Here is a 54,922-nt window from a genome sequence, read left to right as displayed (position 1 = left end):
GTCGAGCGTTTTGGTCTGGATTGCGGCGGTGCTGATCTTTCCGAGTGGGACCGCGTGGTTGATGCCAAGCTCAACCCGGAAAAAGAAGTCAATATTGCCATGGTCGGTAAGTACATGGAGCTGCTGGATGCCTATAAGTCGCTGATCGAAGCGATGAGCCATGCCGGTATCCAGAACCGTACCAAAGTTAACCTGCGTTATATCGACTCTGAAGAGATTGAAACCAAAGGCACCTCGGTGCTCGAAGGCGTTGACGCTATTTTGGTGCCGGGCGGCTTTGGTCTGCGCGGCGTTGAAGGCAAGATCGAAGCGGTGCGTTATGCCCGTGAGAACAAAATTCCTTATCTGGGTATTTGCCTGGGCATGCAGGTGGCGGTTATCGAGTTCGCACGTAATGTGCTGGGCTGGAAAGACGCTAACTCCACCGAGTTTGACTCTGCAAGCACCCACCCGGTGGTTGGTTTGATCACGGAATGGCAAGACGCTACCGGTGCAACCGAGCAGCGCACCGAAACTTCTGATCTGGGCGGCACCATGCGTCTTGGCGCTCAGGACTGCCAGCTGTTAAGCGGTTCTGGCGTATATGACTGCTACGGCAAGGACGTGATTGTTGAACGTCACCGTCACCGTTATGAAGTCAACAACAACCTGTTGCCACAGTTGACGGACGCTGGCTTGAAAGTCACCGGTCGCTCCGGCGATGGCGCCTTGGTTGAAGTGGTTGAAGCGCCTGATCACCCGTGGTTTGTGGCTTGCCAGTTCCACCCTGAATTTACTTCGACCCCGCGCGATGGCCACCCATTGTTCAGTGGCTTTGTTAATGCTGCGCTGGCTCAGAAAAGCAAAAAGGCTTAATGCATGACGCAGAAAATTGTTCACGTAGGCAATATCGAAGTCGCTAACGACAAGCCGTTTGTACTGTTCGGCGGGATCAATGTCATTGAGTCACGCGATCTGGCGATGAAGGCGTGTGAGGAGTATGTGCGGGTTACCGAAAAACTCGGTATTCCTTACGTGTTCAAGGCCAGTTTCGATAAGGCCAACCGTTCTTCTGTGACCTCTTTCCGTGGCCCTGGCCTGGAAGAGGGCATGAAGGTTTTTGAGGAAATCAAAAAAACCTTCGGCGTACCAGTTATTACGGACGTGCACGAGCCGCATCAGGCGCAGCCTGTTGCGGATGTCTGCGACATCATTCAACTGCCTGCATTTTTGTCACGCCAGACAGATCTGGTTGTGGCCATGGCCAAGACCGGCGCAATCATCAATATCAAAAAGGCTCAATTTCTTGCCCCGCAAGAGATGCAGCATATTCTGGCCAAGTGTGTTGAAGCTGGTAATGACAAACTGATCCTGTGCGAGCGTGGTTCTTCCTTCGGTTACAACAACCTGGTGGTAGACATGCTCGGCTTCGGCATCATGAAGCAGTTTGAATACCCGGTATTCTTCGACGTGACCCACGCCTTGCAAATGCCGGGCGGTCGTGCCGATTCAGCCGGTGGTCGTCGTGCGCAAGTGACGGACCTCGCTAAGGCAGGCATGAGCCAAGGTCTGGCCGGGCTGTTCCTTGAGGCGCATCCCGATCCAGATAATGCCAAATGCGATGGCCCTTGTGCCTTGCGTCTGGACAAGTTGGAGCCGTTCCTGACTCAGCTCAAGCAACTTGATGATTTAGTAAAAAGTTTTCCGCCGATTGAGACTGCCTAAAAAGGCGCTTATCCGGTAAAGTGCAATTCGGGCATAAGCTGACCGATCGGTCAGCTAAATTGCATCAGCTTAATTTGTGTCGATTTGCTGAGCAAACCCAAACCCGCTGTGCTTTCTAGAGAGTTTCTAACTGCGTTGTTACCTGCATAGCGGTTACGCAATAGTTTTTAGAGATTCACGTTAGTTAATTTTTGGAGTGCTTAACGCAATGGCAAAGATTGTCGACATCAAAGGCCGTGAGGTTCTGGATTCACGTGGTAACCCCACTGTAGAGGCCGATGTGATCCTTGAAGGCGGTATCGTCGGTAGCGCTTGTGCGCCATCGGGTGCTTCAACCGGTTCTCGCGAAGCGCTGGAACTGCGTGATGGCGACAAGAGCCGTTACTTGGGCAAGGGCGTATTGAAGGCAGTTGCCAATATCAACGGCCCGATCCGTGATCTGCTGCTGGGTAAGGATGCTGTCGATCAGCAAGCCCTTGACCGCGCGATGATTGACTTGGATGCAACCGAGAACAAAGCCTCGCTGGGCGCCAATGCTATTTTGGCCGTATCGCTGGCTGCCGCTAAAGCCGCTGCTCAGGCTAAAGGTGTTCCACTTTACGCGCACATTGCCGATCTCAACGGTACGCCTGGTGTGTACTCGATGCCGGTGCCGATGATGAACATCATCAACGGTGGTGAGCACGCTGACAACAACGTTGATATCCAGGAATTTATGGTTCAGCCAGTGGGCGCGAAAAACTTCGCCGAAGCACTGCGCATGGGCGCTGAAATCTTCCATCACCTCAAAGCAGTTCTCAAGGCGCGTGGCCTGAGCACTTCGGTGGGTGATGAAGGTGGTTTTGCCCCTAACCTGGCCTCCAACGAAGACGCGCTGTCAGCGATCGCTGAAGCCGTCGCCAATGCTGGCTACACCTTGGGTGATGATGTCACCCTGGCGTTGGACTGCGCATCGAGTGAGTTCTACAAAGATGGCAAATATGACCTGGCTGGCGAAGGCAAGGTATTCGACGCCGAAGGTTTTGCTGGTTACCTTGCAGGCTTGTCCGAGCGTTATCCGATCATCTCCATCGAAGACGGTATGGATGAGTCCGACTGGGCTGGCTGGAAAGTCCTGACCGACAAGATCGGCAGCAAGGTTCAGTTGGTGGGTGACGATCTGTTTGTAACCAACACCAAGATCCTCAAAGAAGGCATCGACAAAGGCATCGGTAACTCGATTCTGATCAAGTTCAACCAGATCGGTTCGCTGACTGAAACCCTCGAAGCCATCCAGATGGCTAAAGCTGCTGGCTACACTGCAGTCATTTCGCACCGCAGCGGCGAAACCGAAGATTCAACCATCGCCGATTTGGCTGTAGGTACTTCGGCTGGCCAGATCAAGACCGGCTCTCTGTGCCGTTCGGACCGGGTGTCCAAATACAACCAATTGCTGCGTATTGAAGAGCAGTTGGGCGGGAAAGCTGCTTATCTTGGCATCGCGGAGTTCCGCGGCTAAGTCTAAGCATGTTAAAAGAGGGCGGCGTAAGTCGCCCTTTTTTTCGGACGGATTCTCTGGTTTTTATGCGTAGTCCTTATTGGCTGTTCCCTATTCTGATTTTATTGCTGGCTGGCCTGCAGTATCGCCTGTGGGTGGGCGATGGAAGTTTGGCGCAGGTGGCTGATTTGAAGCATCAGATCGCCAATCAGCAGGGCGAAAATGAACGTCTCAATGAGCGCAATCGCGTGCTCGAGGCAGAAGTGCGCGAACTGAAAAAAGGCATGGAAACTGTCGAGGAGCGGGCACGTCATGAGTTGGGCATGGTCAAAGACGGCGAGACGCTTTATCAGTTGGCTGAATAACTCTGTGAAGACCCTGTCATGACTCTGCCAAAACTCCCTGCCTTTTGGGCCGTCATTCCAGCTGCCGGTATTGGCAGTCGCATGCGTGCCGACCGGCCCAAACAATATTTGCCGCTGGCCGGTAAAACCATTCTTGAGCACAGCCTTGGGTGTTTCCTTGATCATCCGCGGCTTAAAGGCTTGGTCATAAGCCTTGCCGAAGATGACCCGTTTTGGCCGCAATTGCCTTGCGCCAGTGATCAACGTATCGAAGTGGCTGCGGGTGGTGATGAGCGTGCCGAGTCGGTGCTCAATGCCTTGTTGCGCTTGGTGGAGCTAGGCGCGGACGAGCATGACTGGGTGTTGGTGCATGATGCCGCACGGCCAAATCTGGCTCGCGAAGACCTCGATCTGTTGCTGGCAGAGCTTGCTCATGATGCTGTGGGCGGTCTGCTTGCCGTGCCTGCGCGAGACACCTTGAAGCGCGCCAGTGCTGACGGGCGAGTCAAGGAGACTGTTGATCGTTCGGTGATTTGGCAGGCCTATACCCCGCAAATGTTTCGCTTAGGATTTTTGCACCGGGCGATGGCTGAAGCGTTGGTGTCGGAAGTGCTGATTACCGATGAGGCTTCGGCCATTGAATGGGCCGGGCAGTCGCCGCGGCTGATCGAGGGGCGAGCTGACAACATCAAAGTCACCCGCCAGGAAGACCTGAATAATCTCGCCCGCCTATGGCGTGATCGTCAGTAAGGCGGTCAATCCGAAGCTTGTCCGTCAATGTCGAGGCATGTGTTACGAGCTGAAAGGGTGGACGCAAAAATGGCGTCCACCTTTTTGTGCGGTTAGGCGACGCGAGTTTTACGCACGTTGCGGTCAAGAACTGTACTGAGTTTATCGATAGCCCCATCTATCGCCTGATGCAGCGATTCGGCGTTATGCGTGACCGAAATGGGGTCGCGGCCTTTCATCCTTGCCTCTATCTGGCAGCGCTTATCCTGGGTGCCGCTCTTATGCGCATTCTCATCGCTGAGATGCGCTTCGATGCGAGTCAGATGCTCCTCAAACCGTTTGATCTTGTGTTCGACGCGGCTGCGCACGTTGGTAACTAAGTCGAGTGAGGCTTCAATATGTTTGTCACTGTTGACCAGAACTTGCATGACCGTTTCCTCTCGTTGTTCAAGGCTAGGATAAGTGCCTTAAAGATACGACGATGCGGGACTTAAAGCGGTTCCCAGCCAATCTGTGACATTCTGTCACTGCGAATATTCGTGGCGTTTGGCCAGCCCGGCTTTGAGGAAATCGACTAATTGCCGAACCTTGGGCGAAAGGTGCCGTTGCTGCGGATAGAGCGCCCAAACAGCAGTGTTTGGTGGCTGATGATTGTCGAGCAAGGAGATCAGTGCGCCGCTGCGTAAGTGTGCCAGCACGTAGTAATCCGGCAGTTGGCACAGGCCCAAACCGCGTAGCGCTGCATCGAGAACGGCTTGGCCGCTGTTGCAGCGCCAATTGCCCTGCACCCGTTGTGACGTTTCTTGTTGGTTGATTTTGAAGCTCCAGGTATCGGAACTGCCAATCAGGCAATTATGTCGTTCAAGCTCCGAAAGGCTGTGCGGGCGACCGTAATGTTTTAGGTAGTCCGGTGCAGCGCACAGGTACATTTTGCGCGGCGCCAGTTTGGCGGCAACCAAACTTGAATCTTGCAAGCTGCCCAAGCGGATAGCCATGTCCAGGCCTTCATTGACCAGATCCAGTGTTCGATTGCTTAGCTCAATATCAACCCGCAGTTGCGGGTGACGAACCATGAACTCAGTTACCAGCGGCACAATAAAGCGTTCGCCATAAGCCACTGCGCAGGTCATGCGCAGCAAGCCTTTTGGCTCGCTATTAAGGTCGCCAACCACGCGCAGTGCTTCTTCTCGCGCATCTTGCAGACGCTGGCAGTGTTGCAGAAAGGTTTGCCCAGCTTCGGTCAGTGCCACTTTGCGCGTGCTGCGATAGAACAACCGGGTTTGCAGGCGCTCCTCCAACCGCGCAACTTGACGGCTGATTTGCGAGGATGAGAGGCCGAGACGGTTGGCTGCTGCAGTAAATTGTCCGCATTCGGCAACTGCGACAAATTCATCGATGCCTTCCCAGCTGTTCATGGCTGTGCTCAGTCTTTGGTGGGGATTGGGGGGATTCTAGCGAAAAAGCGATTATCCCTATATAGCAATAATGTTTTTACAAGAGACAGATTATTCCCGGGTAAGCATTGATCTACACTGCATGCACTGAATTTTTCTACATCAATCTGCTGGAGAGCCTTCCATGATCAAGTCTCGTGCCGCCGTTGCTTTTGCGCCCAACCAACCTCTGCAAATTGTTGAGGTTGATGTTGCACCGCCAAAGGCCGGTGAAGTGTTGGTGCGCATTGTCGCCTCTGGCGTTTGTCACACCGATGCTTACACTCTTTCTGGCGAAGACTCGGAAGGTGTGTTTCCGTGCATTCTGGGTCATGAAGGTGGCGGTGTGGTTGAGGCGGTTGGCGAGGGCGTAACCTCGCTGGAAGTTGGCGATCACGTCATCCCGCTGTACACCGCCGAGTGCCGCGTGTGTAAGTTCTGCACCTCGGGCAAGACCAACCTCTGCAGCTCGGTACGCGCCACCCAAGGCAAGGGTTTGATGCCAGATGGCACCTCGCGCTTCTCTTACAACGGCGAACCGGTTTATCACTATATGGGCTGCTCGACTTTCTCTGAGTACACCGTATTGCCTGAAGTTTCGCTGGCCAAAATCCCTAAAGAAGCACCGCTGGAAAAGGTTTGCCTGCTCGGTTGCGGGGTTACCACCGGCATTGGCGCCGTGCTTAACACCGCTAAAGTTGAGGAGGGCGCAACGGTCGCCATCTTCGGCCTTGGTGGTATTGGCTTGGCCGCGATTATTGGCGCGAAGATGGCTAAGGCCTCGCGCATCATTGCCATCGACATCAACCCAAGCAAATTCGATATCGCCAGCGAATTGGGCGCTACCGACTTCGTTAACCCGAAAGACTTTGCCAAGCCAATTCAGGAAGTCATCGTCGAAATGACTGATGGCGGCGTGGACTACTCGTTTGAGTGCGTGGGCAATGTCCAGCTTATGCGTGCCGCGCTTGAGTGCGCGCATAAAGGCTGGGGTGAGTCGGTGATCATCGGGGTGGCAGGTGCCGGTCAGGAAATATCCACGCGTCCATTCCAACTGGTCACCGGACGGGTCTGGCGTGGTTCGGCATTCGGCGGGGTTAAAGGCCGTACCGAGTTGCCGGGCTACGTTGAAAAGGCGCAGAAAGGCGAAATCCCACTGGATACCTTCATCACGCACAACATGCCGCTTGAAGAGATCAATGAAGCTTTCAAACTGATGCACGAAGGCAAGAGCATCCGTACCGTCATTAATTTCTGAGCAACTGCCGAGCCGCGCATACCATCAATAAGAAGGTCTGCGCGGTCTGCTGTTTAGTCGATTGTTTAGGAGTGGATTGATGAGTCTTGAAAACATTTCCTGCCAAAAGAGTAGCGGCGGTTGGCATAAGCGCTACAGTCACCGTTCGAGTACGCTCAATTGCGATATGACCTTTGCTGTTTACTTGCCGCCACAGGCTGAGCAGGGGGCAAAACTGCCGGTGTTGTATTGGTTGTCCGGGCTGACCTGTACTGATGAAAATTTCATGCAGAAGGCGGGGGCGCACAAGCTGGCTGCTGAATTGGGCTTGATCATCGTTGCCCCGGATACCAGCCCGCGTGGTGACGGTGTGCCGGATGATCAGGATGGAGCCTGGGATTTTGGTCTGGGGGCCGGCTTTTACCTGAATGCAACGCAGGAGCCTTGGGCGCGTCACTACCGCATGCATGATTATGTGGTGCAAGAACTGCCCGATTTGATTGAAGCCAATTTCCCGGTTACCGATAAGCGCGGTATCAGTGGTCACTCCATGGGCGGTCATGGCGCATTGGTCTGTGCGCTGCGTAACCCCGGGCGATATCAGTCGTTGTCGGCATTCGCACCGATCAGCAATCCAATGAATTCCCCCTGGGGCGAAAAGGCTTTCAGTCGTTATCTGGGGGAAGACCGCTCGCGCTGGCGTGAGTGGGATGCTTGTGCGCTGTTGGCTGAGGCTACGCAGCGGTTGCCGATGCTGATCGACCAGGGCGATCGCGATGACTTCTTGCAGACTCAGTTAAAGCCGCAAGCATTGCAGGCCGCGGCGCAAGCGGCTGGACATCCGCTGACTTTGCGTCTGCAGCCGGGCTATGACCACAGCTATTACTTCATCGCCAGTTTCATTGATGACCATCTGCGTCATCACGCGGCGGCGTTGTCCGAGTCGGTCTGAGCAGATATTTGTATGGTTTTCACCGTTCTGCAAAGCACAACGATGCCCAGCTTGAACGCATAGCGTTGTAGAATCAGGCCCTGATATTTACTGGGCCTGATTTTTTATATGAGTAGCACCATGCGTATTGGCCACGGCTACGATGTGCACCGCTTTGGCGAGGGCGACTTTATTACCCTCGGCGGTATTCAAATTCCTCACCATCACGGGCTCGTTGCCCATTCTGATGGTGATGTACTGTTGCATGCCTTGGCTGATGCGTTGCTCGGCGCCTTGGCGTTAGGTGATATTGGCAAGCATTTCCCGGACACTGACCCGAAGTTCAAAGGTGCCGACAGCCGGGTTTTGTTACGGCATGTGTACGATTTGATCGCCGCAAAAGGTTGGTTGGTTGGCAATGTCGATACCACTATTGTCGCCCAGGCGCCGAAGATGGCGCCGCATATCGAAGCGATGCGTACGCTGATTGCTGCGGATTTGCAGCTCGAGCTTGATCAGGTCAATGTTAAAGCCACGACGACCGAGAGGCTTGGCTTCACGGGTCGAGAAGAAGGCATTGCCGTACATGCTGTGGCCCTGCTGGTTCGCCCATGAATGAGTTCGAACTATTAGGCCCCAAGGCCTATGGCGATGCGTGCGGCACTGCGCTGCTCAAAGCCAGCGCTGAAGATTTTCAGGTTGATGAAGTGCTCGATATTCCCTTAGCTGGAGATGGCGAGCATTTATGGTTGTGGGTGGAAAAACGAGGCTTAAATACCGAAGAAGCCGCAAGACGCATTGCTAAGGCCGCCGGTGTGCAGCTCAAGTTGATCAGTTACGCCGGGCTTAAAGATCGTCAGGCTTTGACGCGTCAATGGTTCAGTCTTCATCTGCCCGGCAAGGCCAACCCAGACCTGAGTGCCGCAGAAGGCACCGATCTGAGCATCCTCAAACAAGTGCGTCACCAGCGTAAATTGCAACGCGGCGCCCATGCCGCGAATGGTTTCACCTTGCGTCTCACCCAATTGAGCGCTGACCGGAGCGCACTTGCCGCGCGACTGCAGGTTATTCGCGAGCAGGGCATCCCCAACTACTTTGGCTTGCAGCGCTTTGGCTTTGAGGGCGGTAATGTATTTGACGCACGCCAGTTTGCCGAGCGTAAAGATCGTCCAGTGCAGCGTAATCTTCGTTCACGGTTGCTTTCTGCGGCCCGTAGTTACCTGTTTAATCAAGCTCTAGCTGCGCGCGTGGCCGATGGCACTTGGAATAAAGCCCTAGTTGGCGATTTGTTAGCGTTTACCGATAGCCGCAGTTTTTTCATGGCAGGTGAAGCTGAATGCTCCGATCCGCGACTGGCGATTCTTGATGTGCATCCAACGGGCCCGCTTTGGGGGTTGGGTGAGCCACCAAGTTCAGGCGCGGTGCAGACACTCGAACAGCGCGTTGGTGAAACCGAGAAATATTTGGCCGAGTGGCTGGCAGAAGCGGACATGGCGCACGAACGTCGTATTCTACGCCTCCCCATTGCGGGCCTTACGTGGCATTATCCCGAGCCTGACATTCTGCAACTGGAATTCGTCCTGCCGGCTGGATGCTTCGCTACCGTATTGGTTCGCGAGCTTGTCGATCTGTTGCCGACAGGGCATACGGACAACCCATGCGTATTCTAATTTCAAACGATGACGGAGTGATGGCGCCGGGCATTGCCGCGCTACACGCTGCGTTAGCTGATTATGCCGACTGCACGGTGATTGCACCGGATCAGGACAAAAGCGGCGCCAGCAGTTCGCTGACGCTCGACCGTCCGTTGCATCCGTGCACGCTGGACAACGGTTATATCAGCGTTAATGGCACGCCGACTGATTGCGTGCACTTGGGCCTTAATGGGCTGCTTCCCGAGGTGGCTGACTTGGTCGTTTCCGGGATTAATCTGGGCGCTAACCTGGGTGATGATGTGCTGTATTCCGGTACTGTCGCCGCAGCGCTTGAAGGTCGTTTTTTATCGCGTCCGGCGTTTGCTTTCTCTTTGTTGTCACGCCAGACCGATAATCTACCGACGGCTGCCTACTTTGCCCGCAAGCTGGTCGAGGCGCATGAACAACTCGATTTGCCGCCACGTACCGTGCTTAATGTGAATATCCCTAATTTACCCTTGGAGCATATCCGCGGTATCCAGGTGACGCGCTTGGGGCATCGCGCCCGCGCAGCAGCGCCGGTCAAGGTGACTAATCCGCGTGGTAAAGTCGGTTACTGGATTGCAGTGGCTGGCGATGCTGAGGATGGCGGCCAGGGCACCGATTTTCACGCGGTGATGCAGGGCTATGTATCGATCACCCCATTACAATTAGATCGTACTTTTCAGGATGGCTTTAACAGCTTGCAACCATGGCTGGAGAGCTTAGTTTAATGAATCGCGAACAAGATGAAATGAATCGCCGGGGCATTGGCATGACCTCACAGCGCACCCGTGAGCGACTCATCCAACGCCTCTATGAAGAAGGCCTGTCCAATGCTCAGGTCTTGGAAGTTATCCGCCGTACGCCACGGCATTTGTTTGTCGATGAGGCATTTTCTCATCGTGCGTATGAAGACACTTCTTTACCCATTGGTCACAACCAGACTATCTCGCAACCCTATATGGTTGCGCGCATGAGCGAGTTGCTGCTTGAGGCTGGGCCGTTGGATAAAGTGCTGGAGATCGGCACTGGTTCAGGCTATCAGACCGCAATACTCTCGCAGCTGGTTGAACGGGTGTTTAGCGTCGAGCGCATACAGGGCCTGCAAGACCGCGCTAAAGAGCGTTTAGTCGAACTGAACCTGCGTAATGTTGTCTTTCGTTGGGGGGATGGCTGGGAAGGCTGGCCAGCGTTGGCGCCATACAACGGCATCATTGTCACCGCTGCAGCTTCTGAGGTGCCGCAGGCATTGTTGGACCAGCTAGCGCCGGGTGGACGACTGGTGATACCGGTTGGCACGGGTGATGTTCAGCAGTTGATGTTGATCATTCGTGATGAGCAGGGTTACTCACGGCATATTCTCGACGCGGTGCGATTCGTACCATTGCTCAATGGGCCACTGGCTTAACACTAGCTCTGACGGGTTTATGAAAAAGTATTTTTTGCTCTACGCCAAAGGTATAGCCATGGGCGCAGCGGACGTTGTGCCGGGCGTATCAGGTGGCACCATTGCATTTATCAGCGGTATCTACGACGAATTACTAAAGTCTATCTCAAGCCTGCCTCGTGCGGCTTTGCTGGCCGTGCGTGGGCGTTTTGCCGAAGCTTGGGTGACCGCCAATGCGACGTTTCTGCTAGTACTGTTTGCGGGTGTTCTTACCAGTATTGCCAGCCTTGCCCGGTTGATTACTTATCTGCTTGAACAGCACCCAATACCAGTGTGGTCATTCTTTTTTGGCTTGGTTTTGGTGTCTGCGCATATGGTGTCACGCGAGATCTGTCGCTGGAACTGGACCCGTATTATCAGTTTTGCGATGGGCGCTGCATTTGCTTACTGGATTACTGTCGCTTCACCGGTGCATCTTGATACCGATTCGTTGAGCATTTTCTTCGCCGGTGCAATTGCTATTTGCGCAATGATTCTGCCTGGCATCTCAGGCAGCTTCATCCTGTTATTACTGGGTATGTACAACTTTATCCTTGGCTCGGTAAAGGCTCTGGATATCACTGTTCTGGCTTTGTTTGCTTCAGGCTGCGTGGTGGGTATCGTTAGTTTTGCAGGCGTTCTTCGCTGGCTGCTACGCTGCTACCGTGACCTTTCGTTAGCATTCTTGACCGGCTTAATGCTCGGCTCACTTAATAAGATCTGGCCCTGGAAGGAGACGCTGACCTGGTTTACTGATCGTCACGGGCAACAGGTTCCTTTACTACAGGCTAATCTTCTGCCTGCACGCTTTGCTGAAATCAGTGGGCAAGACCCTCAAGTGTTGTTGGCTTTGGCGCTCGCTCTGCTGGGGGTTGTTTTAGTTTTAGGTTTGGAGTGGTTTGCAGGACGCCAGCAGTTAAGCTCTGACCATAATCAATAAATCCTGCACAATAGTGTCAGGCGCTAATAGCCAGTAAGGGAGAGGCCGGTGAGTTTCGACGCCATTCAAGCGTGCATTCGCAATAGCAACACTCGATGCTTGTTGAGTGGTTTAGTCCTGTCGTTGATTTTGTCTGGCTGCTCAAGTTCGCCTGCCGGTGGTGTTCAGGTTTTAGATCGCAACGGTCGGCCTGTACCCATTACCTCAAAGCAGCCGCATGTCAGCAGCGGTCAGTACTTGGTTCGGCGTGGTGACACTCTTTATTCGATTGCGTTTCGCTTTGGCTGGGACTGGAAAGAGCTGGCTGCACGTAATGGCATCCCTGCGCCTTATTTGTTGAGAGTCGGCCAGCCTATTCGTTTCGACGGCAAGAAACCTTCGTCCGTGGTGGTTTACAAGCCAAAGACGAGTAGCTCGTCTACGCGTACTGTTAGCCAGAGCAAACCGGTTAGCAAGGCTAAGCCAGCGGCCAACAAACCCCCTGTTGCCGCAAAGCAGGTTCAATCGGTAAGTGGCACATCTTCAGGTTGGATGTGGCCTACTAAAGGTATGGTTATTGGACGATTTTCCTCAAACGGTAGTTTGAATAAAGGCATTGATATCGCCGGAGATTTGGGCCAGCCTGTTTTAGCTGCATCTGATGGCACAGTTGTTTACGCTGGAAGTGGTTTGCGGGGCTACGGCGAATTAGTGATCATCAAACATAGCAGTACCTACGTAAGTGCCTACGGACACAACCGCAGGCTTTTGGTGAAAGAGGGGCAAAAGGTCAAAGCAGGGCAAGCAATTGCTGAAATGGGTTCAACGGGCACTGACCGGGTGAAGCTACATTTTGAAATTCGCCGCCAGGGCAAGCCTGTAGATCCTTTGCAATTTTTGCCACGCCAATGATTTGTTGTCTGCCTGTTTCCCCAGGGTAGGAGGGACGGGCTCAGGTGTCGCCATGGAGAAGGTAGCGCCAGAGCTTGCTGTCGAACTCAGCAAGGGATAATAGAAATGGCTCTCAAAAAAAAACTAGTGCCCGAGTTTGACGTAGACGACGATGTGCTCCTCATAGAGCCCACTGTCGTCTTGGGGGACATGGGAGATGTAAGTGTGGAAACGCCGGGCAAGCGACCCAAGGCCAAGGCGAAAACAGCTGCACCTAAACAACACAAGTACATTGATTACACGCGGGCATTAGATGCTACGCAGCTATATCTGAATGAAATTGGTTTCTCTCCGCTACTCAGCCCGGAGGAAGAAGTCTTTTTTGCCCGACTGGCGCAAAAAGGTGATCCGGCTGGCCGCAAGCGCATGATTGAAAGCAACCTGCGACTGGTTGTTAAAATCGCTAGACGCTATGTAAATCGCGGGCTCTCACTGCTCGACCTCATTGAAGAAGGCAACCTTGGCTTAATCCGCGCTGTCGAAAAATTCGATCCTGAGCGTGGTTTCCGCTTCTCGACGTACGCCACTTGGTGGATTCGTCAGACCATCGAACGTGCAATCATGAATCAGACGCGCACTATTCGACTTCCGATTCATGTAGTTAAAGAGCTTAACGTTTATCTACGGGCTGCTCGCGAGCTGACTCAAAAGCTCGATCACGAACCCTCTGCTGAAGAAATTGCTAATCTGCTTGATAAACCTGTCGGCGAGGTCAAACGCATGCTCGGTCTTAATGAGCGGGTGTCTTCGGTTGACGTCTCATTGGGTGCCGATTCCGACAAAACCTTGCTAGACACCCTGACTGATGAGCGTCCGACCGATCCCTGTGAGCTGCTGCAGGATGACGATTTGTCACAGAGTATTGATCAATGGCTATGCGAGCTGACCGATAAGCAACGTGAGGTTGTGGTTCGGCGTTTTGGTCTGCGTGGTCATGAGAATTGCACGCTTGAGGAAGTGGGGCAGGAGATCGGCCTCACCCGTGAGCGTGTTAGACAAATACAGGTTGAAGCGCTCAAGCGTTTGCGGGAAATTCTCGAAAAAAATGGCTTGTCGAGTGATTCGTTGTTCCAGTAAATCTGATGGGTTTAAAAAAACCGGCTAATGCCGGTTTTTTTTGCGGATTATTTGTAGGAGAAAGCTTACAGGTATGTAGGTCGCTGTAGTCAATATGCCTAGGAGTTGTAGGCATCTACGAATAGGTGGTTTTTTAACTAATTGAATTTAAAGGGTATTTTATTTTTATAAGAGTCTTCAGGTTTTTTTATAAGATATCAGTCACTTGCGATGCTCAGATAATCCCTTATGATTAAGGTGTGTTTAAGGATAAGCACAAGTTGTTAGGGACAGCAGCTAGGACAATCGCGGGATGCGATTTCATCAGGATGATGAGTAGGAAATATAGGGAATAGGGACAAAAGTGGGCGGGTCAAACCGCCCCTTTTTTTTGCCTGAATTTTTGCTTGAGCACTTGCATTTGAGTTTTTCTGGGGCATTTCCTAGCACATAAAAAACCCGCACTAGGCGGGTTTTATTGGGTGCAGAGGCAGTATTAGCGCTCCAGGTGCTCAAGCTTGTCTTTCACACCATCCCACTCTTCAGCATCAGCGAGAGCTTCTTTCTTCTCGGTGATATTTGGCCATACCTCAGCCAGATCAGCATTCAGCTCGATATATTCCTGCATGTCCTCAGGCACCTCATCTTCAGAGAAGATGGCTTGCGCGGGGCACTCTGGTTCACACAGAGCGCAGTCAATGCACTCGTCCGGGTGAATGACCAGGAAGTTCGGGCCTTCGTAGAAGCAGTCCACCGGACAGACTTCCACACAGTCGGTGTACTTGCACTTGATGCAATTGTCGGTGACGACGAAGGTCATTCTAATTCTCTCCTCAGGCTACGGCGCGAGACTGCCCTCATAAACAGTCTCTCGGCTCGAAAAAACGCACTTCAGTGCCAGGCATTAGCACATAGCTGTTCCGAGCGCGCAGGATTCTAACAGCTTGTTGGCGTGGGCGTTAGACTCGAGTTTTCCATGCATATAACAGTTCTAGCGCGTGGCGTGGAGTCAAATCATCCGGATTGATCTTAGACAATTCTTCTAGCAGCGGATGCGCAAGGTTCGCAAACATATCGCTTTGTTGTGGCGTAGCCGCTTTTCCTGGCTCCGTACGGGGCAGGTCGTGCGGCAAACTTGTGGTTTCGAGGCGCGCCAAGTGCTCACGTGCGCGCAGGATCACTGCATTGGGCACGCCCGCCAGTTGTGCCACCGCTAAACCATAGCTCTGGCTCGCTGGGCCAGGTAGAACATGGTGTAAAAAAACGATGCGCTCATTATGTTCCGTCGCGTTGAGATGGACGTTGGCTACCAGCGGCTCGCTCTCTGGCAGCACAGTAAGTTCAAAATAATGGGTCGCAAACAGCGTGTATGCGCGTAGTTTAGCCAGCTGTTCAGCCGCTGCCCATGCCAGTGACAGGCCGTCAAAGGTGCTGGTGCCACGACCGACTTCGTCCATCAGGACGAGGCTTTGTTCGGTGGCGTTATGCAAAATGTTGGCGGTTTCACTCATTTCAACCATGAAGGTCGAGCGGCCACCGGCAAGATCATCGCTGGAGCCAATACGGGTGAATATACGGTCAACCAATGACAGTTCGCAGCTCGCCGCTGGCACAAAGCTACCGATGTGGGCGAGCAAGACAATCAGCGCTGTCTGGCGCATGTAGGTCGATTTACCACCCATGTTCGGGCCGGTAATTACCAGCATGCGCGTTTCATCATCAAGGTTCAGGTCGTTGGCCACGAAGGGTTTGGTCAGAACCTGTTCAACCACTGGGTGGCGGCCTTGGTTGATGCGCATGCAAGGCTCGTCAACAAAGTGCGGGCAATTTAGGTCCAGGTTCAATGCGCGCTCAGCTAAGTTGCTCAACACGTCCAGCTCAGCAAGCGCTGAGGCGCTGTCCTGCAGTGGTGAGAGTTGCGTGATCAGGTGTTCGAGCAATTCTTCGTACAGCACTTTCTCGCGTGCGAGTGCACGGCTTTTGGCCGACAGTGCCTTGTCTTCAAACTCTTTCAGTTCCGGCGTGATGAAGCGCTCTGCACCTTTCAGGGTTTGCCGGCGAATGTAATCAGCAGGGGCCGATTCTGCCTGCTTGCTGGGTAACTCGATGAAGTAGCCATGCACGCGGTTGTAGCCAACCTTAAGATTGGACAGACCGGTTCGAGCCTTTTCCCGCGTTTCCAGGTCCATCAGGTACTGGCCAGCGTTTTCGCTTAGCGATTGCAGTTCGTCGAGCTCCGCGTCGTAACCGGTCTTGAGCACGCCGCCATCTCGAATCACTGCGGGCGGGTTATCTATAATCGCTTTGCTGAGCAACTCAGCCAGTTCTGGATAGGTGCTGACGATAGTCGCTAATGAAGTTAGGTGCGGCGACTCCAGCAACGCCATGGCGCTTTGCAGCTCTGGTAGCGCGGCTAATGCGTCGCGCAGCCGTGCAAGGTCGCGAGGACGGGCGTTACGTAGGCCGATGCGGGCGAGAATCCGTTCCAGATCACCGATTTCCTTGAGCTGCGGCTGCAAGGTTTCAAAGCGGTAGCGTTCAAGCAGGCAGGTGATCGACTCCTGGCGTGCTACAAGAATGCTGCGATCGCGCAGCGGACGATTCAGCCAGCGGCTGAGCAGGCGACTGCCCATTGCTGTCTGGCAGCGATCAACCACCGATTGCAGGGTGTTTTCGCGACCACCGGCGAGGTTGATATCTAGTTCAAGGTTGCGTCGGCTGGCGCCGTCCAGAATCACCGTGTCATCCAGGCGCTCATGACGCAGGCTACGCAGGTGTGGCAGCGCGGTGCGCTGGGTTTCCTTGGCATAGGCGAGCAAGCAACCAGCAGCGCCGATCGCCAGAGTCAGTGACTCGCAACCAAAGCCTTTGAGGTCCTGAGTGGCAAACTGTTGGCACAGGCTCTTATGCGCAGAGTCACGCTCAAAGTCCCACGGCGCACGACGACGGACGCCTTTACGCTTTTCAGCGGGCAGGCCTTGTGGCCAGTCATCGGGGATCAGCAGTTCAACCGGGTTGAGCCGTTCAAGTTCTGCCAGCAGGTTTTCCCAGCCTTTAATTTCCAGCACGCTGAAGCGACCGCTGGTGATGTCGAGCACTGCTAGACCAAACAGGCGTTCATCGCCGAGTACCGCGGCAATCAGGTTGTCGCGGCGCTCATCGAGCAGTGCTTCATCACTTACTGTGCCCGGGGTGATGATCCGCACAACCTGGCGATCAACTGGGCCCTTGCTGGTTGCCGGATCGCCGACTTGCTCGCAAATAACCACCGACTCACCAAGTTTGACCAACTTGGCCAAGTAACCTTCAGCGGCGTGGTAAGGAATACCGCACATAGGAATCGCCTGCCCGGCGGATTGACCGCGTGCAGTCAAGGTGATGTCGAGCAGCTTGGCGGCCTTTTTTGCGTCTTCATAGAAAATTTCATAGAAGTCACCCATGCGATAGAACATCAGTTGGTCAGGGTGCTGGTTCTTCAATTTCCAATACTGTTGCATCATCGGGGTATGGGCGCTGAGGTCGCTTTGGCTCATCGTTTTAGCTGTCCGGCTGAATCATAAAAGCGGCTAGTGTACGGTATCCACCTAGCTCGCTTTAACCCCGGAGTGAAGATGCACGTAAATCAATCTGATTTAACCCGTTTGGCGGTACATTTAGGTCGCAAGCTGACTGAGTTGCATGCGCAAGTCAGCACGGCTGAATCCTGTACGGGTGGTGGTATTGCTGAGGCGATTACCCGCGTTCCAGGTAGCTCTGCCTGGTTTGAGGCGGGGTATGTGACCTATTCAAATGCACAAAAAACCAAGCAGCTTGGCGTTGGGCCTGAATTGTTTGTGCTGTTGGGTGCAGTGAGCCGAGAAGTGGTCGAGGCCATGGTGCGTGGGGCGCAAGCGCAAAGTGGCGCGCACTATGCCGTCGCGGTTAGCGGCGTAGCCGGGCCGGACGGTGGCTCTGACGAGAAGCCTGTTGGCACCGTTTGGCTGGCGTGGGGCGACTCTGAGCAAGTGTATAGCGTGCGTAAACAGTTTGCCGGTGATCGCCAAAGTGTCCGCCGACAAACGGTTATAGCCGCGCTAGAGGGGCTTATACGCCTCGTAGAAAAAGAAAATCCAACTCTGGGGTAGGCGGGCGGCCAAGCCTATGGAATAATACTGGCTACTTATACAGTTGTTGGCGGCCGTCAGGCCCTCTTGATCACGTGAGGACTTCAATGGACGAGAATAAGAAGCGCGCTCTGGCTGCTGCCCTTGGCCAGATTGAAAAGCAGTTTGGTAAAGGCGCTGTCATGCGCATGGGCGATCATGATCGTCAGGCAATCCCGGCAATTTCGACCGGCTCTTTGGGCTTGGATATTGCGCTGGGTATTGGCGGTTTGCCAAAAGGTCGTATCGTCGAAATTTACGGTCCGGAATCTTCGGGTAAAACCACACTGACTCTGTCGGTAATTGCTGAAGCACAAAAGCTTGGCGCTACCTGTGCATTCGTCGACGCCGAGCACGCGCTTGATCCTGAATACGCAGGCAAGCTCGGGGTAAACGTTGATGACCTGCTGGTTTCGCAACCAGACACCGGTGAGCAAGCACTGGAAATCACCGATATGTTGGTGCGCTCAAACGCAGTCGACGTAATCGTAGTCGACTCCGTGGCTGCGTTAGTGCCAAAAGCTGAAATCGAAGGCGAGATGGGTGACATGCACGTCGGCCTGCAAGCCCGTTTGATGTCGCAGGCACTGCGTAAAATTACCGGTAACATCAAGAACGCCAATTGTTTGGTGATCTTCATCAACCAGATCCGCATGAAAATCGGTGTGATGTTCGGCAGCCCTGAAACCACCACCGGTGGTAACGCGCTGAAGTTCTATGCCTCGGTACGTTTGGATATTCGCCGTACTGGCGCGGTTAAAGAAGGCGACGAAGTCGTCGGTAGTGAAACCCGCGTGAAAGTGGTGAAAAACAAAGTTGCACCGCCATTCCGTCAGGCTGAGTTCCAGATTCTGTACGGCAAGGGTATCTACCGTAATGGCGAAATCATCGACCTCGGTGTGCTGCACGGTTTCCTGGAAAAATCAGGCGCTTGGTACAGTTATCAAGGCAGCAAGATTGGCCAGGGCAAGGCAAACTCAGCCAAGTACTTGGAAGACAATCCAGAGGTTGCCCGCACCGTTGAAGGCTTGATCCGTGAAAAACTGCTGGTTCCAGTAACGCCTGCCAAGGTGGGTGCTGAAGCGCTGGTTGATGCTGAAGTCGACGCCTGATCGGTGACATGTAGGTGAGCAGCGCCATACTCGACAACCCAGTGGCCGTCAGGCGAGCAGCGATGGATTTGCTGGCTCGTCGCGAACATGGGCGTGTTGAGTTGGTGCGCAAGTTGCGTCAGCGCGGCGCAACGGATGATTTGATCGACCCAGCCCTTGACCGATTAACGGAAGAGGGTTTGTTGTCTGAAGCGCGCTATCTGGAAAGTTTTATCCGCTACCGCGCCCGCTCGGGCTACGGTCCTGTGCGCATACGTGAAGAACTGACACAGCGGGGCTTGGTTCGCACCGAGATTGAGCAGGCGTTAGCCGACAGCGGCATTGACTGGGCAGAGCAGCTTGCTGATGTATGGCAACGCAAATATGCCGGGCAGTTACCGCAAGATATGCGGGAGCGCGCCAAGCAAGGTCGCTTTCTAAGCTATCGGGGCTATCCGCTTGAGCTTATTAGCAAGTTACTGCGCGGACGGCTTAACGATTAAGTAACCACTATAAAAACTGCACAAGCTTATGTTGGGGCAGCCCTTGCTGCGGCAGCCGGTGCTGGGTTGGCCCGTGCTGTAGCACTTTTACAGGCTTCCTAACTATTGGTTTCACTCGCTAGACCAATTTTCGCGCAGGTTAATGAAGTCAATTAGCTCGCGCAGACGCCCGTGGTTGCGTCCGTTGAAGTCGAAGACCAAGCGCGGCAGGCCTGCTAATTCGTCAGCGTCCTGACTGTCATCTGCTCGCTCAAGCAACTCGAAGTCGCCAGTTTTAGAGATGTCACTGAACTGGCTGCTTATAGTCATTAGCGCCGCATTATTGAGTGGGTGATTGAGGCGAATGATGTAGCGTTTGTTTAACCAGCGACTGGAGTTGTAGTTGCTGTAAAACTGGCTGATATGCTCAACGGCAGCATCAGCGCTATAAACCAGAGTCATTAAGTTGAGGTCGCTGGCTAGAATATAGCCACTGTCTTTGAGTTGGCGCTCAATGAACTGCAACGCCTCTTGCCAGAAGTTTCCATCGGGCTGATCAAGTAGAACCACAGGCACTATTGGGCTTTTCCCGGTTTGAATCAGGGTCAATACTTCAATAGCCTCATCCAGTGTGCCGAAACCGCCCGGGCATAGCACAAGTGCGTCTGCTTCCTTGACGAAAAACAGTTTGCGTAAAAAGAAGAAGTGGAACGAGAGTAGATTACTGGTTCCGCTGACCGTTGCATTGGCGCTTTGCTCAAAGGGCAGCGTGATATTGAAACCCAGGCTGCTGTCTACGCCAGCACCTTCGTGAGCGGCCGCCATAATCCCGCCACCTGCACCGGTTACGACCATCAAGTCGTGACGAGCAAGTTGGGCTCCCAGTTCACGAGCCAGTTGGTAAATGGGATGGTCAACCGGCGTACGTGCAGAACCAAAAACGGTGACTTTGCGCCGTCGTTTGAACTGTTCAAGTACAGAAAAGGCACGTTCCATTTCACGTAATGTCTGCAGCATGATTTTCGCGTCCCAGCGATTGCGATCTGCTTGGCCCATTCGAATAATGGTGATCAGCATTTCCCGGTACAGTTCTCGGTTGAGACTGTTCGGGGGGGCAATCAGCGAGGTCAACTCGTCAACTTTACTGCGCAGGTCGATGCCGCTGGTTTGAAAATGCCGAGCAAGGTAGTCATCCGGTTCATCAGGCATGGGGTGTCTCCGTGGCAGATTTAGACCCGATCCATCAAAGATATGACGTTAAGAGTATGGCTTTGCTGTGACGAGTCTGCCGGTCAGTACTGGCTGCAGATGAAGAAGAGATGCATGTGCAACCTTGCGCTGCACATGCCTTTAACGGGCTTATTGACCGCAGTCGGCTTTGTCGAACGTCTCGCGAACAATTGGCTTGTTGGTTTTGTACTCAGTGAATTCATAGCGCAATTCTGCGCCTTCGTTGAGTAGCTTATGAAACCCGCCGTTGCTGCATACACTCTTTCCAAGCTGTGAGCGCACTGCGTCGAGGTTGTTGCGCATTTGTGCCGCATGGCGAGGGCGAACGCTAAGATGATTGATTAGCGTATGACCTTCTACGGTATAGCCTTGGTCGAGAATATCCGCATTGATTGCGCGAGGTGTGCCGACGCTGCTTTCCTGAGCGACGCTTTGCAGCATTTTGGTCAGCTCATACTCTTTAAGCGAAGACGCATGGGCAGTAAAGGGTAGGCTCAGGGCCAGAGTTAGGGCAGTTAGGCGTAACATCCAAGTCTCCACAGTCATTTCAATCCTTCGACAGGTAAGCACCCGTAGAGGTTCAGCTGGGGCCTATGATAACCCTCAAGTACCCGTTTGTACCTTCGCTGACAACAAAATCTTGCCAGGCGCTTACATCGGTCAGTTGAGCCAGAGTGGTTGGGCTTTGTTAGACTGCGCGCCGATTAATGCAGGATTGACTATGCAACGTTTTTTTCCCCATGGCCAACGCTCATGAGCCACGCCGTAGCGCGATTACGTGATGTGCGTTTAGCGCGCAGTGAAAAACCATTTCTGGCGCGTGGCTCCAAGGCGGTGCGCTGTAATCAATGCCGAATTGCCCTGACCCATTGTTTGTGCGCGTGGCGCCCGAATGTCGAGGCGCAGTCAGCCATGTGCTTGATAATGCATGACGTAGAGGTGCTCAAGCCGAGTAACACCGGCTGGCTCATTGCTGATGTTGTCACTGATACCAGTGCCTTTGGCTGGCTTCGTACAGAAGTTGATCCGGCCTTAACCGCGCTGCTGAGTGATCCGCAATGGCAGCCTTATCTGGTCTTTCCCGGCGAATATGTGGCGCCTGAACGGGTTGTCAGCGAGGTCAACGTTGCGCCAGGCAAGAGGCCGTTGTTTGTGCTGCTGGATGCGACATGGACCGAAGCGCGCAAGATGTTCCGCAAAAGTCCATACCTCGATAATTTGCCGGTGTTGAGTCTGGAGCCTGAGCGTCTGTCGCGTTATCACCTGCGCCGCTCAACCCGCAATGAGCAGTTGTGTACCGCAGAAGTCGCAGCGTTATGCCTTGAATTAGCCGGTGATCAACGCGCTGCAGATGCTCTAAATGCCTATTTTGATGTGTTCAGTCAGCACTATTTAGCGGCCAAGGCGCCACGTGCAGTTAATTTAGCTGATCCTGTGCATCGCCGGTTACAACCGTTTCTGTAGTTCACATAAATCCCTGACGCCATCTTCTCGCAGGGATTTCTTTGCGATTATGCGGGTGTAGCTGTGTTAACAATTGCGGGCTTTTTCGGCCAGAGTTGGGCCAGGAGCATGCCGCCAAACATTAGTGCGCAGCCGATATAGCCACGAATATCAAGTGTCTCGTGGAGCAGGATCGCACCGGCAATCGCAGCAAATACGGCTTCCAGAGACAGAATAATTGCAGCATGAGAGGCAATGGCGTGCTTTTGCGCCACCACCTGCAGGGTGAAGCCAATCGCGACTCCAAAGATCCCTCCGTAAATGATCGCCGGGGCGGCTGCAATGATCGCGTCCAGTGCAAAGGGCTCGAATATCAGCGCCAGGATCATGCTAATTGCAGCGCAGGTGATGAATTGGATAACCGCCAAGCGTAGAGGATCATGACGGCTCGCAAAAAAGCCGACCAGCAACACATGAATACCCCAGACAAAGGCCCCAGCAAGTTGCAGCCAATCACCCGAAGCTACTGTAAAACCATCGCCCACGCTCAACAGAAACATACCGATAACGGCCAGGCTCGCGCCGAGCCAGATACCCATACCGCTACGCTGACCGATAAACAGTCCGAGTATGGGCACGATAATCACGTAAAGACCGGTGATGAATCCGGAGTTGGTGACGCTGGTGAACAGCAGTCCAACTTGCTGTAAGTTAATACCAATTGCCAGCGCCAGACCCATGATTGCACCGCCGAACAACAAGCTTTTATCCAGCGCTGGTTTGCTCGCAGATTTGCTGCGGGTCAGCAGGGGTAGGATTGCAAGTAGCACGACAGCGGCTAAAGAGAAGCGCAAGCCGCTGTATAAAAATGGCCCGACTGAGTCCATGCCCATGCGTTGTGCAACAAATGCGGAGCCCCAGATGATGGCGGTTATTAGCATCAAAAGGTCGGCGCGCAGAGCTTGGCTTCGCATAAAAAGGCTCATGAATAAGAAAGGCGCTGACTTTGCCGGAAAGTATTGCGCTTGACCACCCCGTCATCGCTCGGCATGCTGGGCGCCGCCTCAGGCGCATTTGCGGCTCACACGTAGTGTGGAGGTTGCTAGAGTGTAAAGTTAAATACCTGTTGAAGTACCTCTCATGTAGCCCTAATAACAATAACGGGATCTGCCATGGCTGTTTACGAAATCCTGATTGCTGATGACCACCCTTTGTTTCGCAGTGCATTGCAACAAGCACTGACACTGGGTTTAGGGCCGGATGTACGGTTGGTTGAAGCAGCAAGCATTGCTGAATTAGAAAGTCGTTTGACTGAAAAGCCGGATTGGGATCTGGTGCTGCTCGACCTGAATATGCCGGGGGCCTATGGCTTTTCCGGCTTGGTATTGTTACGTGGCCAATATCCACAAATACCAGTGGTGATGATTTCCGCGCAGGAAGAGTCTGCGGTTGTACTGCGTTCCAAAGAGTTTGGGGCCAGTGGGTTCATTCCTAAATCCAGCTCGCTGGAAACCATTCAGCAAGCCGTTCGTCTGGTTCTGGACGGTGAGGCTTGGTGGCCGGAAATCAGTGCTGAGGCGCAAAGCGTAACCGCTGAGGCCAAGGCTGCAAGTGCCGGGCTGGCTAGCTTGACGCCGCAGCAGTTTCGGGTTTTGACCATGGTTTGCGAAGGGCTGCTGAACAAGCAAATCGCCTATGAGTTGGGAGTTTCAGAGGCGACGGTCAAGGCGCATGTCACTGCGATATTTCGCAAATTAGGTGTGCGTACGCGCACCCAGGCGGCATTATTGCTGCAACAGCTTGAAAGCATTCCTAACGCTGCGACGGTTTGAATTGATTAATTGCTCCGGCTAACGGGATGTAGCCACTTCTATCCGCTGAAAAAAAATCAGACTTTTAGCGCCGCATTGGCGTAGCCTGCCGTCTTTTTTCAGTTAGTGGTTATTAAACTATGTCTCCATTTAAAGGCCAGACAGGCCTTAAACGCATCCTCAATGCGACCGGCTATTCACTCGATGGGTTGCGCGCAGCATTTACCGGTGAGGCTGCATTTCGTCAGTTGGTACTGCTTAATGTGGTGATGATTCCGCTGGCGTTCGTTTTTGATGTAAGCAAAGGCGAGCGCGCATTGATGGTTGCGGTGTGCTTGCTGGCATTGATTGTTGAGTTACTCAACTCTGCGGTTGAAGCGGCGATTGACCGTATCTCACTGGACCTGCATCCACTGTCAAAGAATGCCAAGGACATGGGCAGCGCAGCTCAGTTTGTTTCGCTTTCTTTGATTGGCAGTGTCTGGCTGATTATTCTTCTGGGCTAGTACTTGCGATTGCCCTTGAATCATCCTTAGGCAATTGTCGGTAAGACGATCTCATCGCTACGGGTTACCCCGGCAGTCAGGGTTTGGCACAGTTCGAGAAATGCACGCATCGCCGCTGTTTGATACTTTTGTTGGTGCCAGATGAAGTAGAACTGCCGACGCAGATCCAGGTCCGGGCTTTCTACAGGCACTAAGCTGCCGCGGCGAAATGCGTCTCGTAACGCAAGGCGTGAGATACAACCGATTCCCAAACCTGACTCAACCGCGCGTTTTATCGCCTCGGTGTGCTCGAGTTCCAGACGAATATTCAGCGGGTTAGGGTGATGGCGCATGGCTTGATCAAAGGTTAGGCGAGTGCCTGAGCCTTTTTCACGAAGTATCCAGGCTTCACGGCTGAGCGCCTCAACGCTGGCAGTTTTGGATTGAGCCAGAGGATGCTGCGGCGCACAAAAGACTACCAACTCATCCTCCACCCACGGCTGCACGTCAATGTCTGGATGCTGGCAGTCGCCTTCAATCAAGCCCAGATCCAATTCATAGTGAGCCACTTGCTGGACCACATGGGCGGTGTTGTGAACCTGTAGCTTTACCCGGCATTCGGGATACAGCTGCATGAAGTTACCAATCAATAGCGTTGCCAGATAATTACCGACGGTAAGAGTGGCACCGACATTCAGCGTGCCAAAACCGCTTTTTCCGGCCAATAAGCGCTCAATCTCTTTAGAGCGATCAATCAACGCAACCGCTTGCGGCAGCAACTGATGGCCCAATGCGTTGAGAGTTAAACGTTTGCCCGCGCGATCAAAAAGCTGGCAATCAGTCTGACGCTCAAGTTCGGTGACTGAGGTGCTGGTGGCCGACTGCGACAACGACAAAGACTCGGCCGCACGCGACACGCTTTCTTGTTGGGCGACGGCAACAAATACTTGAAGTTGTCTAAGAGTAAATCGCATATCTATATAACCGATAACCTATATCTTAATAATTCACTTAACAGATATTCTGCGTGCCTCTAGAATGCAGCGCAAATACCCGCAGTGGGTAGCTTAATTTAGTGAGGATACCTGCATGAGCAATTTGAACGTCGAGCGTGTGCTCAGCGTCCACCACTGGAATGACACGCTGTTCAGCTTTAAGACCACCCGTAATGCCGGGCTGCGTTTTGAAAATGGTCAGTTTGTAATGATCGGTTTGCAGCAGGACACTGGCCGCCCACTGATGCGTGCTTACTCTATCGCCAGTCCGAACTATGAAGAACACCTCGAGTTCTTCAGTATCAAGGTTCAAGATGGCCCGTTAACCTCGCAACTTCAGCACCTCAAGCCTGGCGATGAGTTGATGGTGAGCCGCAAGCCAACCGGCACCTTGATTCTTGATGACCTGTTGCCAGGTAAGCACCTTTATCTGTTGAGCACGGGTACCGGTCTGGCGCCGTTCATGAGCGTAATTCAAGACCCTGAAACCTATGAACGCTACGAGAAAGTGGTGCTGGTTCATGGTGTTCGTTACGTTAACGAAGTGGCGTACCGTGAGTTCATCACTGAACATTTGCCGAAGAATGAATACTTCGGTGATGCCCTGAAAGAGAAGCTCATCTACTACCCAACTGTGACCCGTGAAGAGTTCGAGAATCAGGGCCGCCTGACTGATTTGATGCGCAGCGGCAAGTTGTTCCGCGACATTGGCTTGCCGCCAATCAACGCACAAGACGACCGCGCAATGATTTGCGGTAGCCCGAGCATGCTCGATGAAACCAGTGCTGTGCTGGATAGCTTTGGCTTGAAAGTATCTGCACGCATGGGCGAGCCGGGTGATTACTTGATCGAGCGGGCTTTCGTCGAGAAGTAAGTCGTTAGCAAAAAGAATCCCACCAAACGGTGGGATTTTTTTTGCTGAAAAAAAGCCCCGCATGAAGCGAGGCGAAGGGAGGGTGTTGGGTACTGGCAAGCAGCATCCAATACAACCCAGCATTTGCAGTTGTTACAGCATGGCCAGCAAGCCAGCATGAGGCATGGCTTGGAAGTCGATCGACATCATCAGGCTCAAAGCGCTGATTGTGACGATGGAAAAAGCGAACAACTTTCGGGCCCAGAGCCGATCATCCACAGCACGGTAGCCGGACAGGGCAATCACCAACCACCAGGCACTGACCAACAGGGCGACAAGCAGGTAGCCATAGCCCGCGAAGCCGGTCAGGGTGAGTAGCAGTGAAGCGCCAGTAAACGCCAGAATGTACAGCACGATCTGCAGCTTGGTTACGTCGATCCCACGTTTGACCGGAAGTACCGGGATACCCGCCGCCTTGTAGTCATTCAAGCGGAATATTGCGATGGCGTAGGAGTGCGGCATCTGCCACAGACAGAAGATCAGCAATAGCAGCGCCGCACCTGTGTCGAATTGACCGGTGACCGCGCAATAACCCACTACCGGCGGCATGGCCCCGGACAAACTGCCGACCAGGGTGCCGTACTCAGATGTGCGCTTGAGCCACAGGCTGTAGAAACCCACATAGATCACAAAGCCAATGGCGGCCAGTTCGGTTGCCAGCGCAGTGGTTTCGAACCAGAGCAGGCTGAATCCGGCGATGCCCAGTACCACACCGTGAGCCAGCGCTGCCTTGAGCGAAATCTTGCCGGTGACCAGCACGCGGTCGCGGGTGCGCTGCATATGCTGGTCGATATCGCGATCAATGCAGTTGTTCAGCACGCATCCGCTGGCCACCACCAGCGACAAACCGATCACGGTGGACAGCAGCAACTTCAGGTCGATATGGCCCTGCGCCGCAAGAAAATAGCCACCCGCAACAGCGATCAGATTGCCGAAGATGATCCCCGGCTTGGTGATCAGGAGATAGCGTTTGAACTTCATGGTCACATCCAGGGCATCATCAGTTGGTCGGCATTGACCATGATCCAGATCGCCAGGCCCACCAGCATCACAATGATCAATACCGTGAACAGAAAGGCCAGCAAGTTCCAGCGACCTTCCGATGAGGTGTTCATGTGCAGGAAGCAAACCAGGTGCACCAGGATCTGCACCACACCCAACACGACCATGCTGGTTAGTGCGACGTTGCGCGAAAAATGACCGCTCATGACCATGGCGAACGGAATCACCGTGAGAATGACTGAAAGGATGAAACCGATAGCGTAGGACCGCACGCTGCCGTGGCTTTCACCGGCATGGCTCTGTGCATGTGCGTGGCTCATTGGGCAACTCCCATCAGGTAGACAACAGTGAAGACGCAGATCCAGACGATATCGAGGAAGTGCCAGAACAGGCTCAGGCACGACAATCGGGTTGTGTTCTGCGGTGTCAGGCCACGGCTGTAAACCTGGGCCATCATCACCACCATCCACACCAGGCCTGCAGTTACGTGCAAGCCGTGCATGCCAACCAGGGTGAAAAACGAGGACAGGAATGCGCTGCGGTTTGGCCCGAAGCCTTCCATGATCAGGTGATGGAACTCGTTGATCTCCATGCCGATAAAGCCAAGGCCGCAGAGGAACGTCAGGAACAGCCAGGCAATGGTCTTGCCCTTGTCTGCCTTGTGGGCAGCCAACATGGCCATGCCGTAGGTGCAACTGCTGACCAGCAGTAATGCGGTTTCGACCAGCACATAAGGCAGCTCGAAAATGTCCTTGCCGCTTGGGCCGCCAGCGGTGTGGTTAACCAAGACTGCGTAAGTGGCGAACACGCTGGCGAACAGGATGCAGTCGGTCATCAGGTACAGCCAGAAGCCAAATACCGTCATGTCGCCGCTGTCGTGATCGTGGTCATGATCATGGGCCTGGCTGGCGCCGTGTTGAGAATCAAGGATTGCCGTAGACATGCGGGTTACACCTCTTGCGCGAGTTGTTGGGCGTGTTGCGCACGGTTTTGGGGATGTCCAGCCTCGCGTGGGAAGCGCTGGCTTTCGATGCGTTCGATTTCATCCGGCTGCACGTAGTAGTCAACGTCCTGGTTGTAGCTGCGCACGATGAAAGTGGCGACCATGCCGATAAAGCTCAGGCCAGCCAGCCACCAGATGTGCCAGATCATGGCGAAGCCGAATACGGCACCAACCAGGCCGATAACCAAGCCAGCAGCGGTGTTCTTTGGCATATGGATCGGGCTGTAGCTGGCAGGGCGCAGATAAGCCGTGTCGTTTTCTTTCATCTCGTGGAACGCGTCGACAGCATGCACTGTAGGTAGCTGGGCAAAGTTGTAGAACGGCGGCGGCGAGGAGGTTGACCATTCCAGGGTACGGCCACCCCAAGGGTCGCCGGTGTGGTCGCGCAGCGCATCACGGTTCTTGATGCTGACCAGGATCTGGGCGATCTGGAAGGCAATCCCGCAGAAGATCAGCACGGCACCACAGAAGGCAACAATCAGGTACGGATGCCACAGTGGGTTGTCGTAATGATTCAGGCGTCGGGTCATACCCATGAAGCCCAGTACGTACAGCGGCATGAACGCCACGAAGAAACCGGTAATCCAGCACCAGAAGGCGTACTTGCCCAGCCGCTCGTCGAGCTTGAAACCGAAGGCTTTGGGGAACCAGAACGTGAAGCCAGCCAGATAACCGAACACCGCACCACCAATGATTGTGTTGTGGAAGTGGGCGATCAGAAATAGGCTGTTGTGCAACACATAGTCGGCGCCCGGTACGGCCAACAGCACACCAGTCATGCCGCCAACGGTGAAGGTCACCATAAAGCCTAAAGTCCAGAGCACTGGCGTGGTGAAGTGCAGGCGGCCACGGAAGATGGTGAACAGCCAGTTGAAAAGCTTCACCCCGGTTGGAATCGAGATAATCATGGTGGCAACGCCGAAGAAAGCGTTGACGTTGGCACCCGAGCCCATGGTGAAGAAGTGGTGCAACCAGACCACGAAGCCCAGCACGGTGATCGCCGCAGTTGCCCAGACCATAGAGGTGTAGCCGAACAGGCGCTTACCGGTGAAGGTGGAGATCACTTCCGAGAACACACCGAATGCCGGCAGGATCAGGATATACACCTCTGGGTGGCCCCAGGCCCAGAACAGGTTGATGTACATCATGGCGTTGCCGCCCAGTTCGTTGGTGAAGAAGTGCATGTCCAGGTAACGGTCAAGACTCAGCAACGCCAGCGTAGCGGTAAGGATCGGGAACGACGCGACAATCAGGATATTGGTGAACGTGCAGGTCCAGGTGAAGATCGGCATCTGCATCAGCTTCATGCCTGGGGTACGCATCTTCAGTACGGTGACCAGGAAGTTAACCCCGGTCAGCAACGTTCCTAAGCCGGATAACTGCAAAGCCCAGATGTAATAGTCGACACCCACGCCCGGACTGTAGCCAAGCTCCGAAAGAGGCGGGTAAGCCACCCAGCCAGTGCGAGCAAACTCACCAACACCGAGTGAAAGGTTAACCAGAATCGCGCCGGCCACGAACAACCAGAAGCTCAACGAGTTAAGGAATGGGAACGCCACGTCACGAGCGCCGATCTGCAGCGGCACGGCGATGTTCATCAAACCGACCATAAACGGCATGGCCATGAAAATGATCATGATCACACCGTGGGCGGTGAATATCTGGTCATAGTGCTCGGGCGGCAGGAAGCCATGGTTGGCGCCTTCGGCCATGGCCAACTGGCCGCGCATCATGATGGCGTCGGCAAAACCGCGCAGCAGCATGATCATGGCAACGAAGATGTACATCACACCGATTTTCTTGTGGTCGACCGAGGTCAGCCACTCGGTCCACAAATAGGACCACTTACGGAAATAGGTCAGCGCGGCCACGATGGCCAGGCCAAGCAGGGCAACAACACCCAAGGTGCCCATAATGATGGGGACGTCCAGGGGCACTGCGTCGAGCGTTAACAAGCCAAACATCAGTGATTACTCCTCGATACTCGCGTTCATGGGCATGTGCATGTCTTTCATATCCTGCATCTCACCTTTGGTCTCAGCGCCAAGCTGCGGCGTTGATGGGCCGTGCATGTATTGCATGAGAATTGAGTTGTAGAGCGTCGGGCTGACAGAGGAGAAGTACTGCGCCGGATCGTTTTCGCTTGGTTTGACCAGCTCCGGGTAGTTGCTCTGATCCAACGTTTTCGGTGCCGCCTTGACCTTGGCAACCCAGTCGTCGAAGCCTTTTTCCGAGGTGGCGATAGCCTGGAATTTCATGCCGGAGAAACCATCGCCGCTGAAGTTCGAGGACAGGCCGTCGAAGGTGCCTTCAAAGTTGGCGATCAGGTGCAGCTTGGTTTGCATGCCAGCCATGGAATAAATCTGGCTGCCGAGTTGCGGGATGAAGAACGAGTTCATCGCATTCTGCGAAGTAATTTGGAAGTTCACCGGTGTATCGGTGGGGAAGGCGATCTCGTTGATCGTGGCAATGCCTTGCTCGGGATAGATGAACAGCCACTTCCAGTCCAGCGACACCGCCTGAATCACCACCGGTTTAACATCGGAGTCCAACGGGCGATAAGGGTCGAGTTCGTGGGTGGAAGTCCAGGTCAGGGTGCCGAGTACTGCAATGATTGCGCAGGGCACCAACCACACCACCAATTCGATGGGTGTGGAGTGGGACCAGTTCGGCTTGTAAGTCGCCTTGGTATTGGAGGCGCGGTATTTCCAGGCGAATGCCAGGGTCATCACGATGACTGGAATTACCACGATCAGCATCAGCAAGGTGGAGGTGATAATAAGCGACTTTTCATCCATGCCCACCTGACCTTTGGGGTCGAGCAAGGTCATGTTGCAACCGCCGAGCATCAGCAAGGGCAGCCACGACAATTGTTTCAGGTATCCAAGGTACTGCTCAGTTTTCATCTTGCGGCCTTAATGGATAAATTGACTCCGACGCCTCGGTCTTCTCTAACCGAGGTGATGCAGCCGATACAGTTCTGACGGCACCTGCTGTCAGAGGTTTTTTACGCAACAGCCAGCCGCCACCAGAATTCGGGCATGCCTCTCCCGTCTAGTTCTCGCGAGGCGAAACTGAGCTGTGCGCTGTTTGGAATATTGTTAGTCAGCGTATGCAATGACCCGATATGGGCGTGCAGCAGACAATCCTTTGAAGTGAATACCGCTTGTAACCAGCGTAAGCCGAGCGGATTTTCAGCCATGAAGCGCAATGCCTGCGCGTGGTAATAGCTTTCGGCCGATATGTGAATTGGTTCACTGATGCGGCTGAGAAAACGGCACAACCATTACAAATTATTACAGCGGTAACTTCAAGTTACATGTGTCCGCACTGCCTTGTCAGGGCCTGCGCTCAAGGGCTTGATTGATTAAGGGTAAAGCGCTGCAGCCATTGTCTTTGCTGGCCTTTGGCACAATGACTGTTGTCTGGATGGGTGCGACGCCAGGCCGCACTTTTAGAGGTGGGTATTGGGTGTGAAGCTGATGTTAGTCAATAAAGATTGCTGGTTTTTGGGGTATTGCTTCGCTTGGAGGAGCCTGTAGATATGAAACGTGCAGGCATAAAAAAATGCTTCCCGATTGTCCGGGAAGCACCTTCGTGGGCCAGCTATCAAAGGCCCTTCAGCAAAGGGCAAGCTGATACTTAAACAGTCAAAGATTCAAGCCTGTGTTGTAGGGTTGGTCGCTTGGGGTTGGGGGGGTGGCTTTTTGCGTAAGCTGTCGAGTGCAAAATGATCCTCATCCCGCCAAGCCATCACGACAAGACAACCTGCAAATATGATCAGCGATGGATAAAACAATGCGTTGCTGCCGGTAAATATCCAGCTCCACGGATCAATCACCGACTGCCACACGGCCAGCAGAGTGGCAGCGCTGAGTAGCAATTGAATGGGGTAGACCAACCGGCGCATGAGCCCTGCAACTATCAGCAGGCCAACAACCATCTGCAGTACACCGCCCGCTTGCAGCAAGTTATCGAAGGCAATCAGGCCGAAGTAAAACTTGTTGGCGACCGCAAGGCCGTGCTCAACATTGACCACTTTATTGATGCCCCAGATTACCAGTAGCCAACCGAGTGAAATGCGTAGTAGTAACAGGCTCCATTGTTTCATCATCAGGTTATCCGTGAGCAGTAAGAGAAGTACTGATGTGACTGGCTGCTTCACGGTAAATTACAAACACCCTCGGCAAAAGGCTCTATACCAGTCAGTTTGAGGCGGATTTTAGTGAGTTGCGCCTGCTGTAGGCTAGCGCAACAGACTGAGCTCAAGTGCTTGGAACCACTTCCAGTACGCAGATCTGATCCGGTTGCGGATAGTGCCAGCGCACCTCAACATCCCATAAGCGGGTGCCGTAGCGCCGCTCGGGTTGAGGGGTTTGATAAGCCGGGCGCGGGTCTTGAGCCAGGCATTGTTCAATCAGTTCAAGCAAGGGTTGCTGGAGCCGTTGGGCCTGTTCAGTCGCCTGCTGTAAGGCTTGAGGTTGCCAGTTAACCTCGATCAAGCGCGGTGCTGCGTCAGCCATGCTGTTGGTCGCGTTGCTGATGCAGTCGGCGTAGGGCACATAGGGTTTAATATCCAGCACTGGGGTGCCGTCGAGCAGGTCAATGCCCGACAAATACAGCTTGCCCGGCTCGATTTTGTCCAGCGCCACTACTGATTGGCCGATGCCATTAGGCCTGTGTGTCGCGCGAGTGGCGAACACACCCATCGACTGGTTGCCACCCAAACGCGGTGGGCGCACTTTCAGGCGGGGTTTGTCTTCAAGCGCCTGATGAAACAAGAACAGTAGCCAGACATGGCTGACGTGCTCAAGCCCCTGAATGGCTTCCGGCTGGTCAAATGGCGCCACTAACTCCAATACCCCTCGCGCTGCCGGAGCTAAATGCGGCTGACGCGGAATGGCGAATTTCTCTTTGAAGCAAGAGTGCACAAAACCGATGGGCGAAACGGAGTAAGACATTGTGGTTGACCACTGCTGGAGGTCGCTCATCTTAACCGCAAAGCGCCGCTTGCTTTAAGCGCGGCTGTCGCAGCCGCACCTTCGTCTTAAAGGCTGAAGCCACCGTCAATCGGGATGATATTGCCGGTCATGTAGGCGCCTGCGGTACTGGCCAGGCTGATCGCCAAAGCAGCCATTTCTTCTTCACGACCCCAGCGTTTCATCGGTATGACCGCGGTGTCTTCGGCCATTGCTTCGTCATCATTGGCAATGTGTTGGGTCATCTTGCTTGGGAAGCGACCAGGTGCAATCACATTGACGTTGATGTGCTGTTCAACCAGTTCCCGCGCGAGCATCCGCGACAGTTGGTGCAGTGCAGCTTTGCTTGGGCCGTAGGCGTAGGCGTTCTCACCAAGTGAGCTGATGCCGGCCACCGAGCCAATATTGATTATTCGTGCAGGATTGGCGCTGTTCCCGGCTTTTCGCAGCAGTGGCAGTAATTGCTGGATGCAGCTGAAAACCGAGGTGACATTGAGTTGCATGACTTTTTCCCAGCCCTTGACCGGGTAGGACTCAAGCGGTGCGCCCCAAGTCGTGCCTGCGTTGTTGACCAGAATATCGAGCTGGCTAAGTTTGCCACTGAGTTCATGAGCGAGGGCCTGTACGCCTTCTTCTGTCGCCAGGTTAGCGGCGATACCGTGGCAGGTGCCGAAGGCGCTGAGCTCTTCTGCGGTGTCACTGCAGGCCTGAGCGTCGCGGGCGCACACGTAGACTGTGGCGCCTGCTTGGACAAAGGCTTTGGCGATCATCTTGCCGATACCGCGAGTGCCACCGGTAACCAGTGCAGTGCGGTCTTTTAGAGAGAAGTAGGGAAGCATGGCGAGTCCTTTATCAACGGATGCCATCACCCTAATCGGCTAGCGCCAACAGTGGATGCACTATTGTTGGCGCAAATACAGCGCCATGTGTGGCGCGCGATAGCCGGATTCGTGCAGAGCCGTCCAGCGCCGTGGCTCAAGCACTGTTCAACGGTTATTCCACGGCGGCTTGAGGGCGTTCGCGCAGGGTCAGGCCCTTGAGGAAGTTACGCAGGAACTGGTCGCCGCAGGTGCGGTAGTTGCTGTGGCCAAACTTGCGGAACAGGGCGCTCATTTCCGGTTTCGACACCGGGAAATCAACGCTCTGCATGATCGCGTGCATATCATCTTCTTTCAGCTCGAAGGCCACACGCAGCTTTTTCAGCACCATGTTATTGGTCATTGGCAGCTCGAATGGCTGCGCTGGACGGCTGTCGTCCTTGCCGCGCTTGAAGTAAACCAGGCCATCCAGAAAATGTGCCATCAGCTCATCGTCACAGGCGATAAAGCCGTCTTCGTCTTCTTTTTTCAGCAGTGGCTCAAGCTCGGCGGTGGTCACAGTCTTGCCGCTCAGGGCAATGATTTCAGCCAGTTTTGCATCGTTGACATCAAGCATATAGCGCACACTGCGCAGCACATCGTTATTAAGCATTGTGGATTCCTGATAAATGCGCAGACAGGGTTCGAGATTGTCTGCGCTAGAAAATATGGAGTTGGAGCGGAGTTTAGAAGCGTTCTTTCGCCGCTAGATAGCGCCATTGCCCCGGTGCGACTTTCGACATGGGCACGCCGCCGACGCGTATGCGCTTGAAGCTCAATACTTTGAGCCCGACTTCATTGCACATAAATACGATCTGGCCCGGTATTGGGTTTTTCAGGGCGAAACGCAGGCGGGTTTCGTTCTGCCAGCTCACTTTGCAGGGTGGCAAGGCGTAGTTGTTGAAGATCAAACCGTGATTAAGCCGCTTTAGATCACGCTCGCTAAGTTCGCCGCTGACCTCAACTACATACTCCTGCTCCATCTTGACGATGTCGTCACGCAGTTTGCGCTCGATACGCCAGTCCTGGGTCAGTACATGCAAGCCTTCTGCACCGGCTTGCAAAGGAATGCAGGCGGTTAAATTCAACAGGTGGCCTTTCAGGGGGCGGATGCCTGAAGCGTCCTCTGGCCAGTGGCTGGCGGTGCTCAGTTCTTCGGTGATTCGCTCGGCGCTGTTGTGTCCAGGCGGGATATTCACCAGCAAGGTCACCGGGTCCAGCGGTGCGGCAATCGCGTTTGCCAGCAGTTCAACCTGCTGCTCGGCAACCTTGAAATGAGGCGCGTCGATCACTTCGCCATCCACCGTTACCCAGCCGCCTTCAATGTACAGCTCAGCTTCACGTCGGGAGCAACCGACCAGTTCGATCAGGCGTTTGGAAAGGCGTATTGGCTCGGTCATCAGGCAGTCATCAATAAGGTAATCCTCCTATTGTAACTGCCCGCAACGCTTATGTACGGATGACTCGGTGTTTCGGCTGAACATCGGCTGGCTCGAACTGGAGTGCATGAGCCGTTGGTCGCCTATTTATCAAGCTATTCCCACTGAATGGGACTGCTATTTCATTAAGTGAGAAAGTTCGAGCATCCTAAAAGTAAGGAGCGCCCATGAACTACAAAACCCCAACTGATCGCTTGCTACAGATATTGGTCGCCTTGGGTCAAGCCGACGAAGTTATCTCGGCCAAGGAATTATCAGAAAACCTGCAGCAGCCCTTGAGTAGCACTTATCGCCACCTGAAAACCTTGTTGCGCTGGGGCTTGGCCGAGGACAACGGCCAGGGGCGTTACCTGCCTGGGCCAACGTGCATGCAGCTGGCCAAGAAGTTTGATCGTGATGCGGTATTGGTGACATTGGCCAAGCCCGAACTCAAGCGGCTGGCTGAGCTGAGCCGGGAAAGCGTTGCCTTGATGGTGCCAATCAATGGCCAGGCGATATGCGTGGAGTTGGTCGATAGCCAGCAACCCTTGCGCTGCTGTTATCAGAAAGGCCTTGCCCAGCCCTTGTTGATCGGGGCATCTGCTCGCGCATTACTGGCCTTTATGGAGCCGGCACAAAGCCTGGCGATATTGGCAGCCAAAGGAGTCGAGGCGACGGCGCTGGACGACTACATGCGCAATTTTGTCGAAATCAGACAGGCGGGTTATGCCGTTTCTAATGGCGAAATTGATGAAGGCGTCTGGGGTGTTAGTGCGCCGCTATTTGATAGTCGCGAGCGCTTGCAGGCTGTGATCAGCCTGATGGCACCGGCGATTAGAGCAGAGCAACGCAGCGATCAATTGATTCGCTGGACACAGGATGCGGCGCTGCGGGTTAGCGCACGTCTTGATTGAGTATTTAAGAGAGCCAAAGCATGACCGTCACAGCTGATATGCAGGTATGGACCGGCCGCACTGATGCCGCCGAAGGCCAAAGCGCGTTGCGCTGGCATCAGTGGGTTCAGCCCTATGCGTCACAACAGGTATCTGGCGTGACCTTGCTGGGCTTTGCCTGCGACGAAGGCGTCAGGCGCAATCAAGGGCGTATTGGCGCGCGCCAAGGCCCTCAGGTGCTACGCAAGGCCTTGGCCAATCTTGCCTGGCATGGCTCTGCGCCGGTTTATGACGCGGGCGATGTCTGGTGTGAAGCCGATCAACTGGAATCTGCACAACAGCGCTACGCCGCAACAATCACCGAACTGCTCGGCAATGGCCATCGGCCGTTGGGGCTGGGAGGCGGTCACGAGATTGCTTTCGCCAGTTTTACCGGGCTGGCGGATCACCTGCGCAAGCAAGAGCCGACGCCAAAGCTGGGCATTCTCAATTTTGATGCGCACTTTGATTTGCGCTTCGCTGCGCAGAGCAGCTCCGGCACGCCCTTTCTACAGATAGCCGAGTATTGCCAGACAGCAGGCATGGACTTCGAGTACTGCTGCCTGGGCGTCAGTGAGCACAACAATACCCAGTCGCTGTTTGATCAAGCTCAAAGGCTGAATGTTCGTTATTTGCTGGACCGGCAAATGCAAGGCTGGAATCTCGCGGCGATCGAAGCATTTCTCCAAGAGTTTCTGAGCAGCATTGATCACCTGTACATGACGGTCTGCCTCGACGTGCTGCCTGCAAGCCAGGCGCCGGGGGTGAGTGCACCTTCCGCGCATGGTGTGGATGTGATGGTGGTCGAACATCTGGTTCGACTTGCCAAGGCCAGCGGCAAACTGCGCCTGGCCGATATTGCAGAACTTAACCCAAGCCTGGATCAAGACAATCGCACAGCGCGCATCGGTGCCAGGCTGTTGGCCAGCATGGTCGATTGAAGTTTTTGAACCCACTTACCTGATCAGAAAATGATCAGCAATAACAATAGAGAAAGCTGCCATGTTGACCCTAGAACTGGATGCATTAACCACCACCGCTTTGGCATTACTGCTGCTTGGAGCGGGATCTTTCCTGAAAAAACGCAGTTATTGGCTTACTCAACTTTGCGTACCTGCACCGGTAATCGGTGGTTTTGGTTTTGCCTTGCTGGTGTGGTTGTTGCGTAACCAAGAGTTGTTGAGCCTGAAGTTTGATACGGCTCTGCAAACGCCCTTGATGGTCGCGTTTTTCACCACGGTAGGGCTCGGTGGCAGCCTTGGGTTATTGCGTCAGGGCGGTAAGATTTTATTTGTCTATCTAGGAGCCTGCTGGTTTCTGGCGTTGCTGCAAAATGCTTTGGGTGTGGGCGTCGCCAGCCTGTTGGGTATAGACCCGCTGCTAGGGTTGATGGCTGGCGCAGTCTCTCTTGAGGGCGGTTTTGGTGCTGCAGCAGCATTTGGTCCTGTGGCTGAAAGCCTTGGCGCGCAGGGCGCAACCACTGCCGCGCTGGCTGCCGCAACATTCGGCATGGTGGCGGGTGGTCTACTTGGGACACCTATTGCGCGCTGGTTGATCGAGCGCAAAAAACTGGCTGTTGTGACCGAGCAAGTAGGCGCGTTAGGCGCACTGAACTCGGGCGCGCAGGAGCCAGTTCAAGCTTTGGATGCACCGACGCTATTGCGGCTGTTGGCCTGCATTTTGGTAATCATGGTGCTGGGCTTCTGGCTTGGTAGCGCCTTGAACGATCATCTAGGCATTGTGCTGCCGAGCTATGTAGGTGCAATGTTTGTCGCGGTTCTGCTGCGCAACCTGAATGATCGTGCACGGATCATCGAGATTCCTGATTCGGCCATCAGCACTGTCGGTGATGTGTGCCTGGGTATTTTTCTGACCATGGCGATGATGAGCCTGAAGTTCTGGGAGCTGGAGCAACTCGGCTTGCCGCTGCTTGGCATCTTGGTCGTGCAGATTGTGGTGATGATCTTGCTGACGGTATTTGTGCTGTTTCGCCTGTTGGGCGGGAATTATGATGCGGCGGTATTGTGCGCTGGCTTTATGGGGCATGGCCTTGGGGCTACACCAAATGCGGTCGCGAACATGGGCGCAGTCTGTGAGCACTACAAAGTGTTCTCCTACAAGGCCTTTATCATTGTGCCGCTGTGTGGCGCGGTGCTGATCGATATTGTTGCTATCCCGCTGATAACCTGGTTTCTCAACGCCTTCGCCGCCGTCTGATCGGTGCATCAGTCACAGTCGCGTTATTGATACGCCCATAAAAAATGCCGCTGAAATCAGCGGCATTTTTAGTTGCAATGAACCCGGTTAACCGCCGAGATAGGCATCGCGTACTTTTGGATCGTTGAGCAGCTCTTCACCGCTGCCCTGCATGACGATACGACCGTTTTCCAGTACGTAGCCACGATCCGCCAGTTTCAATGCTTGGTTGGCGTTCTGTTCAACCAGGAACACGGTCACACCGTCTTCGCGCAGTTGTTCGATGATATCGAAAATCTGCTGAATGATGATCGGCGCCAGGCCCAGTGAAGGTTCATCGAGCAGCAACAGCTTCGGCTTGCTCATCAGCGCGCGGCCGATGGCAAGCATCTGCTGTTCGCCACCAGACATGGTGCCGGCGCGTTGCTCAAAGCGTTCTTTCAGGCGCGGGAACAGGTGCAGCACCTTATCCATTTGCTCCTGAAAATCAGCTTTATCAGTAAAGAATCCACCCATGGCCAGATTTTCTTCCACCGTGAGGCGGGCGAACACCCGGCGGCCTTCCGGAACCACGGCAATGCTTTTGCGCATGATGTCTGGCGTTTGCATGCCAACCAGCTCTTCACCCTGATACCGGATGCTGCCGCTGGTGGCTTGCGGGTTGCCGCACAGGGTCATCAACAGGGTTGACTTGCCTGCGCCGTTGGCGCCAATCAGGGTCACAATCTCACCCTGACGGACTTCAACGTTAACATCGTGCAGTGCCTGGATCTTGCCGTAGAAGGTCGAAACGTTTTCGAAATAGAGCATTACGCTTCCCCCAGATAGGCTTTGATTACATCCGGGTTGTCGCGGATCTGCTCCGGCGTTCCGTCTGCCAGCGGTGTTCCCTGGTTGATCACGAAGATGTGGTCAGAGATGCTCATCACCAACTTCATGTCATGCTCAATCAGCAGCACGGTGACGTTGTGTTCGTCGCGCAGCATGCCGATCAGTGCCTTGAGGTCTTCGGTTTCCCGAGGGTTCAGGCCTGCAGCTGGTTCGTCGAGCATCAGGATGCTTGGACGAGTCATCATGCAACGGGCGATTTCCAGGCGGCGCTGCTGACCGTAGGCGAGGGTGCCTGCGGGGCGGTTGGCGAATTCGGTCAGGTTGACCTGCTCCAGCCAATGCGCAGCATAGTCCATGGCCTCGCGCTCGCTTTTGCGAAATGCCGGTGTCTTGAACAGGCCTGCGAAGAAGTTGGTATTGAGGTGACGATGCTGCGCCACCAACAAGTTTTCAACCGCGGTCATGTCCTTGAACAAGCGCACGTTCTGAAAGGTGCGCACTACGCCTTTACGGGCAATCTTGTGGCCTGTCAGGCCCTCAATTTGCTCGCCATTGAGGCGCACGCTGCCGCTGGTTGGCTGGTAAAAGCCAGTCAGACAGTTGAAAACGGTGGTTTTGCCAGCGCCGTTAGGGCCGATCATCGACACCACTTGTTTTTCATGAACGGTCAGATTCACACCGTTGACGGCCAGCAGGCCGCCAAAACGCATGGATAAGCCGCTTACTTCCAGAATCGGGCGGCTCATTGTTTCAGCTCCAGGTGTGGGCGCTGCATGGGCAGCAAGCCCTGCGGACGCCAAATCATCATCAAGACCATCAGGGCACCGAAGAACAACATGCGGTACTCGCTGAATTCACGCATCAGTTCCGGTAGCAGGATCATCACGATCGCGGCGAGAATCACCCCGAGCTGAGAACCCATGCCGCCGAGAACCACGATGGCGAGGATGATTGCTGACTCAATGAAAGTGAACGACTCTGGTGTCACCAAGCCCTGGCGAGCGGCAAAGAAGCTACCAGCAAAACCCGCAAAGCAAGCGCCCAGGGTAAAGGCGGAGAGCTTGATGATGGTTGGGTTCATGCCCAATGCGCGGCAAGCGATTTCGTCCTCCCGCAGCGCTTCCCACGCGCGGCCAATTGGCATGCGCAGCAGGCGGTTGATCACGAATAGCGTCAGCAGCACCAGTAGCAGGGCGATCAGATACAGGAAGATAACCTTGTTGATCGACTGGTAAGCAGTGCCGAAGTACTCGTGAAAGGTTTGCATGCCTTCGGCTGCTCTGCGATCGAACGACAGGCCAAACAGGGTTGGTTTATCGATGTTGCTGATACCGTTCGGGCCGCCTGTCAACTCGGTCATGTTACGCAGCAGGATGCGGATAATTTCACCGAAACCGAGCGTCACAATTGCCAAGTAATCACCGCGCAAACGCAGCACCGGGAAACCGAGAATAAAGCCGAAGAATGCCGCCATCAGCCCTGCAATCGGCAAGCATACCCAGAAACCCAGGCCGTAGTAATACGACAACAGAGCGTAGGTGTAGGCGCCAACCGCGTAGAAGCCGACGTAACCCAGATCGAGCAGGCCAGCAAAGCCCACCACGATGTTCAGACCGAGGCCGAGCATCACGTAGATCAGGATCAGGGTGGCGATATCCACTGCACCACGGCTGCCAAAAAACGGCCATGCCAGCGCCACCATTACCAAGCCAAGAATAATCCAGCGCTGGGTCGAAGGCAGGGTAATGAAGTTAGTCGCTTTGCTCGGAACCGTTGGCAGTTTCGGGGCATGTGACCATGCTGCGCTGATCGGGCCGCGAAATAGTTGCCAGAAGAACATCGCAATCGTACAGCCAGCAATGGTCCAGAGAACCGCTGGGCTGGCGTTGTGGACTTCGAGCTTGATACCAACAGTCGTCAGCTTCAGCCCCAACACCGGATAGGCAACAGCCAATACCAGCAGGGCGCTGAAAAATGCTGTCTTGAGGTTTTTGGTAATTGCCGAACTCATACTTTTTCAACCTCCGGACGACCCAAAATGCCAGTCGGGCGGAACAGCAACACCAGCACTAACAGGCTGAATGCCACAACGTCTTTGTATTGGTCGCCAAAAATATCTGCGCCAAATGCTTCAGCAACACCCAAGACCAAGCCACCCAGAACCGCGCCAGGAATACTGCCAATACCGCCCAGTACTGCTGCGGTGAAGGCCTTGATGCCAGCGAGGAAGCCCAGGTGCGGGTTGATTACGCCATATTGCAAACTCAACAGTATCGAGGCAACCGCTGCGAGAGCCGCGCCAATTACGAAGGTCAGGGCGATGATGTTGTTGGTGTTGATACCTAGTAGGTTGGCCATCTTCAAGTCTTCAGCGCAGGCGCGGCAGGCGCGGCCCAGGCGGGAGCGGGAGATGAACCAGGTAAGGCCAATCATGACCAGGAAGGTCACAATGAAAATCAGCACTTGCATGTACGAGATAACCACGCCGTTCATGCTGTTTTCGCCGAACACGAAATTGCCAGGAAGCAGATTGGGAATGGCTTTGTCTTTGGAGTCCTGCGCAAGAAGTACTTCGTTTTGCAGGAATATCGACATACCAATTGCCGAAATCAGGGGGATCAAACGGTTGCCACCGCGCAAGGGCCGGTAGGCGACACGTTCAATACTGTATCCATAAGCACTGGCGACAATGATGCTGGCAGCAAATCCTGCAATCAGCACAATGGGCAGGCTATGGATGCCAAACATGGCGAGACCGGCGACTGCGATAAACACCACGTATGAGCCAATCATATAAACCTCGCCGTGGGCGAAGTTGATCATGCCGATGATGCCGTAGACCATGGTGTAGCCAATAGCAATCAGGGCATAAGTGCTGCCAATGGTCAGACCATTAACCAGCTGTTGCAGGTAGTGATAAAGATCAGGCATTGCCTAGCTCCTGGGTCGTTGCGTAATGCATCGCTTGTGGCGCCGCGCAAGACCGGGATTCTTCTGATAAACAAAGCCCACTGCGGCTGCAGTGGGCTTTGGGTTAGGACAGTGAGGCTTATTTAGCTTCGGTTTTTGTACCGTCCTGGTGCCATTCGTAGACCACGAAGCTGAAGTCCTTCAGATCGCCCTTCTCGTCGAAGGAAAGGTTGCCGGTTGGCGTCTTGAAGCTGTTGGCGCGCAGAGCAGCTGCAACTTTGTCGGTGTCAGTGCTACCGGCTTTCTCGATACCACCGGCAATCACTTGTACCGCTGCGTAAGCAGGGAATACGAATGGACCGCTTGGGTCTTCGTTTTTGGCTTTGAAGGCTTCAACCAATGCCTTGTTGGCTGGGTCCTGATCGAATGATTTCGGCAGGGTAACCAGCAGGCCTTCGGAAGCAGGACCAGCGATTGCAGAGATCTCTTTGTTACCCACGCCTTCTGGACCCATGAACTTAACTTTCAGGCCTTTTTCAGCAGATTGGCGCAGCAGCAGACCCAACTCTGGGTGATAGCCACCGTAGTAAACGAAGTCAACACCAGCTTGCTTGAGCTTGGAGATCATCGACGAGAAGTCTTTGTCGCCAGCGTTGATGCCTTCAAACATGCCGACTTTGACGCCTTTGGCTTCCAGAGTCTGCTTAACAGCAGTGGCAATGCCTTCACCGTACTGTTGCTTGTCGTGGATTACCGCAACGTTCTTCGGCTTGATGTGGTCAGCGATGAAGTTACCCGCGGTTGGGCCTTGCAGGCTGTCCAGACCGATAGTGCGGAAGATCAACTGATAACCACGTGCAGTGATTTCAGGGCTGGTCGACGCAGCGGTAATCATCAGAATGCCTTCGTCTTCGTAAATGTCCGAAGCAGGCTGAGTGGAGCTTGAGCACAGGTGACCGACAACAAACTTAACTTCATCGTTAACAATTTTGTTAGCAACAGCAACGGCTTGTTTTGGATCGCAAGCGTCGTCATAGACCACACCTTCGAGCATCTCGCCGTTTACGCCGCCTGCTTTATTGATCTGCTCAATAGCCATTTTAGCGCCGATGAACTGCATCTCACCGTACTGGGCTACAGCGCCAGTAACTGGACCTGCCAAACCGATTTTGATTGTGTCTGCAGCCATTGAGTAGCTTGCAACGCCAGCCATTGCCATCGCGGCGAACAGTTTGGAAATCTGCTTAGTTGCCTTTTTCATAATGCTCCACTCTTGTGTTTTTAGTTGTTGTAGTTCTTACGGCCAAAGCTGCAGAACCGAGTTCTATTCCTCGGTCGTACCCCTAGCAACTGTACCGGTACAGTGTAGAGCGCTGATTTGCGCCTTGAAAAGCCGGAAGCAGGGGGCAAAGCACGAAGATGTCGCTTAAATATAAGAAATGTATAGAAAAACGGCGTGCCTTGGCTTCATTTCATGACGTCAGGCAAACTTGCCTGCCAGCATGCCGACGTTATCATGATGGCAATCAAAAATCGGCTAAAAAATAGGCACAACCATGACAGACCAACCTAGCACCCTCTATGCCAAACTTCTTGGGCAAACAGCACCTATTGACTGGCAAGAGCTACAGCCTCATTTTGCCAAGGGCGCTTTGTTGTGGGTTGAGCCAATCCAGGATTTGATTGAGGTTGCGCAGGCAGTGGTCGAGAATGACACCGCCAAGGTGTCGGGCTGGTTGTCTGCGGGTCTTGTTACTAAAATGACCGACGAGCAAGCTGAAAGCGTATTAACCCGCGATCCGCAGTTGTGGGCCGTGGTCGTTGCACCTTGGGTGCTTGTGCAAGAACGCATGGACGCACCAAAAAAGCGCTGAACGGTCGCATCGACTCAGTGGTCGTACCCATTTAGATGCATGATTAATTTTTTTACATGGAGTAGCAAAATGTTTGAGCCAGGGCACGTACATCGCACTAAGCAAAGAGCCTCGAGCGATATCCCGGAATTCAGTGTCGATATTTACTATGACGTGCATCGTGATGAGAATTTCAAGCCAATTCTCTGCATGCGCATGGCTGGTAACGTGAGTGGCTCTATGTTTGAAGAGTCCTTTGAGCTGCCACGTGAAGAGGCATTTAATTTTGCCAGTGTCATTGGTCGTATCGGTAAAAAATACGGAGTGCCTGGCAGCGAAGGCCTGATTGCACGCAATCACAATGATTACGACCGGATGTACGCCGACATCAAAGCCAAGCTAGGCGTGCCGGTCGAGGTGCTGGAACCCGAGATAGTCGAGGAGGCAGTGCCGCCGGTTTCCAAATATACCGAGGGTCATCTGCATCGCGCCAACAAAGTCGCCAGAGATGGTTGCCCGGTTTATTCTCTGGATATGTATTACGACGTTCGCCAAGATCCGGTTGAAGGGCCGATGCTTTCTGTGCGTCTTGTTGGTAACTGCAATGGCAAGGACTTCGAGGAGAAGTTCGAATTGCACCGCGACACCGCTTATAACTTCAGCAGTGTGGCAACACGGGTCGTAGCCAAGCACGGTATTCCGGTCAACAACGGCCTCATCATGCGTCGTCACAAAGAGTACGATTTGATGTTTGCCGATATCCGCGAAAAGCTGCAGCTACGCAGTGGCGAAGCGATTGATCTTCAGAATCTGGCCAAAGACGGCCTGTAACTGCATGGGTTGGCGCTGGGTTATTGGCTGACCCAGCGTTGACGTGCCCAGGCGCTCAGCGCGTCGACCCCCAGCACCAGCACCAGCATTGCCAGAATCACCGTCGCCGCTTGTGCCTCCTGAAACAAACTGAGGTGGAAGTAGAGCATCTGACCCAAGCCACCCGCACCGACAAAGCCCAGTACGCTGGCCATGCGAATATTGTTTTCCCAGCGGTACAGGGTGTAGGCGATCAGTTGCGGCCAGACTTCCGGAAGCGTGCCGTAGCAAAATGCGGCAGCTCGCCCGCCACCGGCAAGGCGAATCGCCTGTGCAGGTTCATCACTGACATTTTCCAAAGCTTCGGCAAATAACCGGCCGAGCACTCCCGCCGTGTGTAGCGCCAAGGCCAGCGTGCCAGCATTGGGGCCCAAGCCTGCAGCTAACACCACTAATGCCGCCCACACCAGTTCAGGAATCGCGCGTAATGCATTGAGCAGCAGGCGGCTGAGGCTCATGGCGAGCAGACCAAAGCGCCCGGCAGCTGGAAGTGCCAGCAGCATACCCAGCAGCGCTGCCAGCAACGTACCAATTGACGACATTGCCAAGGTTTCCAGTGCGCCTTTACCAATAGCGCGCAAGTGTGAGGGATTAAAGTCCGGGCTGAAAAAACCATTGGCATAACTGGCCATCTGGCTCAAGCCATCACCGGCAAACAGGGTTGTCAGGTCAATATTCAAGTAACTGAACGAGGCGAATACGGCGCCCAGCAGCAGAGCCACCAAGCTGTAATTGAGCAGGTACTTCATTGCAGCCTCGCTCTCAGCAATCTGCTCAATTGGTCAGCGAGAAGCACCAAGAGCAAAAAGGTCAGGAGCATGCTGGCGACTTCCCCACCGGCGAACATGCGCAGTGACAAATCAATTTGCTGGCCAAGTCCGCCAGCCCCGACGAAACCCATGACCACCGATGCCCGCACAGCGCACTCCCAGCGGTACACCGTGTAGGAAAGCATTTCGGCCGAGGCGTTGGGCAACACGCCATAAGCGAATGCCATCAGCCTTGGGCTGCCAGCCACCAGCAAGGCGCGGGCAGGGCGAGGGTCAACTGATTCGAAAATTTCGGCGTAAACCTTACCGAGCATGCCGCTGTAAGTAATGGCAATGGCAAGGACGCCCGCAGTGGGCCCTAGACCTACAGCGCGCACGAACAATAATGCCCAGACCACTTCGGGGACACTACGTAGCACAATCAGCACGCCACGGACCGGCCAGCGCAGGGCCAGTGACCACCAAGCCGGGCGGCCATTGCGGTGTGCCGCCGAGAGCGACAAGGCGCGAGTGGCCAGCAGCCCACAAGGAATCGCCAGCAACAGTGCCAGCGCCATACCAGCGGTGGCGATTGCCAATGTTTCAAGGGTGGCGCGCAATAGTATCTGTAGAAACTCAGAGCCATGGGCAGGCGGCCAGAAACCGCTGAGAAAATTGCCCATGGTCTTGCTGTTTTCAGCATCGAACAAGACCGCCAAATCAACTTCACTTAGCTTGATTCCAGGCCACAGCACAATTACTGCGAGCAGGCTTAGCGCCAGGCGTGGCAGAAATGCGGGGTCGCGTAGAGCAGGTTTCAACATCGTGGAATCTGCACCACAGTCGGTGTGGGCGCGATAATCTCGGGCGCGGACTGTAATTTCTCGTTGGCGTATAACGCGTCCAGTTGCTCGGGGCTGATCTCATCGCTTGGCAGGTCAAAGACGATGCGTCCGGCGCGTACTCCAATCACCCGTGGAAAATGCGCCATGGCTAAGTCGACCGCATGCAGGCTGGCGAGCAGAGTCACCTTGCGCGCAGCGGCTTCGTGGCTCAAAACACTGAGTGTATGGTCAGCAAGCACGGGGTCCATGGCTGACACCGGTTCATCGGCGAGAATTAATTGCGCACCTTGATACAACACTCGGGCGATGCCGACTCGTTGTAACTGGCCACCTGAAAGCTGGTCGCAGCGTTCAAACAGTTTGTCGGCTAGGTCCAGGCGTGCCAAAGCGGCTTGAGCGCCAGCGATGTCGACGGGGTAAAACAGATTGAGCAGGCCTTTAAACAGTGACCACTGGCCGAGCTTACCGGCGAGAATTGCGGTAACCACACGCTGACGTGGCGGCAATGGCGGCGCTTGATGGATCAAACCTATACGCGCACGCAATCGTTGACGCTGGCTGGCACCGAGCGCCCACGGCTGTTGTTCAAGCAGGCTGATTTCGCCAGTGCTCGGCTGTAGGCTGGTCGCAAGCAGGCGCAGCAGGGTGGTTTTGCCAGCGCCAGAAGGGCCGATGATGGCGACGCGCTCAGCCGCCTTGATCGTCAGATCAATATCACTGAGCGCAACCTGACCATTGGCGTGGGTAAGTCCCACGCCTTGCAGCGTTAAAGTCACTTCAACAGGCCAGCGGCGCGCGCTGCTTCCTCGATCCCTTCATAGTTTTCAGGCTTGGTTTCGATGAAACGGCTGGCCGCTTGCAGGTCAAGAATGGCTTTCTGTTCAGGCACTGCTGGATCGAGCTCCAGAAATGCTGCTTTGATCTTGGCTTGTAGCGCCGGATCAAGGGTGCCGCGCACAGTCCAGTTGTAATCAAAGTAGGTGGGCGTGGTGGCGATTACTTTGACTTTACTGGTGTCTACCTTGCCGCTGGCAACCAGTTTGTCCCAGACCGAAGCATTGAGTACGCCGCCGTCTGCTTTACCAGCCTGGACCCAGGCGGCTGTTGCGTCGTGGGCACCCGAGTAAGCAATGCGGCTGAAGAACTCTTCAGGCTTGATACCGTCTTGCAGCATGAAGTAGCGCGGCATGAGGCTGCCAGATGTTGAAGATACGGAGCCGAAAGCGAAAGTTTTGCCTTTAAGGTCTTTGATCGACTTAACCGCTGGGTCGGCGCTGATGAACTTGCTGGTGAACTGAGCATCCTGTTCGCGCTGAACCAGCGGCACGGCATTGCCGGTTTTCAGGCGTGTTTGCACAAAAGTGAAACCACCTAGCCAAGCCATATCGAGGCGGTCAGAGGCGAGTGACTCAACCACCGCGGCGTAATCGGCCACCGGTACAAACTCAACCTTCATGCCCAGTTTCTGCTCAAGGTATTCGCCCAGCGGTTTGAACTTACGTAGCAGCTCAGTTGGGGCTTCATCAGGAATCGCGGAAACGCGTAAGACGTCAGCAGCGTGACTGCAAACGGTAGAAATAGACAAGGCAATGCCTGCGGCGAGCGCAAGAGTACGTTTGAACATGACGGGTTCTCCGGTTAAATAGCGGGGAAAGCGAATTAATTATACGGGTAAAGCTGGATGCGAAGCATAACCCGCCAACACTTGAGCCATGCATAAATGTTTGATTGACGGGGAACAGCGTTAATTTGGCGCGATGAAAGACCTTGCTGCTTAGTTTTCTGGCTGCGCCCAGACGGCAAATTCATTGCCGCTGGGTTCCGTAAAGTGGAAGCGGCGTCCGCCCGGAAAGCTGTAAATATCTTTAACGATTTTTCCACCTGCTGCGCTGACTTTTGCTTGTGTGGCCTCAAGGTTTTCACTGAACAGTACAATAAGCGCGCCGCCGTTGGCGCTGGTCGAGTGCTGCTCGGAGGTGAAGAATCCTCCGTCCAGACCTTGGTCGGAGAAGGCCACGTAATCGGGGCCGTAATCGACAAATGTCCAGCCAAAGGCTGCATTAAAAAAAGCCTTGGTGGCGGCTAGGTCCTTGGCAGGAAACTCGACGTAATTGATCTTTTCATGCGCAGGCATCTTCAACCCTCTCTGTGTCGTGGCGAGTTCTGGTTAAGTTATAAATTGCAGTATCAGCGTAGACCAAGCACCCAGGGTACTTTTGTTCAATCCTTCAGGCTACGCACTGCTTAGGGTTGAGCCTCTTACATAGTCGTTACGTGAGGGGTGGATATGAGTGTTTGGTTGTCGATGGCGGCGTTTGCGTTAGCCAGTTCAATTTCACCGGGGCCTGTGAATATCATTGCCCTTAGCAGCGGTGTGCAGTTTGGTTTGCGTGCCAGCTTACGGCATGTCACCGGAGCAACAATTGGCTTCACCCTGCTGTTGGTTTTGACCGGGCTGGGCTTGCATAAGGTCTTGCAGTTGTGGCCGTTTCTGACTGAGCTGATCAAGTTGGCTGGCGTTGCCTTTTTACTGTTTATGGCATTCAAGTTGGCGACCGATAACGGCAAGTTGAATACCGCACAAAAGGGCCGAGCGCCATCGATGCTTTATGGTGCAACGTTGCAATGGCTTAATCCCAAGGCCTGGATGGCCTGCGTCGCTGGCATGGGTGCGTTTGTGGCTGACGGCGATATGCAACAGATAACTGAGTTCTCAACCATCTATTTTATCGTCTGCTACCTGTCGATTGCCTGTTGGGCGGTGGCTGGGACTTTCTTGCAGCAGTATTTGAGTTCACCAACGGCCATGCGCGTGTTCAATCGTTTGATGGCAGCGCTGCTGGTGCTGTGCTGTGGTTATTTGTTGTTGGTTTGATCAGCCCCGGTATTGCCCGGGAGTGGCGGCCAGAAACTGTTTGAAGGTGCGTTGCAGGTGAGCCTGGTCGGCAAAGCCTGCAGCTAACGCCGCGTCGACAATCAGCTCGCCGCGCTTAAGCAGACGTTGCGCAAGTTGTACTCGCTGGTTGGTCAGGTATGCGTGAGGTGTCATGCCGAAATGCCGCCGGAAAGCGCGAATCATGTAAGAGCGCGATAGGCCAGCAGCGTCACATATCTGTTGCAGGCTCAAGGGTTGCGCGCAGTTATCGCGGATAAATGCAGCTGCCAGTTCAAGCTTTGCATGGGGCAATTCAGGTTCGTTGACTGTGCCATCCTGTGGCGCGAGGGTGCGGTCCATTAACTGGAAGAATGCCAATGCAGCAGTTTGTTTGATTTCAGCTGAAAGTGAGGTGTCGAGCAGCCTGTCATAGAACTGATTGAAGGCGTTATACAGTGTTGGTGAAATGCTCAGAACCGGTTGGTAGGCTTGAAATTCCCCAGACGAATGATGGCGCACCGAGGCTTGTACTCCGGCCAGCCATTGGCAATCGACATAGAGCATGCGGTACGACCAGGGCTGCTCATCAATCGGGTTGCAGGCATGCACCGCTTGTGGGTTCATGAGCACGCTTACGCCTTGGTGAATCGCTTGCCGCTGTTCGCCATTGATGTAAGTACAGGCCCCGGAAGTAATCACCCCGATGGAAAAGTGTGCATGGGCATGTAGTGCATAACAGACCTTGCGCCCATCAATAATTGAGCGTGCCTCAATAGCTGGCAATGCAGGGTCTCGCCAGAACTGGGGCACGCAATTAGTCATTTCAGTTACTCTTTGATCGCGGCAACGACGGAGATTTCAACCAGCAACTCCGGGCTGGCCATGCTCGCTTGCACGCAGGCACGGGCTGGGGCAAAACCGCTTGGGACCCAGTTGTCCCACACGCTGTTCATTGCTGCAAAGTCGCTCATATCTTTGATATAGATCGTTGCCGAGAGGATGTGCTCACGATCGCTGTTAACCGATTCCAGCAGTGCATCAACCTTGGCCAGCATGGTCTGGGTTTGGTGCTCAATACCCGCTGTGCGGTCTTCGGCAACTTGGCCGCAGAGATAGGCCGTATTGTTATGAACGACAACGCGGCTCATGCGTGCGGAGGTTTCTAAGCGAGTGATGCTCATGGAAGTCCCTTGGTCTTTTGACAGTGAAATGGGCGCAGTCGCAATATGCTGCGGCTTACTATGCCCGAAAGACCATAGTCTAATCAGCTAGCGGCTGAATGACGACCATGCTTTGAGTTTAAGATAGCCGCATAACCTTGGTCACAACTGGAGTTGATGATGTCTGCTGGTATACCCGCTTTAGCTTTTGCCGGAATTGGCCTGATGGGCCTGCCGATGACGCGTCGCCTGCTGGCGGCGGGTTATCCATTGACTGTGTGGAATCGCTCACCTGATAAATGCCAGCCGTTGATCGAACTGGGCGCAGCTTCAGTGGATCAACCGGCGCAACTCTGTGCCAAGGCTGACATCGTCATGTTGTGTCTGGCCAATACCGATGTGGTGCGTGAAGTTGTGTTCGGTCCGGGCGGCGTCGTCGAGACAGCAAGACCGGGCCAGCTGTTGGTCGATTTTTCCAGCCTTGATCCCGCGCAAACCCGGGAAATGGCTGCTGAGCTTGAGCGTCGAACAGGTATGCGTTGGGTTGATGCGCCGGTCTCCGGTGGTACCGCTGGCGCAGAGGCTGGCTCGTTGGCAATCATGGCCGGCGGTGCCCACGCTGACATCGAGCAGATCAGGCCGGTGCTGGCTCATCTCGGCCAGCGCCTCACGCGCATGGGCGATGTGGGCGCGGGGCAGGTGACCAAGGTCTGCAACCAGATGATCGTTGCCTGCAACGCCTTGGTCATTGCTGAGGTCGTTGCCTTGGCTGAAAAGTCAGGGGTTGATGCTAGCTTGATCGCACCGGCACTAGCCGGCGGTTTTGCAGACTCAAAACCCTTGCAGATTCTTGCGCCGCAAATGGCCGCGAGCGAATTTGAGCCAATCAAGTGGCATGTACGCACACTGCTTAAAGATTTGGATACTGCGGTGCGGGTCGCTCAGCAGACAGGATCAGCAACACCGGTAACAGGTTTGGCCGCGCAGCTGATGCGTTTGCATGGCAGCCAAGGCAATCTGGAAAAAGATCCTGCTACCTTGGTCCAGCAATACCGCGAGGAAACAACATGAAAATCTGCGCCAATTTATCCCTGTTATTCACCGAATTGCCCTTGGTTGAGCGCGTGGTTGCGGCCAGTGCAGCTGGCTTTGATGGCGTTGAAATCCAGTTTCCTTACGAGCTCCCAGCCATTCGTCTGAAGGAAGCGCTTGAAGCTGCAGGCATGCCATTGCGCGTGATCAATCTGCCAGCAGCAGATTTGATGACAGGAGGCTGGGGGTTGGCGGCGGTGCCTGCGCGTCAGGCAGAGTTTGATCAAGCGCTGGAAACTGCTCTCAGTTACGCGGCGATGGTGCGGCCAGCCTTGGTTAACGTGTTGCCAGGGCGATTGGCTGATGGTGTCGAACGCGAGCTCGCATTGCACACCTTGGCCGCCAACCTGCGCAAGACTGCCGACTCCTTCGCTTTACTGGGCATTGCAGTGGTCTGCGAGGCGGTCAATACCACGGATATGCCCGGTTTTTTGATCAACAGTTCTGAGCAACTGCGTGAGCTGCTGGACACGGTTGATCATGCCAATTGTGGTGCACAGTATGATTTTTATCACATGGCAATGCAGGGTGAAGATATCAGCGCGGGTATCCAGCGCCTGAAAGGGCGTATCGGGCACGTGCAGTTTGCTGATTGCCCTGGCCGTGGAGCTCCAGGTAGCGGGGCGGTGGACTTTATCAGTGCATTGGAAACGCTCAAATCCAGCGGTTATGACAGCTGGATTGGGGCTGAGTACAAACCAGGTGCTCAAGGCACGCAGGCCAGTTTGAGCTGGTTAAATCAGTGGCGCGCCATGCTTGGTCAGGTCTGATTTGCGCTTTCAGATAGATGCCAGTTGTGACCTTCGCTATTGGTTACACACAAAGCTGTTTTCTGTCGAGTAATCTGACAAAAAGGATAGCAGCTGCTGCATCGGGATCGGCCGGCTGAGCAGATAACCCTGAATGCTGTCGCATCCCAAGTTCCGCAGGAAGCTCAATTGCTCGGGTGATTCCACACCTTCCGCGACGACTTTTAGCTGCAACGAGTGAGCCATCGCGATAATGGCCTGGACAATCTCCATGTCCTCATGCGAGCTGGGGATATCCTGAATAAAAGAGCGGTCGATTTTCAAGGTGTCGATGGGTAATCGCTTCAGGTAAGCCAACGATGAATAACCGGTACCAAAATCATCAATTGATAAGCTGACACCCAGCGCGCGGATTTCTTGCAGTAAGTCGACAGCTTGTTCAATGTTGCCCATCAAGGCGTTTTCGGTGACTTCCAGTTCAAGCCGTTGCGCGGCAACCGAGAAATTCAGCAGCGCATCACTGACTTCCTCAACCAGCTCGTTGCGGCCTAGGTTCAGCGCAGAGCAGTTGACTGCAATTTTGACTTGCTCGTGACCCGCGTCAGCTAAGAGCGAGAGGTCACAACAAGCGCGGCGCAAGACCCAATTATCCAGTTCAGCGATAAATCCGTTGGCTTCTGCAATACCAATAAACCGGTCTGGGCTGAGCAGGCCGCGTTGCGGGTGCTGCCAGCGCACGAGTGCTTCGAGTTTGCTGAGCTTGCCGCTGTGTAGGTCGAGAATAGGCTGATAGAACAACTGCAGGCCTTCATCACTGCGCAACGCATTGTGCAATTCCTCTTCAAGCAATAGTTCAACACTAGCCTTGGCCTTTAGCTGAGAGTTAAACGAATGCATCTGGTTGCGGCCGCTGCCTTTGGCTTGATAAAGCGCCAAGTCTGCATGTTTGAGCAATTCATCCGGGGTGTCACCATCTTCGGGGAACATGCTGATGCCGATGCTGGTTGTCATCACCATAGAGCGGCCATTGATAACGATAGGTTCTTTCACCGCCAATAGGATGCGCCCGGCTAATACGCGCGCCTCATCTTTAGACTTGAGGCTGGCAAGCACGCATAACTCATCTCCACCGAGTCGTGAGAGTACGTCGTCATTACGTAAGGCTGAGCTAACGCGCTCGGCAATAACTTTAAGCATGCTGTCGCCGATGGCATGGCCCAAGCTGTCGTTGATTCGTTTGAAATGGTCGATATCGATAACCAGTACGCCAAGTGGAGTGTTGTTTTGCTGGTGCTTGAGCAGCTTCTCGGTGAATGCGAGATTTAAACCCCGGCGGTTCAGGTGCTGAGTTAAACCATCATAGTTGGCCGCTTGCTGTAACGATGTGCGGGCGTGATCCAGTTGGTTGAGAAGGCTGTTCATCCGGCTAAAATCACGTTGGTTGATCAGCTGTTGTTTGTCACGGGCCGCTGCAATCAGACTGGCAGCAAACCCAAGCAGTGCCAGGCACGAGACAATCAGCGCCATGTGCGACTCGCCAATGAGCGCGGATGGCGGAGCAACTGTTGCTACGTCCGTGGTTATTGCTTCAATACCTGAGCTGTGAGCGAACTCAATCGCCAGTGCCAGCGATACGCTCGCTGTAATCCGGCTTAGCAGCGATATCGATGGTGTGTGTGCATGCTGGCGTTCATAGCTGAACAGGGCAGCGCAACTGAATACGCAGGAGAGTGTTAACGCAGCCATGACCAACAGTGGCGAATAAAACAGGGCGATCACTTGATCATTTTGGGCAATTGCAAATACGTGCAGAACACCGCTGCTTAGGCTTATCAGCAGTGCTGTCGTCAATAATCGTGCAGGTTTCGCGTGGCCTTCAGAGATGCTCAACATCGCTAAAAAAGCCGAGATAGTGGCAACGCATAACGAACTGAAATTTGCGCTTGCACCCGCAGCAATGTGCGCATGCTCTGCGTCAGGTAACTGATTAATAAAGTGCAGTACCCATGAACCACTGCCTAAGCAGAGCGCGCCGACAATACGCCACAGCCAGCGACTAAGTGGCTGCTGCGCTTGGCGGATGCGCTCAATCACTTCGAGTACGGTGTAGCACGCAATACTGACCA

60 protein-coding genes (1 of these 60 cut by a window edge) are annotated in these 54,922 nt (G+C 54.2%); 29 read left to right on the top strand and 31 right to left on the bottom strand.

Annotated elements, in window-relative coordinates; genetic code table 11:
* The 5 genes from ACN0UH_RS00300 to ispD all read left to right on the top strand — a co-directional run.
* Nucleotides 1-855: the 3' portion of a CTP synthase gene (locus ACN0UH_RS00300; RefSeq protein WP_417660177.1), read on the top strand. 777 nt of this gene lie to the left of the window's left edge; only the last 855 of its 1,632 coding nucleotides appear in the window; its start codon lies beyond the left edge, outside the window; the stop codon is at nt 853-855.
* A gap of 3 nt (nt 856-858) precedes the next feature.
* Entirely contained in the window at nt 859-1,704 is an 846-nt protein-coding gene (gene kdsA, locus ACN0UH_RS00295) for a 3-deoxy-8-phosphooctulonate synthase (protein WP_417660176.1), read from the top strand.
* A 208-nt stretch (nt 1,705-1,912) separates the two neighbouring features.
* Complete coding sequence (gene eno / locus ACN0UH_RS00290) at nt 1,913-3,202, top strand: phosphopyruvate hydratase (protein ID WP_417660175.1); 1,290 nt, start codon at nt 1,913-1,915, stop codon at nt 3,200-3,202.
* A gap of 65 nt (nt 3,203-3,267) precedes the next feature.
* Nucleotides 3,268-3,546 (top strand): cell division protein FtsB, encoded by a 279-nt coding sequence (gene ftsB / locus ACN0UH_RS00285; RefSeq protein WP_417660174.1) that lies wholly within the window; start codon nt 3,268-3,270, stop codon nt 3,544-3,546.
* An 18-nt stretch (nt 3,547-3,564) separates the two neighbouring features.
* The gene (ispD, locus tag ACN0UH_RS00280) at nt 3,565-4,275 is read left to right on the top strand and encodes a 2-C-methyl-D-erythritol 4-phosphate cytidylyltransferase (RefSeq protein ID WP_417660173.1); all 711 of its coding nucleotides are present in this window, start codon (nt 3,565-3,567) and stop codon (nt 4,273-4,275) included.
* A 92-nt stretch (nt 4,276-4,367) separates the two neighbouring features.
* Here ispD and ACN0UH_RS00275 read toward each other — a convergent pair whose 3' ends face one another.
* On the bottom strand, nt 4,368-4,682 hold the full coding sequence (locus tag ACN0UH_RS00275; protein WP_010486803.1) for an HPF/RaiA family ribosome-associated protein: 315 nt from the start codon (nt 4,680-4,682) through the stop codon (nt 4,368-4,370).
* Nucleotides 4,683-4,778: 96 nt separating this feature from the next.
* Nucleotides 4,779-5,669 carry a LysR substrate-binding domain-containing protein gene (locus ACN0UH_RS00270; RefSeq protein WP_417660172.1) on the bottom strand — a complete coding sequence of 297 codons (891 nt, stop codon included), beginning with the start codon at nt 5,667-5,669 and terminating at the stop codon, nt 4,779-4,781.
* Nucleotides 5,670-5,832: 163 nt separating this feature from the next.
* Here ACN0UH_RS00270 and ACN0UH_RS00265 point away from each other — a divergent pair, with 163 nt between their 5' ends.
* The 9 genes from ACN0UH_RS00265 to rpoS all read left to right on the top strand — a co-directional run bounded on the left by ACN0UH_RS00265 (nt 5,833) and on the right by rpoS (nt 13,904).
* Nucleotides 5,833-6,945, top strand: coding sequence for an S-(hydroxymethyl)glutathione dehydrogenase/class III alcohol dehydrogenase (locus ACN0UH_RS00265; RefSeq protein WP_417660171.1), 1,113 nt, complete (start codon nt 5,833-5,835; stop codon nt 6,943-6,945).
* A 79-nt stretch (nt 6,946-7,024) separates the two neighbouring features.
* Entirely contained in the window at nt 7,025-7,876 is an 852-nt protein-coding gene (gene fghA / locus ACN0UH_RS00260) for an S-formylglutathione hydrolase (RefSeq protein WP_417660170.1), read from the top strand.
* Between the two features lie 120 nt (nt 7,877-7,996).
* A complete protein-coding gene (gene ispF, locus ACN0UH_RS00255) occupies nt 7,997-8,470 on the top strand; it encodes a 2-C-methyl-D-erythritol 2,4-cyclodiphosphate synthase (RefSeq protein WP_417660689.1) in 474 nt (157 codons plus the stop codon).
* A complete protein-coding gene (gene truD / locus ACN0UH_RS00250) occupies nt 8,467-9,525 on the top strand; it encodes a tRNA pseudouridine(13) synthase TruD (RefSeq protein ID WP_417660169.1) in 1,059 nt (352 codons plus the stop codon). Before ispF ends, truD begins: the two co-directional genes overlap by 4 nt.
* A complete protein-coding gene (gene surE / locus ACN0UH_RS00245) occupies nt 9,513-10,262 on the top strand; it encodes a 5'/3'-nucleotidase SurE (protein WP_417660168.1) in 750 nt (249 codons plus the stop codon). Before truD ends, surE begins: the two co-directional genes overlap by 13 nt.
* Nucleotides 10,263-10,303: 41 nt before the next feature.
* Nucleotides 10,304-10,939: a protein-L-isoaspartate(D-aspartate) O-methyltransferase gene (locus ACN0UH_RS00240; protein WP_417660688.1), complete on the top strand. Its 636-nt coding sequence runs from the start codon at nt 10,304-10,306 to the stop codon at nt 10,937-10,939.
* 19 nt (nt 10,940-10,958) lie between these two features.
* Entirely contained in the window at nt 10,959-11,897 is a 939-nt protein-coding gene (locus ACN0UH_RS00235) for a DUF368 domain-containing protein (RefSeq protein ID WP_417660167.1), read from the top strand.
* Nucleotides 11,898-11,945: 48 nt separating this feature from the next.
* Nucleotides 11,946-12,788 carry a peptidoglycan DD-metalloendopeptidase family protein gene (locus ACN0UH_RS00230; protein ID WP_417660166.1) on the top strand — a complete coding sequence of 281 codons (843 nt, stop codon included), beginning with the start codon at nt 11,946-11,948 and terminating at the stop codon, nt 12,786-12,788.
* Nucleotides 12,789-12,893: 105 nt separating this feature from the next.
* A complete protein-coding gene (rpoS, locus tag ACN0UH_RS00225) occupies nt 12,894-13,904 on the top strand; it encodes an RNA polymerase sigma factor RpoS (RefSeq protein WP_417660165.1) in 1,011 nt (336 codons plus the stop codon).
* Nucleotides 13,905-14,379: 475 nt separating this feature from the next.
* On the opposite strand, the gene fdxA is transcribed toward rpoS, so the two are convergent.
* Nucleotides 14,380-14,703, bottom strand: coding sequence for a ferredoxin FdxA (gene fdxA, locus ACN0UH_RS00220; protein WP_010486824.1), 324 nt, complete (start codon nt 14,701-14,703; stop codon nt 14,380-14,382).
* 139 nt (nt 14,704-14,842) lie between these two features.
* Nucleotides 14,843-17,416, bottom strand: a complete 2,574-nt coding sequence (gene mutS / locus ACN0UH_RS00215) for a DNA mismatch repair protein MutS (protein ID WP_417660164.1) — start codon at nt 17,414-17,416, stop codon at nt 14,843-14,845.
* A 78-nt stretch (nt 17,417-17,494) separates the two neighbouring features.
* On the opposite strand from mutS, the gene ACN0UH_RS00210 reads away from it, so the two are divergent.
* The 3 genes from ACN0UH_RS00210 (at nt 17,495) to recX (ending at nt 19,619) form a co-directional block, all read left to right on the top strand.
* Nucleotides 17,495-18,007, top strand: a complete 513-nt coding sequence (locus ACN0UH_RS00210) for a CinA family protein (RefSeq protein ID WP_417660163.1) — start codon at nt 17,495-17,497, stop codon at nt 18,005-18,007.
* 86 nt (nt 18,008-18,093) lie between these two features.
* Complete coding sequence (recA, locus tag ACN0UH_RS00205; RefSeq protein ID WP_417660162.1) at nt 18,094-19,137, top strand: recombinase RecA; 1,044 nt, start codon at nt 18,094-18,096, stop codon at nt 19,135-19,137.
* Between the two features lie 14 nt (nt 19,138-19,151).
* Nucleotides 19,152-19,619, top strand: a complete 468-nt coding sequence (gene recX / locus ACN0UH_RS00200) for a recombination regulator RecX (RefSeq protein ID WP_417660161.1) — start codon at nt 19,152-19,154, stop codon at nt 19,617-19,619.
* A 111-nt stretch (nt 19,620-19,730) separates the two neighbouring features.
* Here the strand turns inward: recX and ACN0UH_RS00195 are convergent, their stop codons facing one another.
* Together ACN0UH_RS00195 and ACN0UH_RS00190 are read right to left on the bottom strand one after the other, a co-directional pair.
* Nucleotides 19,731-20,807 (bottom strand): LOG family protein, encoded by a 1,077-nt coding sequence (locus tag ACN0UH_RS00195; RefSeq protein WP_417660160.1) that lies wholly within the window; start codon nt 20,805-20,807, stop codon nt 19,731-19,733.
* Between the two features lie 150 nt (nt 20,808-20,957).
* Nucleotides 20,958-21,356 carry a quorum-sensing-regulated virulence factor family protein gene (locus tag ACN0UH_RS00190; protein WP_417660159.1) on the bottom strand — a complete coding sequence of 133 codons (399 nt, stop codon included), beginning with the start codon at nt 21,354-21,356 and terminating at the stop codon, nt 20,958-20,960.
* A 225-nt stretch (nt 21,357-21,581) separates the two neighbouring features.
* Here ACN0UH_RS00190 and ACN0UH_RS00185 point away from each other — a divergent pair, with 225 nt between their 5' ends.
* Nucleotides 21,582-22,292 carry a tRNA-uridine aminocarboxypropyltransferase gene (locus ACN0UH_RS00185; RefSeq protein WP_417660158.1) on the top strand — a complete coding sequence of 237 codons (711 nt, stop codon included), beginning with the start codon at nt 21,582-21,584 and terminating at the stop codon, nt 22,290-22,292.
* Between the two features lie 47 nt (nt 22,293-22,339).
* Here ACN0UH_RS00185 and ACN0UH_RS00180 read toward each other — a convergent pair whose 3' ends face one another.
* Nucleotides 22,340-23,245, bottom strand: coding sequence for a DMT family transporter (locus ACN0UH_RS00180; RefSeq protein ID WP_417660157.1), 906 nt, complete (start codon nt 23,243-23,245; stop codon nt 22,340-22,342).
* A 198-nt stretch (nt 23,246-23,443) separates the two neighbouring features.
* Here ACN0UH_RS00180 and erdR point away from each other — a divergent pair, with 198 nt between their 5' ends.
* Nucleotides 23,444-24,103, top strand: coding sequence for a response regulator transcription factor ErdR (gene erdR / locus ACN0UH_RS00175; protein ID WP_417660156.1), 660 nt, complete (start codon nt 23,444-23,446; stop codon nt 24,101-24,103).
* Nucleotides 24,104-24,222: 119 nt separating this feature from the next.
* On the top strand, nt 24,223-24,588 hold the full coding sequence (locus ACN0UH_RS00170) for a diacylglycerol kinase (protein WP_417660155.1): 366 nt from the start codon (nt 24,223-24,225) through the stop codon (nt 24,586-24,588).
* A 26-nt stretch (nt 24,589-24,614) separates the two neighbouring features.
* Here ACN0UH_RS00170 and ACN0UH_RS00165 read toward each other — a convergent pair whose 3' ends face one another.
* Nucleotides 24,615-25,541 (bottom strand): LysR family transcriptional regulator, encoded by a 927-nt coding sequence (locus ACN0UH_RS00165; protein WP_417660154.1) that lies wholly within the window; start codon nt 25,539-25,541, stop codon nt 24,615-24,617.
* A gap of 115 nt (nt 25,542-25,656) precedes the next feature.
* Between ACN0UH_RS00165 and fpr the strand changes: the two genes are divergently transcribed.
* The gene (gene fpr / locus ACN0UH_RS00160; protein WP_417660153.1) at nt 25,657-26,436 is read left to right on the top strand and encodes a ferredoxin-NADP reductase; all 780 of its coding nucleotides are present in this window, start codon (nt 25,657-25,659) and stop codon (nt 26,434-26,436) included.
* 132 nt (nt 26,437-26,568) lie between these two features.
* On the opposite strand, the gene cyoE is transcribed toward fpr, so the two are convergent.
* From cyoE to ACN0UH_RS00110, 10 genes are all read right to left on the bottom strand, one after another.
* Nucleotides 26,569-27,456, bottom strand: a complete 888-nt coding sequence (cyoE, locus tag ACN0UH_RS00155) for a heme o synthase (protein ID WP_417660152.1) — start codon at nt 27,454-27,456, stop codon at nt 26,569-26,571.
* 2 nt (nt 27,457-27,458) lie between these two features.
* The gene (locus tag ACN0UH_RS00150; RefSeq protein ID WP_417660151.1) at nt 27,459-27,797 is read right to left on the bottom strand and encodes a cytochrome o ubiquinol oxidase subunit IV; all 339 of its coding nucleotides are present in this window, start codon (nt 27,795-27,797) and stop codon (nt 27,459-27,461) included.
* Nucleotides 27,794-28,420, bottom strand: coding sequence for a cytochrome o ubiquinol oxidase subunit III (gene cyoC, locus ACN0UH_RS00145; RefSeq protein WP_417660150.1), 627 nt, complete (start codon nt 28,418-28,420; stop codon nt 27,794-27,796). The genes ACN0UH_RS00150 and cyoC overlap by 4 nt, the downstream gene beginning before the upstream one ends.
* Before the next feature lie 5 nt (nt 28,421-28,425).
* Nucleotides 28,426-30,444: a cytochrome o ubiquinol oxidase subunit I gene (cyoB, locus tag ACN0UH_RS00140; RefSeq protein ID WP_417660149.1), complete on the bottom strand. Its 2,019-nt coding sequence runs from the start codon at nt 30,442-30,444 to the stop codon at nt 28,426-28,428.
* A 6-nt stretch (nt 30,445-30,450) separates the two neighbouring features.
* A complete protein-coding gene (gene cyoA, locus ACN0UH_RS00135; protein WP_417660148.1) occupies nt 30,451-31,386 on the bottom strand; it encodes a ubiquinol oxidase subunit II in 936 nt (311 codons plus the stop codon).
* Nucleotides 31,387-32,138: 752 nt separating this feature from the next.
* Nucleotides 32,139-32,594 carry a DoxX family protein gene (locus tag ACN0UH_RS00130; protein WP_417660147.1) on the bottom strand — a complete coding sequence of 152 codons (456 nt, stop codon included), beginning with the start codon at nt 32,592-32,594 and terminating at the stop codon, nt 32,139-32,141.
* A gap of 151 nt (nt 32,595-32,745) precedes the next feature.
* Complete coding sequence (gene tsaA, locus ACN0UH_RS00125; protein WP_417660146.1) at nt 32,746-33,441, bottom strand: tRNA (N6-threonylcarbamoyladenosine(37)-N6)-methyltransferase TrmO; 696 nt, start codon at nt 33,439-33,441, stop codon at nt 32,746-32,748.
* 86 nt (nt 33,442-33,527) lie between these two features.
* Nucleotides 33,528-34,298 (bottom strand): SDR family oxidoreductase, encoded by a 771-nt coding sequence (locus tag ACN0UH_RS00120; RefSeq protein WP_417660145.1) that lies wholly within the window; start codon nt 34,296-34,298, stop codon nt 33,528-33,530.
* Nucleotides 34,299-34,452: 154 nt separating this feature from the next.
* The gene (locus ACN0UH_RS00115) at nt 34,453-34,929 is read right to left on the bottom strand and encodes a DUF1456 family protein (RefSeq protein WP_417660144.1); all 477 of its coding nucleotides are present in this window, start codon (nt 34,927-34,929) and stop codon (nt 34,453-34,455) included.
* Nucleotides 34,930-35,002: 73 nt separating this feature from the next.
* Nucleotides 35,003-35,716 carry an rRNA pseudouridine synthase gene (locus ACN0UH_RS00110; RefSeq protein WP_417660143.1) on the bottom strand — a complete coding sequence of 238 codons (714 nt, stop codon included), beginning with the start codon at nt 35,714-35,716 and terminating at the stop codon, nt 35,003-35,005.
* A gap of 206 nt (nt 35,717-35,922) precedes the next feature.
* Between ACN0UH_RS00110 and ACN0UH_RS00105 the strand changes: the two genes are divergently transcribed.
* From ACN0UH_RS00105 to gltS, 3 genes are all read left to right on the top strand, one after another.
* On the top strand, nt 35,923-36,648 hold the full coding sequence (locus tag ACN0UH_RS00105) for an IclR family transcriptional regulator (protein ID WP_417660142.1): 726 nt from the start codon (nt 35,923-35,925) through the stop codon (nt 36,646-36,648).
* 20 nt (nt 36,649-36,668) lie between these two features.
* Nucleotides 36,669-37,607: a formimidoylglutamase gene (hutG, locus tag ACN0UH_RS00100; protein ID WP_417660141.1), complete on the top strand. Its 939-nt coding sequence runs from the start codon at nt 36,669-36,671 to the stop codon at nt 37,605-37,607.
* 61 nt (nt 37,608-37,668) lie between these two features.
* Nucleotides 37,669-38,883 carry a sodium/glutamate symporter gene (gene gltS / locus ACN0UH_RS00095; protein ID WP_417660140.1) on the top strand — a complete coding sequence of 405 codons (1,215 nt, stop codon included), beginning with the start codon at nt 37,669-37,671 and terminating at the stop codon, nt 38,881-38,883.
* Nucleotides 38,884-38,970: 87 nt separating this feature from the next.
* Here gltS and ACN0UH_RS00090 read toward each other — a convergent pair whose 3' ends face one another.
* From ACN0UH_RS00090 to ACN0UH_RS00070, 5 genes are all read right to left on the bottom strand, one after another.
* On the bottom strand, nt 38,971-39,672 hold the full coding sequence (locus tag ACN0UH_RS00090) for an ABC transporter ATP-binding protein (RefSeq protein ID WP_339510615.1): 702 nt from the start codon (nt 39,670-39,672) through the stop codon (nt 38,971-38,973).
* Complete coding sequence (gene livG / locus ACN0UH_RS00085; protein ID WP_417660139.1) at nt 39,672-40,439, bottom strand: high-affinity branched-chain amino acid ABC transporter ATP-binding protein LivG; 768 nt, start codon at nt 40,437-40,439, stop codon at nt 39,672-39,674. Before livG ends, ACN0UH_RS00090 begins: the two co-directional genes overlap by 1 nt.
* Entirely contained in the window at nt 40,436-41,704 is a 1,269-nt protein-coding gene (locus ACN0UH_RS00080; protein WP_417660138.1) for a high-affinity branched-chain amino acid ABC transporter permease LivM, read from the bottom strand. The genes livG and ACN0UH_RS00080 overlap by 4 nt, the downstream gene beginning before the upstream one ends.
* Complete coding sequence (gene livH, locus ACN0UH_RS00075) at nt 41,701-42,624, bottom strand: high-affinity branched-chain amino acid ABC transporter permease LivH (protein WP_339486043.1); 924 nt, start codon at nt 42,622-42,624, stop codon at nt 41,701-41,703. Before livH ends, ACN0UH_RS00080 begins: the two co-directional genes overlap by 4 nt.
* Before the next feature lie 118 nt (nt 42,625-42,742).
* Nucleotides 42,743-43,864, bottom strand: a complete 1,122-nt coding sequence (locus tag ACN0UH_RS00070; RefSeq protein WP_417660137.1) for a branched-chain amino acid ABC transporter substrate-binding protein — start codon at nt 43,862-43,864, stop codon at nt 42,743-42,745.
* 295 nt (nt 43,865-44,159) lie between these two features.
* Between ACN0UH_RS00070 and ACN0UH_RS00065 the strand changes: the two genes are divergently transcribed.
* Both ACN0UH_RS00065 and ACN0UH_RS00060 read left to right on the top strand, forming a co-directional pair.
* Nucleotides 44,160-44,477: a DUF2288 domain-containing protein gene (locus ACN0UH_RS00065; RefSeq protein ID WP_417660136.1), complete on the top strand. Its 318-nt coding sequence runs from the start codon at nt 44,160-44,162 to the stop codon at nt 44,475-44,477.
* A 69-nt stretch (nt 44,478-44,546) separates the two neighbouring features.
* Nucleotides 44,547-45,287, top strand: coding sequence for a DUF5064 family protein (locus ACN0UH_RS00060; RefSeq protein WP_417660135.1), 741 nt, complete (start codon nt 44,547-44,549; stop codon nt 45,285-45,287).
* A 20-nt stretch (nt 45,288-45,307) separates the two neighbouring features.
* On the opposite strand, the gene phnE is transcribed toward ACN0UH_RS00060, so the two are convergent.
* The 5 genes from phnE to ACN0UH_RS00035 all read right to left on the bottom strand — a co-directional run bounded on the left by phnE (nt 45,308) and on the right by ACN0UH_RS00035 (nt 49,054).
* Nucleotides 45,308-46,075 carry a phosphonate ABC transporter, permease protein PhnE gene (gene phnE / locus ACN0UH_RS00055; protein WP_417660134.1) on the bottom strand — a complete coding sequence of 256 codons (768 nt, stop codon included), beginning with the start codon at nt 46,073-46,075 and terminating at the stop codon, nt 45,308-45,310.
* Nucleotides 46,072-46,899: a PhnE/PtxC family ABC transporter permease gene (locus ACN0UH_RS00050; RefSeq protein ID WP_417660133.1), complete on the bottom strand. Its 828-nt coding sequence runs from the start codon at nt 46,897-46,899 to the stop codon at nt 46,072-46,074. Before ACN0UH_RS00050 ends, phnE begins: the two co-directional genes overlap by 4 nt.
* Complete coding sequence (locus tag ACN0UH_RS00045; protein WP_417660132.1) at nt 46,893-47,696, bottom strand: phosphonate ABC transporter ATP-binding protein; 804 nt, start codon at nt 47,694-47,696, stop codon at nt 46,893-46,895. Before ACN0UH_RS00045 ends, ACN0UH_RS00050 begins: the two co-directional genes overlap by 7 nt.
* On the bottom strand, nt 47,693-48,544 hold the full coding sequence (locus tag ACN0UH_RS00040) for a putative selenate ABC transporter substrate-binding protein (RefSeq protein ID WP_087517695.1): 852 nt from the start codon (nt 48,542-48,544) through the stop codon (nt 47,693-47,695). Before ACN0UH_RS00040 ends, ACN0UH_RS00045 begins: the two co-directional genes overlap by 4 nt.
* A 150-nt stretch (nt 48,545-48,694) precedes the next feature.
* Nucleotides 48,695-49,054 carry a VOC family protein gene (locus ACN0UH_RS00035; protein ID WP_417660131.1) on the bottom strand — a complete coding sequence of 120 codons (360 nt, stop codon included), beginning with the start codon at nt 49,052-49,054 and terminating at the stop codon, nt 48,695-48,697.
* 153 nt (nt 49,055-49,207) lie between these two features.
* On the opposite strand from ACN0UH_RS00035, the gene ACN0UH_RS00030 reads away from it, so the two are divergent.
* Nucleotides 49,208-49,795, top strand: coding sequence for a LysE family translocator (locus ACN0UH_RS00030; protein ID WP_417660130.1), 588 nt, complete (start codon nt 49,208-49,210; stop codon nt 49,793-49,795).
* Here ACN0UH_RS00030 and ACN0UH_RS00025 read toward each other — a convergent pair whose 3' ends face one another.
* Nucleotides 49,796-50,617: an AraC family transcriptional regulator gene (locus ACN0UH_RS00025; RefSeq protein WP_417660129.1), complete on the bottom strand. Its 822-nt coding sequence runs from the start codon at nt 50,615-50,617 to the stop codon at nt 49,796-49,798.
* 5 nt (nt 50,618-50,622) lie between these two features.
* Nucleotides 50,623-50,976, bottom strand: coding sequence for a RidA family protein (locus ACN0UH_RS00020; protein WP_417660128.1), 354 nt, complete (start codon nt 50,974-50,976; stop codon nt 50,623-50,625).
* Between the two features lie 159 nt (nt 50,977-51,135).
* Here ACN0UH_RS00020 and ACN0UH_RS00015 point away from each other — a divergent pair, with 159 nt between their 5' ends.
* Together ACN0UH_RS00015 and ACN0UH_RS00010 are read left to right on the top strand one after the other, a co-directional pair.
* Complete coding sequence (locus ACN0UH_RS00015) at nt 51,136-52,026, top strand: NAD(P)-dependent oxidoreductase (RefSeq protein ID WP_417660127.1); 891 nt, start codon at nt 51,136-51,138, stop codon at nt 52,024-52,026.
* Nucleotides 52,023-52,817 (top strand): hydroxypyruvate isomerase family protein, encoded by a 795-nt coding sequence (locus ACN0UH_RS00010; RefSeq protein WP_417660126.1) that lies wholly within the window; start codon nt 52,023-52,025, stop codon nt 52,815-52,817. Before ACN0UH_RS00015 ends, ACN0UH_RS00010 begins: the two co-directional genes overlap by 4 nt.
* Nucleotides 52,818-52,853: 36 nt before the next feature.
* Here the strand turns inward: ACN0UH_RS00010 and ACN0UH_RS00005 are convergent.
* On the bottom strand, nt 52,854-54,922 hold a 2,069-nt coding region (locus tag ACN0UH_RS00005), incomplete at its 5' end, for a putative bifunctional diguanylate cyclase/phosphodiesterase (RefSeq protein WP_417660125.1).

This window comes from Pseudomonas sp. (assembly GCF_048265905.1).
GTDB lineage: Bacteria > Pseudomonadota > Gammaproteobacteria > Pseudomonadales > Pseudomonadaceae > Aquipseudomonas.
Note: the sequence above shows the minus strand (reverse complement) of the source record. Positions and strands in the feature narration are given on the sequence as shown.

Coding starts and splice junctions, on each gene's coding strand:
- kdsA (WP_417660176.1), top strand. CDS start 859: ATGACGCAGAAAATTGTTCACGTAGGCAATATCGAAGTCGCTAACGAC.
- eno (WP_417660175.1), top strand. CDS start 1,913: ATGGCAAAGATTGTCGACATCAAAGGCCGTGAGGTTCTGGATTCACGT.
- ftsB (WP_417660174.1), top strand. CDS start 3,268: ATGCGTAGTCCTTATTGGCTGTTCCCTATTCTGATTTTATTGCTGGCT.
- ispD (WP_417660173.1), top strand. CDS start 3,565: ATGACTCTGCCAAAACTCCCTGCCTTTTGGGCCGTCATTCCAGCTGCC.
- ACN0UH_RS00275 (WP_010486803.1), bottom strand. CDS start 4,682: ATGCAAGTTCTGGTCAACAGTGACAAACATATTGAAGCCTCACTCGAC.
- ACN0UH_RS00270 (WP_417660172.1), bottom strand. CDS start 5,669: ATGAACAGCTGGGAAGGCATCGATGAATTTGTCGCAGTTGCCGAATGC.
- ACN0UH_RS00265 (WP_417660171.1), top strand. CDS start 5,833: ATGATCAAGTCTCGTGCCGCCGTTGCTTTTGCGCCCAACCAACCTCTG.
- fghA (WP_417660170.1), top strand. CDS start 7,025: ATGAGTCTTGAAAACATTTCCTGCCAAAAGAGTAGCGGCGGTTGGCAT.
- ispF (WP_417660689.1), top strand. CDS start 7,997: ATGCGTATTGGCCACGGCTACGATGTGCACCGCTTTGGCGAGGGCGAC.
- truD (WP_417660169.1), top strand. CDS start 8,467: ATGAATGAGTTCGAACTATTAGGCCCCAAGGCCTATGGCGATGCGTGC.
- surE (WP_417660168.1), top strand. CDS start 9,513: ATGCGTATTCTAATTTCAAACGATGACGGAGTGATGGCGCCGGGCATT.
- ACN0UH_RS00240 (WP_417660688.1), top strand. CDS start 10,304: ATGACCTCACAGCGCACCCGTGAGCGACTCATCCAACGCCTCTATGAA.
- ACN0UH_RS00235 (WP_417660167.1), top strand. CDS start 10,959: ATGAAAAAGTATTTTTTGCTCTACGCCAAAGGTATAGCCATGGGCGCA.
- rpoS (WP_417660165.1), top strand. CDS start 12,894: ATGGCTCTCAAAAAAAAACTAGTGCCCGAGTTTGACGTAGACGACGAT.
- fdxA (WP_010486824.1), bottom strand. CDS start 14,703: ATGACCTTCGTCGTCACCGACAATTGCATCAAGTGCAAGTACACCGAC.
- mutS (WP_417660164.1), bottom strand. CDS start 17,416: ATGAGCCAAAGCGACCTCAGCGCCCATACCCCGATGATGCAACAGTAT.
- ACN0UH_RS00210 (WP_417660163.1), top strand. CDS start 17,495: ATGCACGTAAATCAATCTGATTTAACCCGTTTGGCGGTACATTTAGGT.
- recA (WP_417660162.1), top strand. CDS start 18,094: ATGGACGAGAATAAGAAGCGCGCTCTGGCTGCTGCCCTTGGCCAGATT.
- ACN0UH_RS00195 (WP_417660160.1), bottom strand. CDS start 20,807: ATGCCTGATGAACCGGATGACTACCTTGCTCGGCATTTTCAAACCAGC.
- ACN0UH_RS00190 (WP_417660159.1), bottom strand. CDS start 21,356: ATGTTACGCCTAACTGCCCTAACTCTGGCCCTGAGCCTACCCTTTACT.
- ACN0UH_RS00185 (WP_417660158.1), top strand. CDS start 21,582: ATGAGCCACGCCGTAGCGCGATTACGTGATGTGCGTTTAGCGCGCAGT.
- ACN0UH_RS00180 (WP_417660157.1), bottom strand. CDS start 23,245: ATGCGAAGCCAAGCTCTGCGCGCCGACCTTTTGATGCTAATAACCGCC.
- erdR (WP_417660156.1), top strand. CDS start 23,444: ATGGCTGTTTACGAAATCCTGATTGCTGATGACCACCCTTTGTTTCGC.
- ACN0UH_RS00170 (WP_417660155.1), top strand. CDS start 24,223: ATGTCTCCATTTAAAGGCCAGACAGGCCTTAAACGCATCCTCAATGCG.
- ACN0UH_RS00165 (WP_417660154.1), bottom strand. CDS start 25,541: ATGCGATTTACTCTTAGACAACTTCAAGTATTTGTTGCCGTCGCCCAA.
- fpr (WP_417660153.1), top strand. CDS start 25,657: ATGAGCAATTTGAACGTCGAGCGTGTGCTCAGCGTCCACCACTGGAAT.
- cyoE (WP_417660152.1), bottom strand. CDS start 27,456: ATGAAGTTCAAACGCTATCTCCTGATCACCAAGCCGGGGATCATCTTC.
- ACN0UH_RS00150 (WP_417660151.1), bottom strand. CDS start 27,797: ATGAGCCACGCACATGCACAGAGCCATGCCGGTGAAAGCCACGGCAGC.
- cyoC (WP_417660150.1), bottom strand. CDS start 28,420: ATGTCTACGGCAATCCTTGATTCTCAACACGGCGCCAGCCAGGCCCAT.
- cyoB (WP_417660149.1), bottom strand. CDS start 30,444: ATGTTTGGCTTGTTAACGCTCGACGCAGTGCCCCTGGACGTCCCCATC.
- cyoA (WP_417660148.1), bottom strand. CDS start 31,386: ATGAAAACTGAGCAGTACCTTGGATACCTGAAACAATTGTCGTGGCTG.
- ACN0UH_RS00130 (WP_417660147.1), bottom strand. CDS start 32,594: ATGATGAAACAATGGAGCCTGTTACTACTACGCATTTCACTCGGTTGG.
- tsaA (WP_417660146.1), bottom strand. CDS start 33,441: ATGTCTTACTCCGTTTCGCCCATCGGTTTTGTGCACTCTTGCTTCAAA.
- ACN0UH_RS00120 (WP_417660145.1), bottom strand. CDS start 34,298: ATGCTTCCCTACTTCTCTCTAAAAGACCGCACTGCACTGGTTACCGGT.
- ACN0UH_RS00115 (WP_417660144.1), bottom strand. CDS start 34,929: ATGCTTAATAACGATGTGCTGCGCAGTGTGCGCTATATGCTTGATGTC.
- ACN0UH_RS00110 (WP_417660143.1), bottom strand. CDS start 35,716: ATGACCGAGCCAATACGCCTTTCCAAACGCCTGATCGAACTGGTCGGT.
- ACN0UH_RS00105 (WP_417660142.1), top strand. CDS start 35,923: ATGAACTACAAAACCCCAACTGATCGCTTGCTACAGATATTGGTCGCC.
- hutG (WP_417660141.1), top strand. CDS start 36,669: ATGACCGTCACAGCTGATATGCAGGTATGGACCGGCCGCACTGATGCC.
- gltS (WP_417660140.1), top strand. CDS start 37,669: ATGTTGACCCTAGAACTGGATGCATTAACCACCACCGCTTTGGCATTA.
- ACN0UH_RS00090 (WP_339510615.1), bottom strand. CDS start 39,672: ATGCTCTATTTCGAAAACGTTTCGACCTTCTACGGCAAGATCCAGGCA.
- livG (WP_417660139.1), bottom strand. CDS start 40,439: ATGAGCCGCCCGATTCTGGAAGTAAGCGGCTTATCCATGCGTTTTGGC.
- ACN0UH_RS00080 (WP_417660138.1), bottom strand. CDS start 41,704: ATGAGTTCGGCAATTACCAAAAACCTCAAGACAGCATTTTTCAGCGCC.
- livH (WP_339486043.1), bottom strand. CDS start 42,624: ATGCCTGATCTTTATCACTACCTGCAACAGCTGGTTAATGGTCTGACC.
- ACN0UH_RS00070 (WP_417660137.1), bottom strand. CDS start 43,864: ATGAAAAAGGCAACTAAGCAGATTTCCAAACTGTTCGCCGCGATGGCA.
- ACN0UH_RS00065 (WP_417660136.1), top strand. CDS start 44,160: ATGACAGACCAACCTAGCACCCTCTATGCCAAACTTCTTGGGCAAACA.
- ACN0UH_RS00060 (WP_417660135.1), top strand. CDS start 44,547: ATGTTTGAGCCAGGGCACGTACATCGCACTAAGCAAAGAGCCTCGAGC.
- phnE (WP_417660134.1), bottom strand. CDS start 46,075: ATGAAGTACCTGCTCAATTACAGCTTGGTGGCTCTGCTGCTGGGCGCC.
- ACN0UH_RS00050 (WP_417660133.1), bottom strand. CDS start 46,899: ATGTTGAAACCTGCTCTACGCGACCCCGCATTTCTGCCACGCCTGGCG.
- ACN0UH_RS00040 (WP_087517695.1), bottom strand. CDS start 48,544: ATGTTCAAACGTACTCTTGCGCTCGCCGCAGGCATTGCCTTGTCTATT.
- ACN0UH_RS00035 (WP_417660131.1), bottom strand. CDS start 49,054: ATGCCTGCGCATGAAAAGATCAATTACGTCGAGTTTCCTGCCAAGGAC.
- ACN0UH_RS00030 (WP_417660130.1), top strand. CDS start 49,208: ATGAGTGTTTGGTTGTCGATGGCGGCGTTTGCGTTAGCCAGTTCAATT.
- ACN0UH_RS00025 (WP_417660129.1), bottom strand. CDS start 50,617: ATGACTAATTGCGTGCCCCAGTTCTGGCGAGACCCTGCATTGCCAGCT.
- ACN0UH_RS00020 (WP_417660128.1), bottom strand. CDS start 50,976: ATGAGCATCACTCGCTTAGAAACCTCCGCACGCATGAGCCGCGTTGTC.
- ACN0UH_RS00015 (WP_417660127.1), top strand. CDS start 51,136: ATGTCTGCTGGTATACCCGCTTTAGCTTTTGCCGGAATTGGCCTGATG.
- ACN0UH_RS00010 (WP_417660126.1), top strand. CDS start 52,023: ATGAAAATCTGCGCCAATTTATCCCTGTTATTCACCGAATTGCCCTTG.